49 protein-coding genes and 3 tRNA genes (2 of these 52 cut by a window edge) are annotated in these 57,671 nt (G+C 48.1%); 18 read left to right on the top strand and 34 right to left on the bottom strand.

Annotated elements, in window-relative coordinates; genetic code table 11:
- On the bottom strand, window positions 1-592 hold the 5' portion of the coding sequence (locus OXH00_22440; protein MCY3743784.1) for a hypothetical protein. Its footprint begins 206 nt before the window's first position; the window shows 592 of its 798 coding nt (coding positions 1-592); it begins with the start codon at window positions 590-592; its stop codon lies beyond the left edge, outside the window.
- Between the two features lie 463 nt (window positions 593-1,055).
- Between OXH00_22440 and OXH00_22445 the strand changes: the two genes are divergently transcribed.
- Both OXH00_22445 and OXH00_22450 read left to right on the top strand, forming a co-directional pair.
- On the top strand, window positions 1,056-1,553 hold the full coding sequence (locus OXH00_22445) for a histidine phosphatase family protein (GenBank protein MCY3743785.1): 498 nt from the start codon (window positions 1,056-1,058) through the stop codon (window positions 1,551-1,553).
- Entirely contained in the window at window positions 1,523-2,917 is a 1,395-nt protein-coding gene (locus OXH00_22450) for a hypothetical protein (GenBank protein ID MCY3743786.1), read from the top strand. The genes OXH00_22445 and OXH00_22450 overlap by 31 nt, the downstream gene beginning before the upstream one ends.
- 15 nt (window positions 2,918-2,932) lie before the next feature.
- Here the strand turns inward: OXH00_22450 and OXH00_22455 are convergent, their stop codons facing one another.
- From OXH00_22455 to OXH00_22495, 9 genes are all read right to left on the bottom strand, one after another.
- Window positions 2,933-3,121, bottom strand: coding sequence for a hypothetical protein (locus OXH00_22455; protein MCY3743787.1), 189 nt, complete (start codon window positions 3,119-3,121; stop codon window positions 2,933-2,935).
- A 242-nt stretch (window positions 3,122-3,363) separates the two neighbouring features.
- Window positions 3,364-5,841, bottom strand: a complete 2,478-nt coding sequence (locus OXH00_22460; protein ID MCY3743788.1) for a leucine-rich repeat domain-containing protein — start codon at window positions 5,839-5,841, stop codon at window positions 3,364-3,366.
- Window positions 5,842-5,871: 30 nt separating this feature from the next.
- Window positions 5,872-7,746: an AAA family ATPase gene (locus OXH00_22465; GenBank protein ID MCY3743789.1), complete on the bottom strand. Its 1,875-nt coding sequence runs from the start codon at window positions 7,744-7,746 to the stop codon at window positions 5,872-5,874.
- 1 nt (window position 7,747) lies between these two features.
- Complete coding sequence (locus OXH00_22470; protein MCY3743790.1) at window positions 7,748-7,954, bottom strand: hypothetical protein; 207 nt, start codon at window positions 7,952-7,954, stop codon at window positions 7,748-7,750.
- A 61-nt stretch (window positions 7,955-8,015) separates the two neighbouring features.
- Window positions 8,016-9,215, bottom strand: coding sequence for an aminotransferase class I/II-fold pyridoxal phosphate-dependent enzyme (locus OXH00_22475; GenBank protein ID MCY3743791.1), 1,200 nt, complete (start codon window positions 9,213-9,215; stop codon window positions 8,016-8,018).
- Between the two features lie 32 nt (window positions 9,216-9,247).
- The gene (locus tag OXH00_22480) at window positions 9,248-9,799 is read right to left on the bottom strand and encodes an O-methyltransferase (protein MCY3743792.1); all 552 of its coding nucleotides are present in this window, start codon (window positions 9,797-9,799) and stop codon (window positions 9,248-9,250) included.
- Between the two features lie 66 nt (window positions 9,800-9,865).
- Window positions 9,866-10,648: a LamG domain-containing protein gene (locus OXH00_22485; GenBank protein MCY3743793.1), complete on the bottom strand. Its 783-nt coding sequence runs from the start codon at window positions 10,646-10,648 to the stop codon at window positions 9,866-9,868.
- 251 nt (window positions 10,649-10,899) lie between these two features.
- Entirely contained in the window at window positions 10,900-11,736 is an 837-nt protein-coding gene (locus OXH00_22490) for an SMP-30/gluconolactonase/LRE family protein (GenBank protein ID MCY3743794.1), read from the bottom strand.
- Between the two features lie 17 nt (window positions 11,737-11,753).
- Window positions 11,754-12,926 (bottom strand): FIST C-terminal domain-containing protein, encoded by a 1,173-nt coding sequence (locus tag OXH00_22495; GenBank protein ID MCY3743795.1) that lies wholly within the window; start codon window positions 12,924-12,926, stop codon window positions 11,754-11,756.
- Window positions 12,927-13,127: 201 nt separating this feature from the next.
- Here OXH00_22495 and OXH00_22500 point away from each other — a divergent pair, with 201 nt between their 5' ends.
- From OXH00_22500 to OXH00_22510, 3 genes are all read left to right on the top strand, one after another.
- Window positions 13,128-13,961 (top strand): bifunctional 5,10-methylenetetrahydrofolate dehydrogenase/5,10-methenyltetrahydrofolate cyclohydrolase, encoded by an 834-nt coding sequence (locus OXH00_22500; protein MCY3743796.1) that lies wholly within the window; start codon window positions 13,128-13,130, stop codon window positions 13,959-13,961.
- 3 nt (window positions 13,962-13,964) lie between these two features.
- Complete coding sequence (locus OXH00_22505; GenBank protein MCY3743797.1) at window positions 13,965-14,729, top strand: SDR family NAD(P)-dependent oxidoreductase; 765 nt, start codon at window positions 13,965-13,967, stop codon at window positions 14,727-14,729.
- 336 nt (window positions 14,730-15,065) lie between these two features.
- Window positions 15,066-17,327, top strand: a complete 2,262-nt coding sequence (locus OXH00_22510; GenBank protein MCY3743798.1) for a hypothetical protein — start codon at window positions 15,066-15,068, stop codon at window positions 17,325-17,327.
- A gap of 106 nt (window positions 17,328-17,433) precedes the next feature.
- On the opposite strand, the gene OXH00_22515 is transcribed toward OXH00_22510, so the two are convergent.
- On the bottom strand, window positions 17,434-18,561 hold the full coding sequence (locus tag OXH00_22515) for a Gfo/Idh/MocA family oxidoreductase (GenBank protein MCY3743799.1): 1,128 nt from the start codon (window positions 18,559-18,561) through the stop codon (window positions 17,434-17,436).
- Between the two features lie 253 nt (window positions 18,562-18,814).
- Between OXH00_22515 and OXH00_22520 the strand changes: the two genes are divergently transcribed.
- Window positions 18,815-20,419, top strand: a complete 1,605-nt coding sequence (locus OXH00_22520; GenBank protein MCY3743800.1) for a hypothetical protein — start codon at window positions 18,815-18,817, stop codon at window positions 20,417-20,419.
- Between the two features lie 72 nt (window positions 20,420-20,491).
- On the opposite strand, the gene OXH00_22525 is transcribed toward OXH00_22520, so the two are convergent.
- Window positions 20,492-21,643 (bottom strand): amidohydrolase/deacetylase family metallohydrolase, encoded by a 1,152-nt coding sequence (locus OXH00_22525; protein ID MCY3743801.1) that lies wholly within the window; start codon window positions 21,641-21,643, stop codon window positions 20,492-20,494.
- Window positions 21,644-22,011: 368 nt separating this feature from the next.
- A complete protein-coding gene (locus OXH00_22530) occupies window positions 22,012-23,520 on the bottom strand; it encodes a HEAT repeat domain-containing protein (protein ID MCY3743802.1) in 1,509 nt (502 codons plus the stop codon).
- Window positions 23,521-24,004: 484 nt separating this feature from the next.
- Here OXH00_22530 and OXH00_22535 point away from each other — a divergent pair, with 484 nt between their 5' ends.
- Window positions 24,005-24,142 carry a hypothetical protein gene (locus OXH00_22535; protein ID MCY3743803.1) on the top strand — a complete coding sequence of 46 codons (138 nt, stop codon included), beginning with the start codon at window positions 24,005-24,007 and terminating at the stop codon, window positions 24,140-24,142.
- Between the two features lie 883 nt (window positions 24,143-25,025).
- Window positions 25,026-26,672, top strand: a complete 1,647-nt coding sequence (locus OXH00_22540) for a pyridoxal-dependent decarboxylase (GenBank protein ID MCY3743804.1) — start codon at window positions 25,026-25,028, stop codon at window positions 26,670-26,672.
- A gap of 153 nt (window positions 26,673-26,825) precedes the next feature.
- Here OXH00_22540 and cas2 read toward each other — a convergent pair whose 3' ends face one another.
- Entirely contained in the window at window positions 26,826-27,101 is a 276-nt protein-coding gene (gene cas2, locus OXH00_22545; protein MCY3743805.1) for a CRISPR-associated endonuclease Cas2, read from the bottom strand.
- A 27-nt stretch (window positions 27,102-27,128) separates the two neighbouring features.
- Here cas2 and OXH00_22550 point away from each other — a divergent pair, with 27 nt between their 5' ends.
- A complete protein-coding gene (locus OXH00_22550; protein ID MCY3743806.1) occupies window positions 27,129-27,332 on the top strand; it encodes a hypothetical protein in 204 nt (67 codons plus the stop codon).
- Between the two features lie 10 nt (window positions 27,333-27,342).
- Here OXH00_22550 and cas6 read toward each other — a convergent pair whose 3' ends face one another.
- Entirely contained in the window at window positions 27,343-27,825 is a 483-nt protein-coding gene (gene cas6 / locus OXH00_22555) for a CRISPR system precrRNA processing endoribonuclease RAMP protein Cas6 (GenBank protein MCY3743807.1), read from the bottom strand.
- Window positions 27,826-28,243: 418 nt separating this feature from the next.
- Here cas6 and OXH00_22560 point away from each other — a divergent pair, with 418 nt between their 5' ends.
- Window positions 28,244-29,290: a leucine-rich repeat domain-containing protein gene (locus OXH00_22560; protein MCY3743808.1), complete on the top strand. Its 1,047-nt coding sequence runs from the start codon at window positions 28,244-28,246 to the stop codon at window positions 29,288-29,290.
- A 118-nt stretch (window positions 29,291-29,408) separates the two neighbouring features.
- Window positions 29,409-30,206 carry a phytanoyl-CoA dioxygenase family protein gene (locus tag OXH00_22565; GenBank protein ID MCY3743809.1) on the top strand — a complete coding sequence of 266 codons (798 nt, stop codon included), beginning with the start codon at window positions 29,409-29,411 and terminating at the stop codon, window positions 30,204-30,206.
- Window positions 30,207-30,284: 78 nt separating this feature from the next.
- Here OXH00_22565 and OXH00_22570 read toward each other — a convergent pair whose 3' ends face one another.
- The 15 genes from OXH00_22570 to OXH00_22640 form a co-directional block, all read right to left on the bottom strand.
- Window positions 30,285-30,722, bottom strand: coding sequence for a Rieske (2Fe-2S) protein (locus OXH00_22570; GenBank protein ID MCY3743810.1), 438 nt, complete (start codon window positions 30,720-30,722; stop codon window positions 30,285-30,287).
- Complete coding sequence (locus OXH00_22575; protein MCY3743811.1) at window positions 30,715-30,957, bottom strand: hypothetical protein; 243 nt, start codon at window positions 30,955-30,957, stop codon at window positions 30,715-30,717. The genes OXH00_22570 and OXH00_22575 overlap by 8 nt, the downstream gene beginning before the upstream one ends.
- 135 nt (window positions 30,958-31,092) lie before the next feature.
- On the bottom strand, window positions 31,093-32,169 hold the full coding sequence (locus OXH00_22580) for an amidohydrolase family protein (protein ID MCY3743812.1): 1,077 nt from the start codon (window positions 32,167-32,169) through the stop codon (window positions 31,093-31,095).
- Between the two features lie 204 nt (window positions 32,170-32,373).
- Window positions 32,374-33,447, bottom strand: a complete 1,074-nt coding sequence (locus OXH00_22585; GenBank protein MCY3743813.1) for an amidohydrolase family protein — start codon at window positions 33,445-33,447, stop codon at window positions 32,374-32,376.
- A 26-nt stretch (window positions 33,448-33,473) separates the two neighbouring features.
- A tRNA-Val gene (locus OXH00_22590) sits at window positions 33,474-33,546 on the bottom strand.
- An 11-nt stretch (window positions 33,547-33,557) separates the two neighbouring features.
- Window positions 33,558-33,630 (bottom strand) — tRNA-Ile (locus OXH00_22595).
- Between the two features lie 307 nt (window positions 33,631-33,937).
- Window positions 33,938-35,476: an RNA polymerase sigma factor RpoD gene (rpoD, locus tag OXH00_22600; GenBank protein ID MCY3743814.1), complete on the bottom strand. Its 1,539-nt coding sequence runs from the start codon at window positions 35,474-35,476 to the stop codon at window positions 33,938-33,940.
- An 18-nt stretch (window positions 35,477-35,494) separates the two neighbouring features.
- Window positions 35,495-37,291, bottom strand: coding sequence for a DNA primase (dnaG, locus tag OXH00_22605; protein MCY3743815.1), 1,797 nt, complete (start codon window positions 37,289-37,291; stop codon window positions 35,495-35,497).
- A 78-nt stretch (window positions 37,292-37,369) separates the two neighbouring features.
- Entirely contained in the window at window positions 37,370-39,787 is a 2,418-nt protein-coding gene (locus OXH00_22610) for an endonuclease MutS2 (protein ID MCY3743816.1), read from the bottom strand.
- A gap of 182 nt (window positions 39,788-39,969) precedes the next feature.
- Entirely contained in the window at window positions 39,970-40,998 is a 1,029-nt protein-coding gene (locus tag OXH00_22615) for a hypothetical protein (GenBank protein MCY3743817.1), read from the bottom strand.
- 34 nt (window positions 40,999-41,032) lie between these two features.
- The gene (locus OXH00_22620) at window positions 41,033-42,136 is read right to left on the bottom strand and encodes a tetratricopeptide repeat protein (protein MCY3743818.1); all 1,104 of its coding nucleotides are present in this window, start codon (window positions 42,134-42,136) and stop codon (window positions 41,033-41,035) included.
- A 39-nt stretch (window positions 42,137-42,175) separates the two neighbouring features.
- A tRNA-Gly gene (locus OXH00_22625) sits at window positions 42,176-42,247 on the bottom strand.
- A 167-nt stretch (window positions 42,248-42,414) separates the two neighbouring features.
- Window positions 42,415-42,882 carry a redoxin domain-containing protein gene (locus OXH00_22630; GenBank protein ID MCY3743819.1) on the bottom strand — a complete coding sequence of 156 codons (468 nt, stop codon included), beginning with the start codon at window positions 42,880-42,882 and terminating at the stop codon, window positions 42,415-42,417.
- 203 nt (window positions 42,883-43,085) lie between these two features.
- Window positions 43,086-43,814, bottom strand: coding sequence for a DUF1080 domain-containing protein (locus tag OXH00_22635; GenBank protein ID MCY3743820.1), 729 nt, complete (start codon window positions 43,812-43,814; stop codon window positions 43,086-43,088).
- Between the two features lie 24 nt (window positions 43,815-43,838).
- Window positions 43,839-44,606 carry a hypothetical protein gene (locus OXH00_22640; GenBank protein MCY3743821.1) on the bottom strand — a complete coding sequence of 256 codons (768 nt, stop codon included), beginning with the start codon at window positions 44,604-44,606 and terminating at the stop codon, window positions 43,839-43,841.
- A 380-nt stretch (window positions 44,607-44,986) separates the two neighbouring features.
- On the opposite strand from OXH00_22640, the gene OXH00_22645 reads away from it, so the two are divergent.
- From OXH00_22645 to OXH00_22665, 5 genes are all read left to right on the top strand, one after another.
- Entirely contained in the window at window positions 44,987-47,725 is a 2,739-nt protein-coding gene (locus OXH00_22645; GenBank protein MCY3743822.1) for a hypothetical protein, read from the top strand.
- The gene (locus OXH00_22650) at window positions 47,725-49,050 is read left to right on the top strand and encodes an asparagine synthetase B (GenBank protein ID MCY3743823.1); all 1,326 of its coding nucleotides are present in this window, start codon (window positions 47,725-47,727) and stop codon (window positions 49,048-49,050) included. The genes OXH00_22645 and OXH00_22650 overlap by 1 nt, the downstream gene beginning before the upstream one ends.
- Before the next feature lie 300 nt (window positions 49,051-49,350).
- On the top strand, window positions 49,351-51,462 hold the full coding sequence (gene nadE / locus OXH00_22655) for an NAD(+) synthase (protein MCY3743824.1): 2,112 nt from the start codon (window positions 49,351-49,353) through the stop codon (window positions 51,460-51,462).
- Entirely contained in the window at window positions 51,462-52,991 is a 1,530-nt protein-coding gene (locus OXH00_22660; protein ID MCY3743825.1) for a hypothetical protein, read from the top strand. The genes nadE and OXH00_22660 overlap by 1 nt, the downstream gene beginning before the upstream one ends.
- A 134-nt stretch (window positions 52,992-53,125) precedes the next feature.
- On the top strand, window positions 53,126-53,716 hold the full coding sequence (locus OXH00_22665; GenBank protein MCY3743826.1) for a transglycosylase SLT domain-containing protein: 591 nt from the start codon (window positions 53,126-53,128) through the stop codon (window positions 53,714-53,716).
- On the opposite strand, the gene OXH00_22670 is transcribed toward OXH00_22665, so the two are convergent.
- Window positions 53,689-54,156: an SRPBCC family protein gene (locus tag OXH00_22670; GenBank protein ID MCY3743827.1), complete on the bottom strand. Its 468-nt coding sequence runs from the start codon at window positions 54,154-54,156 to the stop codon at window positions 53,689-53,691. The genes OXH00_22665 and OXH00_22670 overlap by 28 nt on opposite strands.
- 439 nt (window positions 54,157-54,595) lie before the next feature.
- Between OXH00_22670 and OXH00_22675 the strand changes: the two genes are divergently transcribed.
- Complete coding sequence (locus tag OXH00_22675; protein ID MCY3743828.1) at window positions 54,596-54,949, top strand: hypothetical protein; 354 nt, start codon at window positions 54,596-54,598, stop codon at window positions 54,947-54,949.
- 72 nt (window positions 54,950-55,021) lie between these two features.
- Window positions 55,022-55,717 (top strand): hypothetical protein, encoded by a 696-nt coding sequence (locus OXH00_22680; GenBank protein ID MCY3743829.1) that lies wholly within the window; start codon window positions 55,022-55,024, stop codon window positions 55,715-55,717.
- Window positions 55,718-55,985: 268 nt separating this feature from the next.
- On the opposite strand, the gene OXH00_22685 is transcribed toward OXH00_22680, so the two are convergent.
- The 3 genes in view from OXH00_22685 to map are tightly spaced (each overlapping or abutting the next) and all read right to left on the bottom strand, a layout consistent with a single transcriptional unit that may run on beyond the window.
- Window positions 55,986-56,330: a CcmD family protein gene (locus OXH00_22685; protein ID MCY3743830.1), complete on the bottom strand. Its 345-nt coding sequence runs from the start codon at window positions 56,328-56,330 to the stop codon at window positions 55,986-55,988.
- Window positions 56,327-57,007 (bottom strand): cytochrome c biogenesis protein CcsA, encoded by a 681-nt coding sequence (gene ccsA / locus OXH00_22690; protein MCY3743831.1) that lies wholly within the window; start codon window positions 57,005-57,007, stop codon window positions 56,327-56,329. The genes OXH00_22685 and ccsA overlap by 4 nt, the downstream gene beginning before the upstream one ends.
- A protein-coding gene (gene map / locus OXH00_22695) for a type I methionyl aminopeptidase (GenBank protein MCY3743832.1) crosses the window boundary here: on the bottom strand, window positions 56,995-57,671 show its 3' portion. It continues 109 nt past the right edge of the window; only the last 677 of its 786 coding nucleotides appear in the window; its start codon lies beyond the right edge, outside the window; it ends in the stop codon at window positions 56,995-56,997. Before map ends, ccsA begins: the two co-directional genes overlap by 13 nt.

Genomic DNA, 57,671 nt, shown 5'->3' on the forward strand with positions numbered 1-57,671 from the left:
CAAGGTTTTCGTGGTACCCCAAATCTTGCATGAACGTTCCATTGTCAGAGTAGAGGTAAGTAGCGTTGCGTTCAGCATCAAACGCAAAATAGACATCCGTTGCAGCGGTGTCCCAATGCAGACTCCCCTTTTCCGGTCGCGAGAAATCAAAACCACTTCTTTCTGGGAAAATATTATAATCATCAAGCGTGACATTTCGTCCTTCTGGGCGCGGCGTATCCCAAGCGTCCTCGGGGCTGAGTTCACTTTCATTTTCGTGAATGTCATAAGCGGAGACGGCGTAATAGTAGGTTTCCCCGTTTCGGACAGTTCTATCTACATAACGGGTTGTGCTTTCTGATACGTCTGCCAGGCTATCAAAATTGGTGCCGTCTCGCCCGCGCCACACCTCATAGCCTGCTAAGTCATATTCACCGTTAGGGTACCACTCAATGATAACCTGTTCGTCGCCTGTGATAGTCCTGACGCCGCGTGGCACAGCCGGCGGTTCATTATCTCTATCGTCACTGGCATCAATATAACATCCACTGATACCACCAAATATTAGCGCGACTAAGAGCAGCGTGAGAATCTTGTTGATTTTGGATAACATGTTTCTATATCCTCCAGAGTTTATGTTTGAACTCTGTAACGGATATATCCACAAATACGTTGACAGGTTCTCATTAAATATTATCACAAAAGCCTTGAGAATGCAAGACAAAATTTTTTTAGAGGCAGTCAGTGGTCAACCATCAGCAATCAGAATTCGGTTTTCAGAATAATTCTGGCGCACAAACGGACTTATAAGGTTTCCACTGACAAGGGGTTTCGTGAGAATTGAATGGTTCTGGACCGTCCTGCAGGGCTATTTAGTTTCCTTTTTTTAGTCTGATTTTGGACCCCTAGACCCGGTAGGTGCGTGTTTCTAACCGCACCGGATCTTTAAAAGAAGATACGAAATCGGATAATTTCTTAAAACTAAATGATCCTGGACCGTCCTGTGTCCACAATTGACATCTGGGCGCAATTGTGATACGATGTAAAAAACAGATAAAATCGTATAAGGAGCAACAATGAAAACCCTTCTCATCATGCGACACGCAAAATCCAGTTGGAACTACCCTGAACTCTCTGACTATAATCGACCGCTCAATGCACGCGGCAAACGAGATGCACCACGCATGGGGAAATACCTGCGTCAAAAAGGATTGATTCCTGACCGGATTCTCACCTCATCGGCAAAGCGGGCGCGAAAAACAGCCAATAAAGTGGCAAAATCGTGCGGTTACACGCGGAAAGTGAAAAAGTTGGACGCGTTTTATGATACTGTTACCGGGGTCTACTTTGAAACACTACAAGCAGTGTCGGACAAACATCAACGCGTCATGGTAGTCGGACATAACCCAACAATGGAACAACTTGTGAGTCACCTGACTGGAGAAATAAAACGGATGCCGACAGCGGCACTTGCACACATTGAACTTCCTATTCAAAGTTGGGAAACACTTGATCTCTATACAAAAGGAACATTGGTCAACTTATGGACTCCCAAAACACTTTTTTCCGATTGAGTCGGCTATTGATAGCATCAATATTTATCCCACTTTCGAGTGCTTGCGTCCTATTCAGAACGGCATCGGCTGAGATTCCTGTTTCGACTGCTGTAGATGGACAATTCCTCCCGTGGGTTGTAGACGATGGTGACGGTGGGGTCGTGGTTATGTGGGAAGATTACCGAACCGGTAAGGATTGGGATGTTTACGCGCAGCGCGTTGATAGCACAGGAAAAACGCGTTGGGCAGAAAATGGTGTAGCGATATGCAAGGCAGATAGAAATCAACGTCGGTTACGGATGGTTCGACACGATAGACACGCAATTGTTCTATGGAACGACAGACGCGACAGAAGCAATTGGGATATCTATGCCCAAGCCATTAATCTCAATGGCGAGATTCTGTGGCAAACAGATGGGGTTCCTGTCTGTGTAAATACGGCGGATCAATCCACGCAGACAATTATGAGCGATGGCGAAGGTGGTGCTATCTGCGTCTGGGAAGATGAACGTCGGAGCTCTGAATTTCAAGACCTCTATATCCAACGGATCACTGCTGCAGGCGAACCGATGTGGGAACCTGACGGCATCCCTGTTTTTCCGTCGGAATCTCTACAGAGCGATCCTATTCTGGTTGCCGATGACATGGGCGGATTCTATGTCGTTTGGTGGGACGTTATCGGTTATGACACGTGGCATATTATGGCGTATCGGCTGAGTTTAGAGGCGAAGCCGTTATGGGATGCACCGCTTCTCATCTCTCCAACAGACGGCATGCAAGGGGAACCCCGTGTCATCCCCGATGGTGAAGGGGGCATTATCGTCTTATGGCAGGTGTACGAAAATTTTATCAACGATCAACTCTACGCACAGCGAGTTTCTGCTGACCGCAAGAAATTGTGGCAGGAGACAGGTGTTCCTATCTGCACAACCGAAGGTATCCAGAAACACGCCTCAACTATCGGTGATGGTAACGGTGGGTTCATCGTCGTCTGGAGAGATGAGCGCGATATCTATTCTGACCTCTATATGCAACGCGTCCGCGCAGATGGCACACCGGTCTGGGAGCCAGAGGGTATCGCCCTTTGCACTGCGGGTGGACATCAGGACAAGCCGTCTATCGTTAAAACCGAGAACGGACAATTTTTTGTAGCATGGTTGGATTATCGAGAAGACTTCGGCGAGGAGAGCAGCAACGCTATCTACGGACAACTCATTGATTTAGAAGGTAAACTGTTGTGGGATAAAGACGGCGTGGCCATCTCTACAAGCCAAGGGGAACACTATCCTCCGTTTGTCGTATCTGTTGAAAATGGAAAATGGATGGTCGTCTGGAGCAACACGCAGGAAGACAACGGAGACATTTATCTTCAGCAGTTTTAGAGGGTTCGTTTTCCATTATTTCAACCACGCAAAAATAACGGCAGCAATCGCGACGACGATAGCCATCCAAGATTTTATATCCGTCCAGCATTCGCCCCGTCCTTCAAGCTTCCCGCGGCCCCATGCCATGCCTTGCTCAAGCGGTGAGAGTCTATTTTCAATAGACGACATCCGGTCATTAATCTTCGAGAATTGATCTAACAAGAGTTATTCAAACTTTTCTTGATTCATTTTTTCGCGTGTTTTGCTGACCTTGTGGCGTGGTCGTAGAGACCACTCCTGCATGTGCGGGTTCTTGGCATAGAACAAGTTGAAAAGATGCCTACATTGGAATATTGCAGTATCAACAAGAATATTATCGTATTTTTTTTTTGGCTGTGTCAAGCCTTTTCCGTTTTCATTTCCGCACCGGACATCGCTGCCCAAGCACAGCGGAAGTAGAATAATTATTCCTGCAGTTTCAAATCGCCCCACTTCGTCGTCAGCTTACCGGCTGCGGACACGTATCCCCTCATACGAACTGTCGCTAACTGCTCACGAACGCCTGCATGTGAGATGTCCTCTATTTGGTAGTAATAGACGACATTTGGTTTAGCAGTGGTATCCGTCCATGTGTAGGTTTGTCTTTCACTTGTTGTGCCTGCGCCTTGAATTAATTTACGGTTGACAATCTTGAATTCGCCGTTCTTTGTTTCACTGCGCAAAATGTTGAACCCGGCATTGTCTAATTCTGATTCGGTCGTCCATTTGAGAATAACGCCAGCCTCTGTGCGTTCTGCCTGGAAATAGGATAAGGTAACAGGTAATGGCTCATTGATGTTTTTGAGAAATATTTTGACCCTAGGATTTTTTCTTAATAAGGCGAAGAGCGGGTCACGGTTCTTAATCGGGTTTGCCATAAGGTTTAAAAATTCAAGATTTATTAATCCTGTGAGAGGACGGACATCACTAATTCGATTAATCCCGAGTGCTAACATTCGTAATTTCTTCAGTTCTGTGAGTGGACTTATATCACTAATTTGATTCTGCACAAGTCCTAACCAGTGTAAATCTTTCAACCCCGTGAGTGGACTTATATCGCCAATTTGATTTTCCGCAAGTCCTAATAATTGTAATTTCTTCAGTTCTGTGAGTGGACTTATATCACTAATTTGATTTTTTGAGATATCTAACGATTGTAAATGCTCTAGCTCGGCAAGCGGACTTATATCATCAATTTGATTCAGCCTGAGATCTAACGATTGTAGTTGCCTCAGCTCTGCGAGAGGATCTATATCACTAATTTGATTATGTACAATGCCTAACCCTTGTAATTTCTTTAGTTCTGCGAGTGGACGGACATCGCTAAGCCTGTTTTCATGCATATTTAAGGTTTTCAATTGTGTCAAAGCTGCGAGAGGTGTTATATCCGTGACTGGAATTTTATTAACCCTTAGATGTTCAAGATGGCCCAAGCCCGCGAGCGGACTTATATCACTAATTTGAATGTTTGTAAGATCTAAGTATTCCAAATTTGTCAAAGCTGCGAGAGATGTTATGTTCCTGACTGGATTATCCCGAACGACTAATGATATTAACTCGCTCAATACTTCAAGGGGTGTAATGTCCCTGATTAAATTTTCACTAATGTGTAACTCCTCTAATTGTGTCAACTCCGTAACTGACTGGATATGACTGATTTTATTTTCTCTGAGATATAACTGCTTTAATTCTTTCATTGTTGAAAGCGGCGTTATATCGTGGATTTGATTGCGTCCTAATGCTAACCAACGTAGACGTATTGCATGTTCAAGACCTGTAAGGTTTGTTATTTGACGTTCAGGGACACCAAAGTGTGTTAACCTTAGCATATCTATTTGGGTGATGATATCACTGGGAGACAAGCCAAGGGCTTCTCGTACTGCTGATGCTAAATTGGGGTCGGGGAAAAGAATTTCTTCGGGTTGCGGTAACAAATCGGTAATGTTAATAGGAAATGAATGCCCTGTAAAGTTTCCATTCACATCCATAACTCGCAGTGCTACGGTATTACCATCTATCAAGTCGGTAGTTACAAATTTAATAGTAGCCCTTTGACCATCTAACTGCTTACAAGCGATTACACTTGGATAATCACCGAATGGTCTAAACAACTGTGCTTGGTGGAGTCCATCAGGGTCGGTCACCTCGAATTGCAGCCGGATAGCATGCGGTGGTGCTGCAAGGCTTGGTGTAAGCATTTGGACGCTTGTGTTTTCATTGATAGGCTCTTGACTCGGGTTAAAGTAGCGATGAACATCCAGCCATTCGGCAGCACAAAAAGACGTAATCATCCAATCTCTGGCTGGTGCTAGTCTGGTATAAATCCGTTTAGCATAGACGCGGCTATCATGCTGCAATCCAAAGGCATGCCCAAGCTCATGGATAGCGGCGTGGAAGTTGGCGGCAGGAATAAGTACCGTTCCACTACGACTATTTCCGCCCCCGTAACCCAATATCACATTTTCACTATGCTCATTAGTAGTGCCATCAAGGTACTGGTTACTGCTATCTAGTACAAGAAAATAGATATTCTTTGAAATATCAAACTGTTCTACAATTTCGCTCCAGACAATTCCGGATCCAATAGCAGGATTCTGATAATATGCGTCGTCGTATTGTCCGTTAACATGATGTACAAGAGCATTCCCGTTTTCATCTGCCTCAAATTTAAAAGTTTTTCTGTTGAACCCGTGTGCCTCCATCTGGTCAGCGTAAAATTGCTGGGCATCTTTTATCAACACATCCAGTTTTGCGTTTATCTTTGGATCAGGTTGGCGGTCATTCGGGATAAAGTATATGAGCCGTACCACGTATTCGGGCGGTGCGTCTTGGGCAAAACCGTTTGGCAAAAACGCGAGTATGAGAAAAATGAATAGTGTAATCGTGAGATATAGTGTTTTCATTGTTCTTCGTTTTGGATTTTTAATATTCTTTTAAGATTCTCGCCGCATCTCAATCAGATGCGCGCCTTCAAGTCCCAAACGCACATCCTCATCGTAACTCGCTACAACGACTTGGTGTTCTTCGGCAAGTTGACAGATAAAATCTACCATTAACGCCTTTCGTTCACCATCTAAATGAAGGGTAGGATCATCAAATACGAAGAAACCGGGGTTACCCAAAACTTTGGCGAGGGCAACTTTGAAACAGAGGTATAGGAACATCTTCTCGCTACCACTGAGCAACATCAAACTCCGATCTGTACCATCTATATTGAGCGAAGGCAGGAGGTGCTCGCGCTGCAAGTCAACGCGCGTTTGTCCCCCGCTCCCGCGAGAACCAGAAAAGAGTTGCATCTTGTCGAGCCAGTGATGCAGTTCGTCTTCAGCAGGCTTAAGGATTTGCCGTTGGAGTGCCTCAATGGTCTTGTCAATGCCAGTGCAGGCGAGTTCTAAACTCAGGAGGGTCTTTTCAACCTTCGCCGCGTCTCTGTTGACGCGTTGGAGGGCACCGAGTCTATCTAAACGGACGGCTTCCTCCTGTTTGAGCTTGCCGAGTCGTTCACGCTCGTTATCAATTTGGGATTTCAATTGTGATTTGTCAACCGTTGCGAGGGTATCCGAAGGTATCTGTTCACTCTGTTGGACACCCCTCTCATTCAACCGCAATGTCAGCGCGTCAAGTTCAGTCTGAATCTTATCAATGCCCTCCGCGCGTTGTTGAAATTGCGTTGAAAGTGCTTGCAAAGTCTGGAGGCGTTGTTCAAGTTCACGCCGACTCTTTAGATTCTCAGTTTCCGTCTCTAACGATTGTTTGTGTGTTTCCAACTCAGCAGTGCGTTGCGATTTCTCTTCCGCTTTTTCATCAATAATCCGTTGCACGACTTCTCGTTCAACCTGCTGATAACAGGTCGGACAGTGCTGTTCGTCACTCTCAATGAGTGTTCGGAGCGTGTTGCACACGTTTGCCAACGCTGCGATTTCAGATTCAAGGCGACCGGTCTGTTGCATCAACTCATCCCGTTTCGCTTCCAATCCAGCGGCTTCTTGAATCGCAGTTTCGATTGCCGTCATCATCTCTCGGAGATGTGCGATATCGTTAAAACCGCTCAAGGCTTCATCTTGCTGATGTTTGAGGGTCGTCAACTGTTTCTGTAAACGGATCTGATGCTGCACCCACTCCGCGATGAGTGCCGAATCACCGGTCTCGGCACCATAAGCGGTTTCCAAGTCTTTCAACTTTGCTTCAATCTTTGCGATCTCAGCCTCATTCACATTCTGTGCGTTGAATCGTAGGCTATTCTGATGTGCGCGGATTCTGCCCTGCTCACGTTTAGCGATGCGCCGCGTGTCAATGAACCGCTGTCGGACCTCTATTAACCTATCAATACCGAGGAGTGTATGGAGAATATCGCGTCGCGTGGCAGATTGACGTGCAAGAAATTCAAAAATCTCACCCTCCCTGAGGAAGGTCGTGAGCGCGAGTTGCTCGTGCATGATTCCAAATCGCTCCTGCAACATCGCTTCCGTTGGTCTAATACGCTTATCATCGAAAAGTACGTGCCATGCGCCATTCTTTTCAGAACGCAGCAGCGTCCGTCTCCCCGTTGCGCGGTAGAGTTGATAACGTTCACTATTTGCGATGAATTGGAGTCCGGCTGTACCGCTATAGGCTTTAGCGTTCTTTATCGCTGAGGCATCAACGCGCGGCACAATCGGTTTCCCAGTCAGTGTAAAAAAAATAGCATTGACAAGCGTGCTTTTCCCACTGAAATTGGGACCAAAGATGAGGTTGATACCGTCATGAAGATCAAAATCCTGCTCTTGGAAGCAGCCGAAAGTCTTCAGGCGTATCCGCTCGAGCAGCATATTAGTTGCCCCTTTTCTCGTGGATAAGATCATAAAGCATTTGGGCTCTGACCTTTTCGCGTCCGTTTTTTAGCGTGAATTCAAACGCGTTCACAATCGCTTCAAGTTCAGCGGGACCTAAGGTACTATACTTCTCCTCACGCCGAAGGAGGTCCTCAATTTCTTTTCTGTAGATATTCAGTGTTTCATTTTCAAGGGAGATGTCCATATCAATGTCTCTGTAATACTGATCAAAATTGTGAACGGCACGCGGAGCGTGCCTACTACTTTTAAATCTTGGATTTGATCTGCATCAAGCGTTCGGCAGCTTCGGCAAGGATGTCATCTGCCATGCTAAACATAAATCTGAACTTTGTCCTGCCGAGATGTGAACGGCTGTAGAAACTGGAACCGGGGACACCACCGACCCCAATTTCCTTTACTAACCAATGCGCAAAGGTTGTATCATCGGGGAATCCGAAATCGGTAATGTCTGTCATAATATAATATGCCCCCTCCGGTTGATGGCAGAGGAACCCAGCTTCTGTGAGGTCATTCACAAGACGTTTGCGATTCTTATCATATTTCGCTACCAAATCTTCATGGTAACTTGGTGGCAGATTGAGGGCGACGACCCCAGCACGCTGAAGCGGATGCGGCGCGCCGACGGTGAGGAAATCGTGCATTTTGCGGATCGCATCGGTTAAAATCTCCGGTGCGATGACATAGCCCAACCGCCATCCTGTCATAGAATACGCCTTGCTCAAGCCTGATACAGTAATCGTCCGATCCCGCATCTGTGGCAGGGAACCGATGCTGATATGTGGCTTTTCATCGTAGATCATGTGTTCGTAGATTTCATCCGTAATCGCGAGGCAGTCATACGCACAGCAGAGGTCCGCAATCTCTTGCAGTTCGTCAAGCGTAAACACTTTGCCGAGGGGGTTGTTTGGGGTATTTATGACAATCGCTTTTGTGTTAGCAGAGAAAGCATTTTGGAGTTCGGCAGGATCATAAGCAAAGTGGACGGTACCGTCAGGTGCTGATGTCTCTTGCAATGCGACATAGATCGGCTTGGCACCAGAAATGATCGTATCCGGCCCGTAGTTTTCATAAAAGGGTTCAAAGATGATAATCTCGTCGCCAGCGTTGATGATTGCGAGAAGCGAGGAAAGCATGCCTTCAGTTGAACCGCAGGTGACAGTAACGTTTTTATTCGGATCTGTCGGGATGTCGTTAAACGTCGTCATCTTCTGGGCGATTGCTTCTCGAAACGACGGGGCACCCCATGTAATGCTATACTGATTATATCCTTCTTGGATTGCCTCAATTGCAGCGGCTTTGACTTCGGGCGGCGGTTGATACGCTGGCGTGCCTTGGGAGAGGTTAATGGCATTGTAGCGCAGACAAAGCTGCGTCATACCACGGATGACGGATTCACTGAAACGGGTGGATTTGTCTGAGAGTTTAGATTGGAGAGAAATTTTCAAGGTCCTCTTTATGTCAAGGGATAAATAATACGTTAATCTCCGGTTTTATAACTCAAAATGATACCGTCGTCTAACGGAATATCAACAGAATGTAGTGCTGGTGTGTTAAAGACGAATTCGACATAGTCCGGCATTTCGTCGCGCATCGTTATGGTATCATCAGCAACAATTAAACCCCCCGAACGGATGTTCGGCAACACCAATTCCAGATAGCGTCGGTATTCCTCTTTCTCCGCGTCAAGGAACACCAAGTCAAAGGTTGCGTTGCATTTCGGGATTTCGTCAAGTGCGTTTCCGACGCGTATCTCAACGATGCTGTCCAATCCGACTTCCCGAAGGTGCGCTTGTGCCTCAGCTGCCCGCGCCGGATCAAACTCCAGCGTGATGAGCCTACCGCCTGTCTCTTTCAAGGCTGCGGCGAGCCAGATTGCAGAATAACCGTTACTTGTCCCGACTTCAAGAACGTTTTGTGCCTGAATGGATTGGGTAAGAATAGCGAGAAATTGCCCGTTTTCGGGCGCGATATTGGTATACTGTTTCGCGGTTTTTTCGAGCCGTTTTAAAACGGGTTCGTATTGTTCCATAGTGTTTCAGGACTTAACGATAAGGAGAGAGGCGACAAAAATTGCCGCCTCATTTGCGTTATTCAGTTAGCGAAGTTTCTTAATTTTGCCCCAAGACGTGGCGAGTTTGTCCTTCGGATTAACAGCCAAAAACTCGTCAGCCCCCATCTCCATGCTCTGTTCCATTTCATCATCAGAGAGGGCACGGTTCCAGAGACGCACCTCGTCAACTATACCGGGCCAGGCTTCACCAGACCATGTACCGATCTGAATTTGGCTCGTAGCCCCTGCAGGGGCTACAGGATTATTAGAATCCTGCTCGTGCGTTACCTTGCCATCCACGTAAATTTTTACCTTACCTTTGTTGTCCGACGTGTGCGTATAGGAAAGGTAATACCATTTACCGGTATCCAGACCCGTTTTGTTATCGTTAATGTCTAAGAACCCACCACCGGCACCGTTTGTCCAAACCTTGATGCCGTTTGCGGGATTCATCCCGTAGCCGAATCCGATGTGTCTTCCACCGCCACCCATCCGGGTCCCGAAAACAATAGCGTGTGCACTCGGCAGTCGGTTGAGATTAATCCACGAGGCTTGTGTGATTTCATCTTCAATGTGAAAAGCACCGTCGTCTTCAATTGCGACAAAATCGCTGGATGCGCTAAATTCGAGTGCTTTCCCAAATTTGCCATCAACCCATTTTGCGCCGCCGTTGAGCTCACCTTCAAAACCGTTTTCTGAGAAATCTTCGGTTGCTTTACCGTTCCCTTCGTCAAGTGGCATGTACAGGACAAGCCCTTCGAGCAAATCGGCAGCCGCAAAAGTGGTGCATACCGACACAAGGAACAAGATTAGAAATAGTTGTTTCATAAGTTGCCTCCATAGAGATCGTAATTAGTTACGTACAATATTACCACAAATCAGGCGAGTTGTCAAGATTTCGGTATTATAACCCAAGTTGCCACTTTGTAGCATAGGCTGTTAGCCTGTGGCTCTTTGCGCCGAAAATGGTAGGAAACACGCCAAGTTTTCGCAAAAATGACCGCTTTTCACTGAAAAACGGTGTGCGTGCGTCTAAAATCATAAAGGTAGCAAGTTGGGTTATTATAGGAAAAATGTATCTATTGGAACAGCTGCCAACTTCTGCCCGGTAGATCCGCACGAAACACCTCTACATTTCCACGGTCTGCCATCGTGACATAGCAGGTGCGTCCATCTGAACCCCCGAAAGCGATATTCGTGCAGAGCTTCCCTGTTAACGGCACTTCCAGTAAAACTTCGCCCGCGGGTGAAAGTTTTGCGACTGTCCCTTTGCCGTGCCGAGTGATATAGAGATTGCCTTCAATATCGCACCGCATCCCGTCCATATTGAAATCAGGGAACTGAATCAGCAACCGTTTGTTGCTAATTTCTCCTTCTGGTGAGAGATCGTAAGCCCAGACGTTGCGCTGTGCAGATTCATTGACATAGAGCATCTTTTCATCTGGACTCACCTCAATGCCGTTTGTGGTACCCATGTCCGCTTCCAGTAGCGTCACCTTTCCGTCTGTATCCACGCGCCAGATTTGTCCGGTAGATGCCCCCCAATTTGGGTCGCTCGCATAGAGAATATCGTTTGCACCGATAGCGAGATCGTTGGGTTGATTCATTGTCGGTTCGTGTGCGTGGACGCTGATTTCCCGCGTATCCATATCCACTTTGAGGACATTGTGGTTAGTATAATCAGCAATAAACATGAAACCTTCGCTGTTGAAACGGATGCCATTGCCGATACTATCCGTTGGTAGTTCAACGAAAACGCTTTCATTCCCATCAGGTGTTACCTTACCGATGGTGTGCTGTCTCTCGTAGTTGACCGCATATAGGTTGCCTGCTGTGTCACAGGCGGGTCCCTCAATACCGGATGTAAACCCGTTGACAGGTGTAAACTCTTGAGCGATAAAAAGTTCTTCGTTCATCATTTAACTCCTTGAATTTAGTTCACTGTGCAAAGCACGAATACACCGGTATAAGCATGTGCGAAGTTACGTCCGCCGATGGGTGCAAACTCCGAATTCCCAAAGAATCCGATAACGGGTAATCCGGGAAACTTTTCTTGGATAACACTGATGTCGTGATTCGCAGTGCCATAAAGCCCTTTGCCACGTCCCAAGCAGTTAAAGTAGAGTCCAAAGGCAGGAGGCTGCTCTCGGGTTTTCTCAGCCAATTTCGCTACGATTACCTGAATCTCTTCAGCAGCTGCAAGCGGGTTGCGCAGATGGAACTGCACCAACTGCCCTACTTTTACCTCCTCGGATATAGCGATGGCGGCGTGTTGCTCATTAATACCAACCAAATTGCGTATTAGAAAATCACCACGGGTCGGATTTTTGTTCGTATCATCCATTGCAATCCCGACGAAAACCGTGCCGCCTGACCGGCGAATGTCCTCCTGCGTTAGCAGTTGTAATGCCCCTTTAAAGTTTTCCAATGCGGGTTCACCGTCCAACTCAAAGATGACGTGTCCGTCGGCTTTTGTGACCTCACGCGGTTTGCCAACAGGTTGACAGCCTTGCGCGACACCAATCTCCGTGCTAAAATTTCCCGTTAAAAGGAGCCCCGTAACACCGCCTTCCGTTGCTTGTGTACCCTGCCAGTGATACATCTCCGCACCGGCTGCATCTCCTGAAACCGCAGCACCGACAACAGGGAGCGTCGCACCGTCGCCACCGATATGCGCTACGAGTTCCGCCGGATTCACAGCGCGAATATCTGGGAAAATCACCAGCAGCGAACCATCACGCAGCTCTGTTTGAATACTTTCCTGTATCTGTTCACCTACTTCGGATGCTGTGCCTTGGGCAGCAAAAGACACTGCAGAAAGTTGTTCCCCTCGGAGCACCATCACGGCAATAGCCGGGTCTTCTTCAAATTCACCGGCAGAAGTTAAGACGCTCATCCCCGTACACCCGATGAGTTCCTCACAACTGGAGTTGGTGAGAACCGCTTGATATAACTGTTCATATTCCGTTTGATAGTTAATAGTCGCAAATACGATGGCGATGTCGGCTTTAGCGATACCAGCGTTCCCCATTGCCATGCGTGTCGCCCGTTCCGCTGCTTCCGCAGTGGAGAGATCATGTGAATGTCCCACACCTACATGAATCATTTTTTCTCACCCACCTTTTTCTTTAATGATACAACACCTACGATAAAACGTCAACAAATAGCTTTAAATGAAAAAAAGATGCATGAAAATAGGGCATGTGATATACTAAATTATTGAACTTATTTTCGATGGGTTGAACAATTAACGATACACCATCCACTATAGTTCAGAGAAGCCTACGTAATCTGGAGGAAATGGAATTTGTCAACCGAACTTCTTAATGGCAGCCGCCTTGCGCAGCGTGTCCGGAGCCAGATCCGACGAAAACTCAAAAAACTTACATTTACCCCTGGCCTCGCTGTTGTGCAAGTCGGCGATGATCCGGCATCAACACTCTACATCAAACACAAACAACGCGATTGTGAGAAGGTTCATTTTCATTCCGAAGTCCACCGCCTACCAGCAGACATCACCCAAGAAACCCTCATCGAGCATATTGAAACCTTGAATGCACGACCGGATATCCACGGGATGTTAGTGCAAATGCCGCTGCCAGCGCATATAGATAAATCGGCAGTTATTGATACAATCATTCCGCACAAAGATGCAGACGGATTAAATCCGGTCAATTTAGGGAATCTCCTTATTAACCGCGAAGGGGTGACACCGTGTACGCCAACCGGTATCATTCGGCTTATTGAATTGACGGGTGAAAAGATTGAGGGTAAACATGCTGTCTGTATTGGTAGAAGTCCACTTGTCGGCAAACCGGTAGGATTGATGTTGTTAAATCGGAATGCAACGGTTACCTATTGCCACTCCCGAACAACAGATATCAAAGCAGAGGCACAAAAAGCGGACATTCTCGTCGTTGCCATCGGCAGCCCTGGATTCATCACTGCGGATATGGTGAAACCGGGGGCGATCGTCATTGATGTCGGTATTAATCATGTAAACGGACGGGCTATCGGTGACGTTCAATTTGAGGAAGTTAAAGAGGTAGCAGGGTTTATCACACCGGTCCCGGGGGGCGTCGGTCCTATGACGCGTGCGATGTTGTTAGAAAATACGCTGAAATTAGCGATTGGAGGCTAAAATATGGCATTTCCAGGATTTGAGTTGAAGGATAAGGTAATGTTAATCACTGGTTCCGGTAAAGGGATCGGCAGAGGCATAGCACTTGCGGCTGCACAGATGGGCGCGAAAGTCGTTTTGAATAGCCGCACCGCCTCTGATCTTGAGGAAGTCGCAAACGAAATTCGCGACAACGGTGGGGAGGCGGAACCGGTCGTGTTTGATGTTAGTGATCTGACCCAGGTCGCTCAAGGTGCACAAGCAGCGATCGACGTTTGGGGCAGAGTAGATGTGCTCGTTAATAACGCCGGGACTAACCGCCCGAAACCTGCGCTTGAACTAACCGAAGAGGATTGGGATGCCATCTACGATCTCAACCTCAAAGGTTTGTTCTTCTTAACGCAGACGCTTGTGAAACCGATGATAGCACGCGAAAACGGGAAGATTATCAATATATCATCAACGATGGGATTGGTCGGCGGCCCGCTGCGTACTGCCTATTCGGGAAGCAAGGGGGGCGTTGTGTTGTTAACCAAAGGCCTCGCTGTTGAATGGGCACCTCATAATGTCACTGTGAACGCTGTCGCACCAGCATTTACACGAACACCGCTTGCGGATGTTCTTCTGCAACGTAAGGAATTTTATGAAGATGTTGTCCGCCGTATTCCGATGGGACGTGTCGGTGAGGTGGACGAGGTCGTCGGCGCGGTGCTATTTTTAGCATCAGATGCCGCGAACTGGGTGACAGGGCAAACGATCGCAGTTGATGGTGGCTGGGTTGCGTGGTAATTCACGCCATCTGGCTCATTCACATTAATGCGATTCAAGCCTGCACCTAACTGTACAAACAGCGTCGTTAAGGTACGACGCTTGCTTTTAGGGGGATTTACGTGTAGTTCAATTTACCTTCACAGGGAAACCGATGAACGCTGCGCAAATCCTATCTTAAAAACGAATACCATTTCTAATTAAATACCTTTCGCTGTGCATGTAGCATAAACTTGCCTCACAGTGAAAGTTTGTGCCACCGCGGTCCCCTTCAGAAAAGTTGGGTATGCGATATTTCCTTTCAGAAATGGTAAAAGAAACAGATAGAGGAAACTCTATTCAGGAGAGAAATAAAAAATGAAACAATTTTTTGTGCTGGCAGGTATTGCCATAGTGCTTCTCAGTCATTTGGGGTGTTCTTCTGATGAAGAGCAGACACAAGTTGAGAACCCTGCGGTAATCGATGAAGCATCAGCATTTAGTGGCGCGCCGCTCTTAGGCGATATTGTCCTCGAAAATATGTATGAGGACGAAGCGCGACAACTAACGGATAAGACACCCGTTCAAATCGTCACAGTGCTTGAAGGAACAAACAGAATTACGCTTGAGGCACAGTTCCGTGGCGTTCGAGATTTAGGATTCGGGTTCCCACTCTACGAATTTGAATTGACAGATAAACTCGCTGAGTCAATAGGGGGTATTTCACAAGGTATGTCGGGAAGTCCGGTCGGTCCCCCAGGGCGCATTATGGGCGCGCTCGCTTATGGCACCAGTTTTGCCTCTGCACCATATCGGTTCTTGGCGACATCCATTGATGCAATGGAAAACGCAATTAACCACCAAACATTTGGTGAGATATTTGATGCGGAACGTGCTGCTGCTGCACCGGGTGGTATCCAAGCAGCATATACGCCTGTGAAAACGCCTCTCACGATCTCCGGGATACAACCGCACAGACTTGAACAACTTTCATCACATCTGGAAGGCTCTCACTTTGACTTTGTCCAATTGTTTGCCGATATTAATGATGCACCGGCAGCACCGCCAACGGTGACAACAAGACTCGCCGCTGGTGATATGATCGGTGTTGCAGTATCGACAGGTGATGTCGTCAACTCTATCGGTTTCGGTACGGTGACACAGGTTTACGACGACGGTACATTTATAGCGTTCGGCCATCCGATGATTTATGGCGGTCAATCGGCATTACCCGTCTATAGAGCCGTCACCAACGGTATTGTTACCAGCTTGGCGATATCTTTTAAATCTGTATCCGCTTACGGGAATCCAATCGGAACAATTACCAAAGACCTCCTGCCAGGAATCGTGGGTGAACTCGGTACGGTCCCATCAATGATTCCGGTAAAGGTTACTTACCAAGCAGGTAACGGTCCCGTAGTGGAAAAAAATCACAAGGTGGCCTATGGTCAGGAATTGTTCCTACCAATCGTTGCAGCCCTTACGATGGATTCCATCCGTCAGGAAATAAGTTCTTCCACAGTGGACGGGACTGTCACACTCCGTTTCAAAGAGACGGAAACCGTTTACACAGAATCGTTTCGGAGTGCCTCTCCGGCTGCGTTTATTGATGTGCTGCTAAACGTTGATCGGATTATCCACGCTTTCTCAGATACGCTCTCGAACAGCGCGGGGGAAGCTACGTTGACAGATGTGTCAATTTCTATCCATGACAAACCCCAAATTATGTTAGCGGAGCTGCATGAAGTTATCGTTCCTGAAGAGGGAATCACCCCTGGCGAAGATCTCACGGTTTCGGTCGTGCTACTTCCACACTGGAGTGCTGCAGGGAACGAACGGACAATCCAGCGAGAGGTCACGCTTGAGGTACCGGAGGATTTCCCTGCTGGTCCTGCGCTTCTTAGCGTTGCTTCTGAGAACCCGTTCGGTCCTCCCAATCCGTTCTTTGGACCCGATTTCTTTTTCTTTGGACCAGAGGAAGAACCTAAACCACTACCTGAGAATCTGGACGAACTCATCAAAAAGATGGAAGAAGAGCAGATTGACCCAAGCTTAATCACAATAACGCTTGAGTCGTTGGGACCGCCGCCAGGCGCGTTACCACCAGATCTTTTACCACCAGATCTTTTACCACCAGATCTTTTACCACCAGAAGGTCTACCGTTACCTGAAGATGGTGAAATGCCTGAAGACGATGAAGCACCTGAAGATGGTGAAATGCCTGAAGACGGTGAAGCACCTGAAGATGGTGAGATGCCTGAAGACGATGAAGCACCTGAAGACGGTGAGATGCCTGAAGATGGTGAAGCACCTGAAGACGGTGAGATGCCTGAAGATGGTGAGATGCCTGAAGATGGTGAAATGCCACCAGAGTTAATACTGCCTGAAGGTTTTCCACCATTAGGTGGATTACCATTCCCACCGGATTTCGGACCTGCACCGACTGTCGAAATCACAATTAATATCGACGGGTTTATTGTGATTGGTCTCAAAGATGCCTTCGTCACAATAGGAAGTGAAGAAATGGTAGATGGCATGCTTCCTGGAGAAATCGTTGATGGTATGCTACCAGAAGAAATTGGGGACCCCGTGGAACCGGTAGAACCTGCGGAGCCTGCGGAACCAGCGGAAGAGGAATAATTCCGAAGCCAACCGTAAGGACAGATCCCTGTGTCTGGCTCAATTCAATTGTCTGGGCAGGTTTTATGCTTGCCCAGACTTTTCACTTTCGCACTGTTACCTGTTTTTACCCATTTTCACATACAACCGACTCCCGTTGCACGTAACACCGCACTATATTAATAATCAAAGCGATATCATCCCGTGCAGATGCCAGTGAAGTATAGCACGTTTCACCTTCTGTTATGCATGCGTGGAAATGGCGCAATTCCCGAACAAAAGCACTTTCCCATTCAATAGCGGGGGTTTTGCTATAGGTCGTGCCATCGGTGTCTATTCCGTGTATCGTTACCTCTGACAGGATACCTCTCGAAAAGCCGGTAGGATATGAAACGATAACCCGTTTGTTATCGCCGTATATCTCCAAGGTCTCTTTAAAGTCCCACAGATCTGGTAAGTCTACCCATGTCGCGACACAGCGGGCACCGTTCGGATAGGCAAACACAATGCTCACCCCACGTCCATCAGACCAAACTTCCGCACTAATGACTTCGCTCGGTGAACCGAGCATAACCCGTAAACTGTAGATGTCGTGGATCATGCTGCCAGCAAGCAGGTAGAACACCCGTGCTGCCTTGTTTTCGACATCGCTTTCAAGTCCGGCTTGTGATAACACGTTCCCAATGGCTTCTGCTTGTGCTTTTTCACGCGCTGCGCCTGCTGGCTTAAATGCATCCGGTGACACATCGTTGAACCGTTCGACATCAAACTGGCTCAGGTGTAAACTGTTATTCGGATGGAGATGGTTAATTTGGACGAAGCGATAACTCTCCATCGTATCAACTTCGCGCTTAGCGAACTGGAAAGCCGGGTCATGCACCTTCATATAACCGGCTTGCGCGACCGTACCGGCTCTCTGTTGTGCATTTAGCATGGCATCCATCTCTTGCAATGAAAAGCAGACCGGTTTCTCAATAAAGACATGCTTCCCGGCTTCAAACGCGGCAAGGGCAACTTCCGTCTTAGGGTCACCGTGGCAGAGTAGAACGGCATCTACATCTGTTGCCAACAATTCGTTGTAATCTGTTACGAATTGCGGGACATGGAAACGCTTTGCCACTGCTTGTGCAGCACCGTGAGAAAGATCACAGACAATTGGCACCTCAAATTCGCGATGGAGCGCGGTAAGATTGGGGAGATGATGGACCTGCGCGATCGCGCCACACCCGATAACACCTATCCGTATACGACTCATAAATTCTAACCTCCGGTAGATAACGCTTTCTTATGCGTTTATCGTATCACGTACACGAAATAGATGCAATTCTTAGTTTTCAGTTTTCAGTTATCGGTTGTCAGTAACCGTCGCGATCGGGAGATCGTGCGTACAGGAAGAACGGAAGGATGGAAGGTGGGTGTAGAGGTTTGTGTCATGGAAAATTTGACAACAAACGCGAAATCCTACATAATAGAATAACAAAATCATCGGTAAGATGGAGGCTATAGATATGGACATGGCAATTATCCCGTGGGAAATGGTACTTCTGTGTGGTCTGTCTCTTTGTGTCGGATGGGGAATACGCGGAAACTTCGGACATGAATATGGTGCAGCACTTGCGGGAGCACTCGCTGCAATGGCAATCGTCTTGCTCTCAGGAAGAGAGGATTGGTGGCGACATGTCCACTACTTCGCGCTGTTCGGTGCAATCGGCTGGTCATTCGGCGGGAGCATGTCCTATATGATGGTTGTCGGGTACAGCCATTCGTCACACGCGTTGACTGTGTTTTACGGGTTTGCGAATCTCTTCGTTATCGGTTTTTTGTGGGCAGCTTTGGGTGGCGCGGGAACTGCGCTGCCTGCGTTTCTGACGCATACTCAGCTGTCTTTGTTGTTTACACCAATCGCTGCTGTGTTCATCGGTTGGTCGCTCCAAGCGGTAATTATCGATCGTGTTCTCGCACCAAAACGGATGCAACGGCACGAAAGTGCTCTCTACTGGTACGATACCGATTGGGTGGCAGCACTGGTCGCGATCCTCGCTGCACTCATCGTCGCGCTGTTCCGTGGGGGTTTGGATATGGGCACGAACCTCGTCCTATATCTGGGCATCAGTTGGTTCGGCGGGTTTTTGTTGCTCGTAAACGTTTGTCGCCTCCGTATGACACCGCCGCGTGGGGACAACTGGGCAGGTTGTGTCGGTATGGTTATCGGGATATTGGGGTACTGTTCGCGTTATGAACTCAGCGGTGTCGCTTTTGTTACGCTGATGACAGGTTTTGGCGGTGGTATTGCATTCTCATTTGGACAATTGCTGAAACTCATTTGCATCCGGACAGGACTCCAAACGAATTGGCATAGTGTCATGGAGCAGACGCAAGGCTTTTTATTCGGACTTGGGATTGCAATACCGTTCGGCCTCCTTCTCAATCGGGCACCACTTTTAGAAACCGCCTCGAATCTCCCACAGTGGACAGAAATATTAGCTGTGTTCTGCGTGCTGATTTTACTGACCTATGTCAATTATCGGAAGGCAGCAGGAACGTGGGTGGATTTGGTTGAGGGTTTACCCGAACGATTTTTCGGGCTGCCTGTTGTCGGGTGGTTCCGACACTCAAGAGGATGGATCGGATGGTTTGAACTTTTCTATATAGGCCTCGGTATCGCCTGTGTCGGACTTCTGTCAGTGCATTTCCGCGAGCCTCTCGCTTTCATTCCGACGAGTTGGTTAGGAAAAGGACAGCTGCTCTATTTTGTATTTATATGGTGGGTGGTTATTTTCAACTTTGAACGCGCTTTGGTCGGTTTCAGTCCGCACCGTCTGGTGACAGAAGGTGTGATTACGCTCAATGCGATTATCTGCACTGTGCTGATGGCATTGGGGCCACTATCTGTGCCGGAACAGACAGGGAGTCTCTTTTCCTTCACTGACTGGGTTTGGCAGACATTGATCTGGGGTATTGTCGCACTGGTTGGAACGACAGTCATTTTCTGGGGTATTAAGCATGTGCTCTACGGAAAAGAACACGCGCCCGGCGCGTCACTTCACATCCGTTTCGGACAGGATTCCAATGCCCCGAAGGCGAAACCGAAGGCGGGAGAACAACATCCGTAATGAGAGCCATCAGCAGTCAGCGATCAGAGGGCGAGGTGTTTTTGCAGACTGTAATTCTTCGTATGTGAAACTTTAGTCGTGTATGTGCCGTTGGCGATACACTTGTCCACCTTTAACAACGACAACCGGTTCCAATTTCTGCCTGCCTATTTTGGTTTCACCGCGCGCGTCCACCAACTGGAATTCACCTTCACGAAGTTCAAAGATTACCGCATCACCCCACGCATCAACAGCCAATGTCCCGACCTCTCCCGGCATCAATATAGTTTCGGCAGGGATACGCGTCACCTTGGCAAGTGCATCGTCGAGCGACATACCGAGATACAGGAATTTGTTAACGACATTCACGAGATCATAGACGGGACCGTTGACGTTATAGACATGCAGATCAGAGGAGATTGTCGTCGGTTCAACGCCTTGCGCCATCGCTTTCTGAACGACATCCCAACTAAAAGAACCCGCGCCGTGTCCGACATCAAAGATAACACCACGTTCAATCGCTGCGTGGACAGAGTCCCGAATCCTACCGTTTTCATCTAAAATACCGCACGGCATATCGTGGAAGCAGTGTGTCAGAATATCACGTTCACCCATGAGTGCCAATATATCGTCAATAGACTCGCACCAAGCATCTTGCGGATGAACCATGATAGGCAGCCCCGCAGCATCGGCGGCTTCACGTGCCCTCTGCAACGGCAACATCTGTGCCCTCGCACCGACAATGCTCTCACGCGTCAAGCGAACCTTGACTCCCAAAATGATGTCGCGATGTTGTTCTATCATTCGGCACGCCTTACCAACATCTGCATAATCGGGGTTTTCTAACTCCCCAATTTCCTCTGTGAGCATACCTTGCGATGAAATGTTCAATTGCGCGAGGATACGCGTGTCGCTGACATCAATGACATATTTACGGAACCCGGGAAACGTGTCAGCACCTGCTGAACCTGCATCCACAACCGTCGTCGCGCCGCGTGCTAAGCATGTCGGATCGGGTTCAATCCCGAAGTGGCTTACACCGTAGAAGACATGTACATGTAAGTCGATAAGACCGGGTGTGACGAAGCATCCTGATGCGTCAAGTACTTCCCTCGCTTCGGATGTCGGAATCTCATCACTCACAACCGAGACGCGTCCGTTCGCGAATGCCACATCTTTGCGTGCATGGATGCCCTGCGCGGGATCGACGACAGTACCATTTTTTATGATCAGTTCATAGTTCATGGGGAGTCCTCAGATAGACAATAGGCGCGCTTGCATGAAGATTAAAAGATTAATTCGGTAATTTCTTGGCAAAGTCCGGTGCGGTTGGGAAACCGCACCATAAGTGTCAATTTTAGAAAAAAGTTATGCCGTGAAGACCCCGGACCGGTAGATGCGGTTTGCAACCGCATCGGATACGACGCGAAAACCTTCAGACCCAGCGTTTACTAAACAGGGTTTCGACTAAACAAGAAAACGAAGACCCGGTTCGGATAACTCCGGTTCGGTTGCAAACCGAACCTACCGGGCCTGGGGAAAGGTGCTAAATTGACACCTATGGTGCGGTTGGGAAACCGCACCTACCGGACCTGGGGATTACTTAAACTTTGTTAATGTGTGCTTTGGCGATTTGTGACCGGACACCATCGTGCCATCAGTAGATAATCAAACAGTGCTGATTCCGCTTCGGGGGTGTCAATGCGCTTCAGGGCGTGGATCGTGTTGTCGCGAACATAGCGATCTTCGTCCCAAAGGGCTTTCGCAAGTACCGGCACTGCGTCGTTTGCGGCGGGTCCAATCTGTGCCAATGCCAATGCTGCTTCAAAGCGTGCTTGTTTGTCGTCATCATCCGCAACCATATCGGTTAGGTGCGGTACTGCAGGCGCGGCGGTTGCCCCGAGACTTCCAAAAGCTTCAGCGAGATAACGGCGGACTTCAGCGCATTCGTCTTTCGTGCGTTCCATCAACGCTGGAATAGCGGCTTCAGCCGAATCACCTATCTGTGCCAACGCATAGGCGGCTTCAATGCGAACGACATCCGCTGTGTGCTGTAATGCTTCACTCAAGGCGGGGACCGCAGGGGCACCGACTGCAGCGAGCGCGTAAGCTGCCATCCGTCGCGTGGGCCCGTTCTCATCACCTAACACCTCAATCAGTTGCGGAACAGACGGTTCGCCGATCGCGCCGAGTGCATAAGCGGCGTTCAAACGGACAGGTTCATAATCATCACGTAACGCTTGGATGAGATGCGGGACCCCCTCCGCAGCGGATTCACCTAACGCACCGAGTTCATCAGCGGCGCGGGAACGGACAAACGGATCGTCACCGCCTAACGCTGTGATAGAGTCTGTGAGGTTGCCATGGGTTGGTTGTGTTGCATCTCCGTTGGACTCGCCTGCCATCCAGTTCCAGATATGTCGCCACGTGCCTTGATGCGCTGGGGTCGCTGGGTTGATGTCTTCGGATGTCCACTGTGGATCCGTCACGTTCCACTCCGGTGCTTGGGGTGCGTCCATCCGGATGAATTGGAACTTCATCATATAGCGCGTTTTGTCTGTCTGGTTCGCCATGGCACGATGCCAGAGGTCAAAGTGGATAATCGTTAGGGTACCAGCCTCGCCACTGAGTGCTAATTCACCATCGTTGGCTTCGGTGATTCGGGTGCTGTAATACTGCGTTCCCGGTAGGACTGCTGAGGGTCCAATTTCGAGCGGTGAATCCTGCGGGTAGTAGAACGCCATCGCCCAACGCGGGCAGTGGTGACGCACCTTCTGATACCCCCAGTAACTATCTTTATGGAACCCCTGTCCATCACTGTGTGGACGGTTTTGATGCGGATGCCGATGGGAATGCATGACATAATTCTCGCCGAGAATACTTGTAAATGCGCCACGGACAGCGGGATCCTCAAAAACCGCTTGCAGTTCAGGGACACGCGGCAAGATGTTGTTCCCTAAATTCCCCTCTTTTTCGGTGTATTCCTGCGTTTTACGATAAATAGTCTCATGAAAACTGCGTGGCAGATCGGTTTTTATGGTGAGATGTCCATTCACAATAAAATCGCGCATCTGCGCATCGGTCAGTTTGTTGCTGTCGCTTAACTGTGGGTTCGCTTGCATGATCAAATCTCCCTTTTAGGGGTTGTCAGTTATCAGTTTTCAGTCATCAGAGGAACGGCTTTCGATTTCCATCGGTTTCCGTCAGCAATCAGGACATTTACATCAGGATCCGGAGAACCTTCCTACAGGAAAACTAAATCGTGTTCCTCTATTTTACCTGACACGAATTTATTTGTCATCTGTTTTATTATAGTTATCAGTTTTCAGTATTCCATGAAACAGAAATGTGATTCATCAAAGTACCTCTTAACCGAGTACTGAGTACTGAAAACTGCGTACTATTTGGTCTAAACTGTGAATTATGTGATCCAAGGATTGGGGATAGCGGGTGACAATTAGGACGGGAAGGATGAAATAAGGTATTGTCTGAATCGCGGATTATCGCGGATGACACGGATTTCGCGAATTTTAAGACATCTTTCTATCCAATGATCGTTTCTCTATCGCGGTTGAAACCCTTCTTACAAAAACATAAGAGCCGCCAATGTCAAAACTTTACACACCTTTGACTGATAGCCGACTGCTGATTGTTGACCGCCCTTTCCCAATTCCCTTCAAACGAGAAAGCACAGAGGCATTCAGTTTTCCATTCTTTGCTCTAATTTTCACCGAGACCCAGTAGGTACAGTTTTGCGGTGTACCATAGGTGTCTATTTAGGAAAAAACCACATCGTCCCGTAGGTGTTTTTGCTTGGGGTGTTTTTGATAGGGTATTTCTGCGTATTGCTTGGGGTCTTTGATAGGGGTATTTGATAGGGTGTTTCTGCGGATTTCTGCGGATTTCCCCAAGGTTGAACGGGGTTAAGAAAGCAGATGTTGGTCTGCCAATACCCTCGAATCCAACCTGTCGTCCTATACAGCCAAAAACGCAGTGAAACCCAACTTCAGACCCACAGGTGCCCATAAACCGCAAAGGTGTTGGGTTTCTCTCGGTTTTCTGTTTGGCGTGCCATCTCTGGAGAAGGCTTAGGCTTGGGTTAGTTTCCAGCATTTTAGAAATATCCGTTCAACCCAACCTACAGGAGAATACTAACGCTTTACACTTTTGACTTCTGAGCTGCGATTTCCCTGATTGCCATGATTCCCATGATAAGACAACCCATCACAAGAAAATGAATACTGAAAACCCAGGCATGACGACTCAGCAGTTCCGCAGGAACCTCCTCTCTGTAGAAACTTCAACACCACAATCAGCATCTTATTTTTCCTCAGATACCTTATTACAAAAATCACAAAAATCACAGAAATCACAGTTCAGACTTAATAAGACGGGAATGGCACGAAAAATCCCTAAATTGACACTTATGGTGCGGTTTCCTAACCGTACCGGTTTACAATGTCTCATTAACCCTAATATCCACTATAAGTAGAGTATTGGGGTTGGAAACCCTCCTACAAAAACCGGGAGTCGTTTCGGATTATAACTTGATTTATGAGCGGAAGTAACGTATAATTCAATCGTGCCAATGCAACCCCTAAATGCTAATAATGGAGACCGAAAAAACGTGAACTACCGCGATATTCTACAAAACATTAGACTTGCCTTCCCGCAACCGACGTCTGACCCGATACATGATTCCTATTTCGTACATTCCATCATGCGTGCACTGGACCAGGTGGACGCGCTCAAAACACATCTGCCGATGCTCGGGAGTATCGTCTCTGGTGACTTTAAAAAAGCGCGACAGACAGCGTTACCGGATGCCATGTCCTCGGTTGAAGATGTCACGGCTGAACTCATCGGTTATCTCCGAGGGATGACGATTTTCGGGCATCCTCGGACACAGCAGAACGTTATCCCGCCGACAACAATACCAAGCGTGATTGGTGTGCTTATTGCTTCGCTATACAACCCCAATATCACCTGGGATGAATACAGTCAACTGGTGGCGTTGGCTGAAGTTGAAGTCGTCGGGATGACCGCGAACATGATTGGATATGACGCCGAACAGGCAAGTGGTGTGTTTACCTTTGGCGGTACCGGAACGACACTCTACGGGGTGAAACTCGGTTTAGAAAAGGCGTGCCCGGGAACGATGCAAAACGGGACACCCGAAGAGGCGGTTGTGTTCGTATCAGACGCAGGCCACTATTGTGCAACGAACATTGTCGGTTGGCTCGGCATCGGAACGAACAATCTGGTTACAATCCCAACGACGCATGACAACGAAATTGACCTCGCCCAATTGGAACAAGCGGTTCGAGAAGCACTCACAAACGGGAAAAAGATTGCTGCCATCATCGCGACATTGGGCACTACGGATGCCTTCGGATTAGACGATTTAGAGAGCATTGTGGCGTTACGAGACAACCTCGTCGATGAATTCCAACTCGACTACCGACCGCACGTTCACGCCGACGCAGTTATCGGATGGGCATGGTCGGTATTTAACGACTACGATCTTGAGGGAAATCCCTTAGAATTCCGACCGCGCACCGTTCGGGCTTTGGCGGGCACGTGCAGACGCATACGGCACCTCTCCCTCGCGGATTCTATCGGGATCGACTTTCATAAGACGGGCTTTACCCCTTATATCTCCAGTCTCGTCCTCGTCAAAAATCGAGAGGACTTCAATTTGGTGAAGCGTCATCCGGAACAGATGCCGTATCTCTATCACTTCGGGGAACACCGCCCCGGCATGTATACGCTTGAAACCTCCAGAGCCGGGACGGGGCCTCTTGCAGCCCTTGCGAATCTCCGGTTGTTCGGGGAACAAGGCTTGCAAGCCATCATCGGACACATCGTTGAAATGACACAACTCCTGCGGGAACACCTCGAAGGGCATGCGGGTACCACCGTGCTGAACCGAGAGAACTTTGGAACCGTCACCCTCTTCCGCGCCTATCCTGAGACGGTGGATACCTTCTCAATCAAGCAACAGGAATTTGAGGATGCTGCCTATCATGAGAGTTTGATCACCCATAACGCCTATAATCGAGAAATTTTCCAATACGTGCATTCGGAGGCGATGGAGGGCAGGGGCGTGGTCATTTCCACAACCGACTGTTACCGACACACCGCTTATGGCGAACCGATTGTCGCGTTGAAATCGTACATCCTATCGCCGTTTGTCGATGAAGCCGATGTCAAAACTGTTGTTGATAAGGTTTTGGAGGCACGGGAGAAGGTCGGGTGTAGCGCGGACTCTTAGTTTGTATTCATTAGGATTTATACACGACCGAAATATTCTTGATGGAAAAAATGGAAGGATGGAAGAATGGAAGGACTTCCCGCACACTTCTAATCTTCTTGTTTTCCAATCCTGCAAGCAAACGAACGCATTTTACGTCCGTTCTGTTGCATTTCAAACGACGATTGTCTGGGGATCCGACGTTACCTCACCGACAGCAGGGACTTCAATGCGTCTGGTGCAGGCACCACAGAGCGCGTAGTAACGAACTGAATCCTCAGAAAGATCAATAACACCTGCGACGGCGCGCTGGAGTGCCTCGTACTGTGTCCGGGTCAGGTGCGCTTCAAACACACTGTATTGGACGCGGGTGCCGAACCCTTTGAGGACTTTGGCGAGTTGACCGCGTCGCCGGTCATCCGGAATATCATAAGAAATAACATAGAACATTGAAAATTGCCTTTTATGGAATCCATTATGCCTGAATTTATCAGTTCCCCAATATTTTTGATAATTGCAGTGATACTCGCCGTTTTTCTCGTGATTGCTATTGTGAAGGGCGCGATTCGTCTCTTTATCTGGATCGCTATTATTGCCGTGATTCTCCTCGGGGTCGGTATTCTGACACAAGAGGAGATGCGCAATTGGTTTGAGAATCTCCTCAAGACAGTAACGGGATAGACGTTGCGACTCAGTTTATCGGCGGCGGGTTGTCTCCCAATCCACAGATGCGGTACTGTCCAAACCCAAACGCCGTATGATGCCCGATGTGCAGATACTCACCAAGATAGATAAACGGTAGAAACGGCTCTAATTCCCCTGAAAAATGGATTTTCCCAATAAACCCACCCATCGGCACGAATTTCTCCGCTCGGTCAGAGTACCGATCCTTCCTAAGCCAATTCAAGCGAGAATCATGACTGACAGCAGTGGAAGCCGCAATTAAGCCGTGAGCATCCACATCCAAATCCTCGCCACAATGGAAATAACTCAGGAACCGGATCCGCCGCAGCAAATTGCGGATGAGGTGTTCAAACGTTAGTTTGCCTGTCCACTTGCCATCGACTTTGATACTGGTAGGTGTGATAAATTCCAGTTCAATCGTATCGGTGGCATGCGGCGCAGCGGGCATCACATCTGCCAACCCAAGCATCAGTCCATCATCCGTCAGCATCCCAGTTTCTGCTGTGTAAATCGTCTGAGATTGATGGCTGTCATGGGCGGGTAAACTCTCGACTTTATCGAGTTGACACTGCTCGCGTTTGTTTTGGAGTCCGATTTAAAAATAATTAATCCTATATCTAATTTTACACCATACAACATTTTAAAATTAAAAGAAAATTATATCCATAAAACCGCTAATTTCGCTTGAAAATACCTTTGCAGGATCTCAGGGTGTGATACAGACGCTGATTTGTTAGCGGTTTGGCACGAGACTTGGTAAAATTTGATTTTTAGGTTGGCAATTTGGGTTGAATCTGTTATCATTTCTGTAGTATGCGTAGCATGCGCTGTTTCGAGAACATAGAACTGGACCGCTAAGAACCGATAATGCCATGATTAGAACAGTCGTGAAATAAAAAGGAACACCAATGAGAAATTGTGAAACACGCTTGCTTGTGATTTTATTGTGCTGTGTGTGTATCTGCGGTTGTGAAAGGGGGCAGCACGTCGTTAAACCCCCCATAGCAGTTGACTTAATACCCGATCCCAATTTAGCGGCTGCTGTGCGTGAGGCACTCGGTTTGACAACAGATGCCCCACTGACGGCAGAGGTGTTGCAGAACCTGGGAACACTTAGGGCTCATAACCTCCAGATTGTAGATCTCACGGGTTTAGAATACGCAGTGAATCTGACAAAACTGCACCTGACCGAGAACCAGATATCTGATGTTTCACCACTGGAAAATCTCAAAAACCTGACAGAACTGTACCTCGCTGGGAACCAGTTATCCGATATTTCACCACTATTCGATATTTCACCGCTGGAAAACCTCACAAACTTGACAGAACTGGGCCTCGGCGGGAACCAGTTATCCGATATTTCACTACTGGAAAATCTCACAAACTTGACAGAACTGGGCCTCGCTGGGAACCAGTTATCCGATATTTCACCATTGGAAAATCTCACAAATCTAAGAGGACTGCACCTCGGTGGGAACCAGTTATCCGATATTTCACCGCTGGAAAATCTCACAAATCTAAGACAACTGGGCCTCGGCGGGAACCAGTTATCCGATATTTCACCACTGGAAAATCTCACAAATCTAAGACAACTGCTCCTGAACGAGAACCAGTTATCCGATATTTCACCACTGGAGAATCTCACAAATCTAAGAGGACTGCACCTCGGCGGGAACCAGTTATCCGATATTTCACTACTGGAAAATCTCACAAACTTGACAGAACTGGGCCTCGGTGGGAACCAGTTATCCGATATTTCACCGCTGGAAAATCTCACAAATCTGATAAATCTGTGGCTGTCCTATAACCAGATATCGGACATCGTCCCCCTCGCGGCGAATAGAGGCTTGGGCGACAGGGACACCCTCTGGTTGAAAGGCAACCCTTTGGACGAGGCTGCCATTCGTACACATATTCCTACACTCCAAGAGAGAGGTGTTAGGGTAGACCTGTAAAAAAAATATAGAAGGTGAATATTTAGGGTTGGAAGTAAAGGGAGAGAATGATGGTATCAGGGGTACAGACCCCTCTACAAAAGCGTCGAAATAGTTACATTTATAGAGGTTATATAAGATGGGAATTTTAACGACGGATCAACGTAAGCAGTGGAAAACGGAGGGTTACATCGTTCTGAAAGCGGTTCTCTCTCCTGACGAGGTACAGGCATTGACAGCAACGGTCAATGATATGGATGCTGAGTTTCGGAAAGGTGAGAACGTCACTGCCGATTCGGTATTTGATAAGCGGAATGTAATGGAAGATAATGACATTTTCGTTGATCTGATGGACCATCCGGTGACGTTTCCGATTGTGCGCGAGTTGATAGGGGATTTTATCCAGTTGAGTATGTCGGAGGTGATTGTTCGTCCGCCGAATCCAAAAGATCAAGGTTATTTGCATACGGACGGTGGACAGGCGATGCGAACGATTCGGGTCAGCAGATCGAGTTCGCCGCTGCAAGTCAAAATCCACTATTTTTTGACGGATCTTGAGGATCCGGACAGTGGAAACTTCACGGTTGTGCCGGGGAGCCACAATCGTACTTTTCCAGAAACAGGGGTCAAGGACGGTCCCTATATCCCTGAAGCGGTGCAGTTGTGTGTGAAAGCGGGAGATGCTGCGGTTTTTCCGCATGCTTTGTGGCACGGCGTTGTTGCAAACCGATCGGAACAGCCTCGCAAGACTTTAATTTATTGCTACAGCCACCAGTGTTTTCGACCCTTTGATTACGAAAAGGCATCGCCTGAACTTATGGAGCGATGTACACCGCGTCAGCAGAGATTGATTGGGGACATCGGGGATTGGAAACCGGGCTCGTATTTCTATTCACCGGGGGATCAGGAGAAAGTAATTAGTGGGGAAGAGGCGTAATTAGCCGTCAGCGGTCAGCAAGATTGCGAGCGCGGGAAGACACCCCAGCAAAAACACTGGCGCCTACGGGAAGAAAATCTAATCAATTTCGATGACGACGTATTTTTGTTCGACGGAAACTGGGAATGTGTCGGCGACGTAGGGACCTTTTTCGCGTTCGGCATTGGATGCGTCAATATCCTCACCGCTTTCGATCTGGACTTCGTATTTCCTGACACGGCGTTGGGCAGGACTCCACCAAGATTGCCCGGTTTTGATGTCGAATTCCCAACTATGCCACGGGCATCGGAGGATCTCACCTTTGCGGGTGTAGTTATAAGTGCCTGGGGTTGGTGATTCTAAAAATCCGGTGACGATGCCTTTACACAGCGGTCCACCTTGGTGCGGACAACTGTTACGGATCGCGAAGAATTCGCCATCAATATTAAAGATACCGATGGAACGTCCGCCGATTTCGACGATTTTGCGTTCACCCGGAGGTATTTCGTCTGAGGTTGCTACGACGTATTTAGGCATTGGTTGTCAAAAAGCGTTTGAATGCTTCAAGGCTCGGTACTTGCATCGCTGCGCGCCGCAAATCTTTGAGACGTTGCAGGTCTTGAATAGATTCCAACATCGGCTTTAACGTTTGCACATCACTCTCGTGAAATTGAATCTCCAAGGACTCAAGAATGCCTTCAATGGTACTTTCTCGAGCACCCTGCTCAATACCTTGCTGTAGGATATATTGATACGTTGCTGATTCTAACATAGGGCCCTCCAACAGATGGCGAATTTCGGCAGGATCCACAATCAGACCGCTCAAAATCCATTGCCATATTAGTAAGTTATTCTGCAGATCCGACGCAAGCGGAAGGGCAAACGTCAATATTTTTTCACATCTGAATCACAGCTTATCAAACGCGTAAAGGTTGCGGGCGTTTTCTGATAGAATTTTCTGGCGTAACTCCGGTTTCAGGAAACTGGGCAGCGCACGGTCAGGAGAATCGAAATCCCAATGTGGGTAATCCGTTGCGAACATGAGTTTGTCGTTCATGCCCATCTGTTCAAGCATCTGCTCGAAATACTCGCGTTTCGGTGGCTCTTCCATCGGCTGTGTGCTGAGCCAGAAATGGTCGCGGATGTATTCCGAAGGCTTGCGTTTGAGGTCCGGGATCTCAACGCGGAGTTTCTCCCATGTTGCGTCAAGTCGCCAGATGAGTGGTGGTAGCCAGGCAAATCCGCCCTCAATTAGCACAACTTTGAGCGTCGGGAAATGGTCAAACACACCTTCACAGACATAACTGATAACTTGCGTGTGGAAGGCTTGCGGCATACCCCCGTGGTCCTCTATGTAATAGGAGGGCCACCCGGCACCTGTAATGGGGCCCTGATTGCCGCCGAAGTGGATACCGATAGGAAGATCGTATTCAACGGCTGCCTCGTAGATTTTCCAATATTTTCGGTTGCCAAGCGGCTCCCTTGTCCGCGCGAGAAGCAGGATCTGAACAAACGCTGGGTTTGGACCGCACCGGTGGATTTCGGCAGCCGCAAGGTCCCCGTTCTCATAAGGAACGACGACAGAGGCGCGTAAACGGGGCTCAGGTTCAACCCAATCGGCAACCTGCCAATCGTTAACCGCGCTTGCGAGCGCATCACCATACGCAAGATTCAGCTGCTCACCGACAGGGATTAACGGATTCAACACACCGTATTCAATATCCCATGCATCCAACAGTTGCTCCTGCATAAACCCTAAATCTGCACCGGGTGAGAGCCCTGATGGCGGCCAGGCATCGTGCCGTGCAGCGTTGAGCAGTGCGCGCGGATAGTATCCGCCGATTTGACCGCGGAGACCGAAGGTTTTGTGGTGATCCTGCCACCGCTGAGACAGGTAGGGAGACAATCCGCCCGGCGGCACAGAGTTGTGGATATCGCAATCAATAACTGGGTATTTCAAACGTTTCGTTGTTGTATTTTCCATCGCGTTTATCTCCATGGGTTAATAGTTATCAGTCTTTATAGTTATCAGTTAAAAGAGGGTTGGGACAATTCAAGAGGTCTCTTTACTGAAAACTGAAAGATTTTTCATGCCTCGCAGTGAGAGAAAATCGCTCTGATAACTGAAAACCACTGACCACTGAAAGATTTTTTTCGGAGAAAAAATCGTACTGACAACTGACAACTATTAAAACAGTTGATAGAAATTATTTGCGTTCTCGTGCAAAATCTTACGTGTGAGTGAACCCGGCAATTCGGAGGGCAGTGCCTCGTTGGGTGTGTTGAACTGCCAATGTGGGTAATCCGTTGAAAACATTAGCATTTCATCGGATTCCAATTGACCGATGATCTGAAGTAGCTGCTCCGGTGTCGGCGGTGCATCGACAGGTTGTAGCGTAAACCGAATATGCTTTCGCATGTATTCCGACGGCGGATGTTTGACCCACGGTGTATTGTTTCGGAGGCCGCGCCACTCTTTATCAATCCGCCACATCATTGCCGGTAGCCATGTAAAACCGCTCTCAATGAGGACAACACGTAGTTCTGGGAACTGGTCGAAAATCCCTTCCGCAACGAGACTAATTACCTGTGCTTGGAAGACCTGCGTCATTCCAGCATATTCCTCTAAAAATGTTGATGGCCAGCCTGTCGGTGAAGGTTGGGTACCGGGTGCCCCGCCGTACTGAATACCGATAGCGAGATTATGCCGGACTGCCGCTTCATAAATCGGATGGTAGAGTCGGTTCCCGTAGGGTGTCCGAGAACGGACAGGTAGTATCACCTGAACAAACCCTGGATGCTCACCGACGCGTTCGATTTCCTTTGCGGCGAGTTCTGGAATCTGGCTTGGGATCACAAGCGAAGCGCGGAGTCGAGGCTCTGGATCGAGCCAATGTTCTATCTGCCAATCATTTACTGCGTGTGCAATCGCCGCGGCGAGGTCGGGGTTATGAATGCTTTGCACCCGGTAGGCACAATTAAGAATACCGTATTCAAGATTCCAGCCATCAAGTAATTGCGCTCGGATATGCGAAAGATCAATGTCCCATGGGGAAACAGCATCCGGATGCGTCGTTAGCGGGGCACCGCGTGGATAATCGCTCGCATCGGGACCCCTAAAGCCAGAGTTCTGACAATAATCGCACCAGAAATCAGACATGTAAGGATAGAGCGTCTGCAAAGACGGGACTTCGTTATGAATGTCGCAGTCAATTGCTTTCACCCCTGCCTCTACGAAATGTGGAGTCTCCCAACTTTCCATCTCCGTCTCCTCGGTTCGGCAAACGATGGGGCGTACTGGATTTGAACCAGTGACTTCTACCGTGTGAAGGTAGCGCTCGTACCCCTGAGCTAACGCCCCACGTAAGAGTATGGGCCCACTAGGACTCGAACCTAGGACCAACCGGTTATGAGCCGGTGGCTCTGACCACTGAGCTATGGGCCCTTCATTTTTTCAATATAAGAATTATACTATATTCTGAATTTAAAATCAAATTTTTAATTGGCTATCAGTTGCAGAAGGATGGTTGTCAGTTGAAGGGAACACCCAAGCAAATAAACCCTACCGAGGGGTGGCAACTTAGTGCTTTGTCACCTCTAAACTGATAGATGGTTCGTAGTGGCACAATTCTGCGGCGTACTCGCCCAAATGCGAAGTGCATTATTGCGCCTTGGATTGCCGTGCGATGAATCGCACGACTACGAACCGGATTTATCTCTCATTTCAAGGGTGACAGACTATTAGGTTTTCGTTAGTGGACGAAATCGCGTAGTTTTCGACTTCGCCTTGGGTGTCGCAATTTACGGAGTGCTTTCGCCTCAATTTGCCGGATACGTTCACGGGTTACATCAAAGATATTACCGACCTCTTCGAGCGTTCTCGGATAGCCGTCATCAATCCCGAAACGGAGAGAGATGACCTTCCTTTCACGCTCATTCAATTCGGAGAGGACATCTTGTATCTGCTCTTTGAGGATATTCAATTCTGCCTCTTGGACAGGGGACGGAGAATCGATATCCATAATAAAAGCACCGAGAGGATTATCGTCTTCCTCACCGATTGGGGTATCCAAAGAGGCGGTTTCTGGCGCGACTGCAAGTGCTTCATTGACTTTGCTGGTTGAAATCTTGAGGTCCTCAGCAATCTGTTCAGCTGTCGGTTCACTTCCCAATTCCTGCAAGAGTGAGCGTTGAACCCGCCGAATTTTGTTAATCCGCTCGTGCATGTGTACAGGGATACGGATGGTTCGTCCTTGATCAGCGATCGCGCGTGTGATACCTTGCCGAATCCACCATGTGGCGTAGGTGCTAAACTTATAACCACGCTGATAATCGAACTTGTCAACGGCTCGCATTAATCCGATATTGCCTTCCTGAATCAAGTCAAGGAATTCGAGACCCGATGCGCGGTGTTTGTGCTTCTTCGCGATACTCACAACGAGTCGGAGATTGGCTTCTACGATTGCCATCTTTGCATCCTGTGCTTCGGACTCACCTTTGTCGATTTGCTGCGTCAGAGATCTGAGTTGCTCGCGAGAAATGCCGATTTCGTTCATATGCTGCCGGATATTGCGCTGTAAACGGACAATGGTCACATAGGCAGCTTTCATCGAATCGGTTTCAAACTTCGGTGCAGCGCCGTTACTTCCGTTGAGCCATTCATCAGGAATATCAGACTTCTGTTGGATCTGCTGGATTTCGCTTTCCCACCTGCTAACCTGATACTCTGCCTGTTTAACGAGGTCGGAGATCTTACTAATCTCTTCACGATCAATCTTCAGTTGCTCAAGGGTCTTAATGAGGTGCGAGCGGTTCTTCGATTTCTTGGTAGGCCGCTTACCGTTTGTAGAGGACGCAGTAGGCTTAGCCGTGAGGCGTTCCATCTCAAGGCTTTCGAGTACACCCAATGCCTTCTTGACCTGCTCACGCAGTTTCTTTTCCTTATTCTGCGTTGAAGTACTGGAAACGTGCATATCAATAATATCGGAAGCTCGTTTCTTAGCGGTAACGATTTTATACAGCAGCTTCCGAATCTCGGTAATTGCGAGTGCTGTGCTGAAGGTCGCTTCATGGGCGGTTCGATGGCCGGCTTCAATCCGTTTAGCGAGTTCGACCTCTTGCGTTTTATCAAGCAGCTGGAATTTCCCCATCTCGCGCATATACACCTTCACTGAGTCATCGGTATAGCCGCTGCTGGCCGCGGCTATTTCAGCCAATTCATCGTCATACCCGAGTTCATCAGTTCCGTCAACATCAAGATAATCAAGCGTAGGATGGTCTTTAAAATCCATTATCAACTCCTTCTTCATTTAATTTTCATCGTGAGTGTCCCGCACGCCACGACCGCGTAGGGCACGTCTCTCATTTGAAAGTTTTACCAACTGCTCAAGTGTTTCCATCTCATCTGCGCCTTCGGCGAGTGCGTGTGATCGGACGCGCTGCTCAAGATCCTGTAAGTGGAAATTGCGCAATTTCTTGAGGCATCCCTCCACTCTTGCTTGTAGGTTCGGCGCGGGGGCTTTCCGTAAAAGCGCACTTGAAATGAAGGCACTCAGATTTTCATCAGGGCACTCACTGATCAGTGCCTGGATATCTATCCCCTTACTATCATCATTTCCACTGGCTTCCCAAAGCAATTGTGCGACTTTGGCGAAGCGCGGTTCCGTGAAATGTTGATAGTCAAATTGGGATTTGACATACGGAATTAACGTTGGATTTTGGATTAACGCTTCAATAAGTTGATGTTCGATCTGGGCGCGTGCCGATAACTTCTGCTGTACAGCCTTCTTTTGCGGCATCGGACGAGAATCGGTGCTACCTTTGAGACCAGCGTCTCGTAATTCATCCCAAAGTACACGTTCATCAACATGAAGTTCCCGCGCGGCGTATTTGATGTATTCGCTGCGTTCAACGCGGTTCTTGAGATTCAAGAGCGTTTCGGTAACTTCTTTCACGATTTGCGTTTTTACATCTATCCGGTGAATGTCCTGACTCTGAATAGCGGACTGAATCTGAAATTCGATGAGATTTATCGACTTGTCTATAAGTTCCGTGAAAGCATCGACACCGTGCTGCCGTGTAAATGAGTCTGGATCTTCTCCCGTCGGAAGCAGAGCAACACGCACGCGTAAATCTTCAGTGAGCAGTCGGAGTAACCCACGCTGTGCCGCTTGGAAACCGGAGGCATCTCCATCATAAACAATGACGACTTCCGGGGCAAACCGCTTTAGCAAACGTGCATGGTCTTCGCTCAAAGAAGTACCAGAGGAAGCAACAACGTTCTCAACACCAGACTGATAAAGCATTAAAACATCCATGTAACCTTCAACAAGGAGCACACGCTGTTGCTTGTAGATAGTTTGACGCGCTTTGTCAAGATTGTAGAGAATTTTACTTTTATCATATAGAACCGTTGCGGGAGAATTTAAGTATTTGGGTTGATGCTCTTCAGAGAGTGCGCGTCCACCGAAACCAACAGGGGCACCACGTTCATTCTGGATGGGAAAAAGGATTCTGTTCCAAAACCGGTCCTGAGGTCCCCGGTCTTCGTCTTTAATTAGCCCGACGTCAATGAGCTGCTGGATTGTAAAACCTTTGTCTGTCGCAACTTTCACGAGCTCCCGCCGTCCAGATCTGGCGTATCCGAGCTGGAACGATCGAAGTGTCTTGGGTTGAACCCCACGGCGCTTAAGATACTGCCTTGCAGGCGCGCTGGCACCCTCAGTGAGGAGTTGGCGGTGATAGTACTCGACTGCGAAACGATTGAGATCCTCTAAGTTCGTGACCCGTTTGCGATCCGCGCTCTCGCGGGCATCCTGATTCGGGAGCGCGATATTCAACCGTCCGGCTAACCACTCCATTGTCTCAATGAAGGATTTGCCCTCATGCTTTTGCACGAAGGAGATGACATTCCCACCGGTTTGACACCCGAAACAGTAAAATATCTGTTTTTGCACTGAGACCGTAAAGGAAGGGGTTTTCTCCGTGTGGAACGGACACAGTGCTTTGAAATCTCGACCGGCAGGACGCAGCGCGATCCCGCATTCGGAAATAACCTCAACGATGTCGCTTCGGTTCCGAATTTCGTCGATTGTTTCACGTGGCACGTAGTTTCTTGTAGAAGGACGGTTCACGATGAATCTGCCTCTTCGTGTCAAAGTTTCCTACAGAACATTGAGTCATGTTCACCCTTTGAATGTAACGACGGTTACGCCTTCACCGCCTTGATCAAAGGATGCAAACTGATATTTGGATACAAGTGGATTTTCACGCAACTCCTCATGAACCGCATTACGCAAGGCGCCGGTCCCTTTTCCGTGGAGGATACGTACCGATGGTAACCCCGCGAGGACTGCGTCATCAAGGTATTTGACGGTGACATCCAACGCCTCTTTTACGAACATCCCATGAAGGTTGATTTCATCGGCAATTGCGTTGGCTTTGCTATACTGAATATCGAGGACGGAAGCTGAGAGGTTCGCACTTTTCTGTTTAGGATGGACCGAGTCAATGTCGTGGTAGTCGGCTTGCATTCGCATATTCCCTACAAGCACCTGGAGCGGTGTTTTCCCGTTGGATTTAATAGCGATAACCTCACCGAATCGGTTCAGTTTCTTGACTCGGACCTTATCGCCAACGTTGACTTCCACCTTCGGTGGGTCAGCCTGTTTTTTGGGTGGCTCCTGTCGGAGTGATTTTTTCGCAGTTTCTATCTTTGAGAAAGCGTTTTGAATACTATCTTTAGAGGCTTGTTTTTTCCGTATGTCAGCGACAAGGTTTTCCACGGTACGCCGTGCCCCGGCAACGATTTCGCGTGCCTCATTTTCAGCCTGCTGTTTTAGCGTCTGTCGCTCGGCTTCCAAGGTTTCAGCGAGTTTCGTATGTTTCTGGTATGCAGCATCAGTCTCTCGAATTTTATTTTCTAAACGGTTTTGATCCGTATCTAATTTATCCTGTTTCTCTTGCAGCTCCACGAGTAGGTCTTCAACAGCGACGGCACTATTGCCTATATGGGTTTGTGCTTCATCAAGAATTTCGAGCGGAATCCCTAATTGGGAGGCAATCTTTATGGCGTTGCTACTGCCCGGTATACCTACCTGCAGTCGGTAAGTGGGGCGTAGTGTTGTCCAGTCAAACTCCATTGATGCATTTTCCATAGTTTGCTGTGTATGTGCATACGCCTTAAGTGCCCCGTAGTGCGTTGTAACGATTGTATTGACCCGCCTCTCACCGAGCCAATCAAGGAGTGCCATACCGAGAGCCGTCCCTTCGCTGGGGTCTGTCCCTGCACCAATTTCATCTAAGAGTACAAGTGATTGGTGAGAAACCTCGACTGTTGTAAGCATCTCGGCAATCTTAGTGATATGAGAAGAGAAGGTACTCAGACTCTGTTCGATCCCTTGATCGTCGCCGATGTCGGCAAACACATGGTCAAAGATAGCGATTTTACTTCCGTGTTCCGCTGGAATATGTAAACCGGACTGCGCCATCAGCACCAACAGCCCGACTGTTTTAAGGACAACCGTTTTGCCACCAGTATTCGGACCGGTGATGATTAGCGTTTTGAACGTTTTGCCGATATGAACATTTGTCGGTACGACCTGTTTCGGTAACTTCACGTCCGCTTCAGCATCAGGATCAGTTGACTGTTCATTCTCAAGATGGAATTCCAACAACGGATGCCGCGCTTCAATGAGCTTGACGTTACCGCGGGTATTCAGCTTAGGTTCAACGGCGTTGAGTGCTAAACTAAAGCGTGCTTTTGCGTTCAAAAAATCAAACTCTGCTAATAACTCAAGGGCGGATTCCAATTCGGGTAGGTGATCTCGGACGTGATCCGTCAGCGTAAGGAGAATGCGTTGTATTTCACGGTGTTCATCTTCAGCAGCTTCGTGTAATTCATTGTTCATCTGCACAATGCCCAAAGGTTCGACAAAAAAAGTCGCACCGCTTGTGGATTGCGCTTGGACTACACCTTGGAAAGATGCGCGCGCCTCTTGTTTGATTGGGATGACATACCGATTGTTCCGAGAGGTAATGACCGGTTCTTGAATCGCATTTTGGCATTCTGGAGAGCGAAGCGTCGCTTCAAGCTTTTGATGTATATTTTCACGGAGACGCAATAATTTTCGGCGGATTGATCGTAATTTCGGACTTGCGCGGTCGAGTAGGATACCCTCTGGATTAATGCAATAGTTGATCGCCTCAACTAACTCAGGAAACGCTGGCAGGGCGTCCACAATAGTAAAGAGGTTAGGAAACTCCTCGCGCTCGCGCTTTTCAAATACACGATGGATGTCGCTTGGAATCTTCGCAACTTTTCGGACATCAAGGAGTTCTTCAGCGTTTAAGATTGAACCGACTTTGGCAGCATGGTCCAATAATTCTCGGATGTCTCTTAAACCTGCTAACGGAATCCCACCGTAGAGTTGATGAAAGAATTTGGCTTCACTACATAACGTCTGCAGGTAACGGACTTTATCAATGTCATAAGACGGCGTAAGGGTATCGACCCGCGCAGTCCCAAGTTGAGAAGCGGTATACTTTTTCAAAAGCATTTTGATCTTATCGTATTCTAACGCTTTTTCAACACTGGCTAACACAGGTTCGTCCTCTTTCAGATACGCTTGGAATTCAAGCAGCTACGGCAAACTATAGAATGGCAAATGCTAGTAGTCTGTCAACCTTCAAATGATGGTTTGTAGTAGTGGGATTCATCGCACGTCTCAAGGTGCCGTGAATCGCACCACTACGAACTAGCTATCAGTTTAGATGTGACAAACTACTAGTGCTGAGCGGTACCCTGTTTAATACTGCCCCAAGTTGTGACTAATTTTTTCTGCGGTTCAACAGGTAGTATCCGAATGTCCCGCAACCACGATAGGACAAATACGCTGCCATCAATTTCGACGAGCTCCTCGGTCTCTCCACTTGCAAAATCGTATAGGTAGACGGTCCCCCATCGAGAATAAATCATATAATCTCCTTCAGGCGACCAGTCAGCCCAATATCCGGTTGCTTTGTCAACGTCAAACAAAGGTTCAATAACCTTAGACTCAACGTCAATAAGGCAGAAGGTATCAAATTCTCTATTCCATCGAAAAAAGAGGATGCGTTGCCCATCGGGTGCCCAGACGGGATAGAAATCTTTGTTCAGCTCAGTTAATATCTCTATTTCCTTTGTTTCAATGTCTAAAATGTAGAGGTGTTCCAACCACCCAGGCCTGGAGAGCGAAAAGACGAGCCGCTTTCCATTCGGTGCCCAAGAAATACCCCAGAATGAGTAGGGCCACCCGAAATGTGGAACTTGCGTCACGGCTTCCATTTCCCCGCTCTCGAGGTCAAACAGCCAAATCTGATTGTCTTGTGGAAGTTGTTCCATTGTCCAACCGTTGAAAGCGAGATACTTACCATTCGGAGAAGCCGCAAGGAACCGATATGTCCCCGAAATCTGTGTAATCCGCTTCTTATTTTTGGGGTTGTCAGGGTTAATAGAATAGACATCGGATTGCCCGCCATGCCACTGAATAAAATAAAGTAAATCTCCGTTGGGTCCCCATGCTGGATACATACCTTTGTGATTTAAAGAGATAGCACTCAAATTGTTAGTGTCTTTAATTGCGGTCGCATAGAGATTCCAATCGAAACGCCCCAAATTCTCGTCAAATCCGTTGACGGCGTAAGCGAGTTGACCAGTAGGCGCAGCTTCGCTCATCTGTGTAAATGAAAAGGAGATTAAGATAAGCATACAGAAAAGCACTATCCTACCGACTTTAGCGGTATAAAGAGCTATCGTACTATTATTATATATCATCGAGGCTCCTTAAAAAAATAAAAAATATAGATAATTATTGAGCAGATCCAAGCCTTTTATACTGGAAAAGAGCGTTCTCATAGAGACGACGACTTAATCCCAATGTTTCAAGTTCAACAACCGTATCGTAACTGTACAGTGCGGAACTTTCGCGTCCCTCACTTTCAGCACGTCGAGCATTTTGAATGCTATTTATGACTGTCGTTGCTCCTTTTTCAAAGCCACTGATCTGTTTTCGGAGTTCCAAGGAGAGTCCACCTTGAATGTCTTTGTCCACTTTATAGGTGCGAATCGCATCGGCATAAGCGACATAAGCCTCAAGGTACTGTTTTTCGTCTTCAAGTTTCTTTGCATTTGAAACATCAATGGGTTCGTCAATAGACGCGATAACCATCTTTGCGTCTTCGAGTAGTTCACGACTTTTTTCTCCCAGTCCAGCATCAAGGGTACCTCGGAATTCATCTACGATCTCTTTATAGGTGTTACGCGCTGTCTCTAAATCCCCTAATTTTTCATAAGCAAGTGCTTGGTTAAATTTGGCTTCCAGCAGCACAAACTTGCGAATCTCTGGCGAGAGTTGCGGTGTAGGTGGAAAAGCCTTCGCTTGATAGGCAGCGACCGCTTTTTCATAGTCACCTTCCTGTTCATAGGTGTAGCCGATCGCCTTCTGTGCGTACAAACTATCCATCTGATTTTCGGGTTGATGTCCTTCAATGAGCTGCTGGAATTGTGTGCGAGCTTCCGGATAGTTGCCTTGATAATAGAGGGTATTTGCGTACTGATAACGCGCTCTATCCGCAAAAGTGGTATTTGCGTATTTCTCAAAGACCGCCTTAAGCTCGGTCTGCGCTGTCTGAAGCAGCGCCTCACTTTCAGCCAATTTTTCAGCATCCAAAAGGCTCTCTTCTGCTTTCTGGTATGCCTCGGTGGCTTGTCGGAGTGCAAGGGTGGCTTCAGCGCGACGGCTCTCTTGATTCTGATAATACGCTGCATACCCCGCAACAGCGACAAGGATGACGACTGCTGCGACGATAATCGTTTGAAGGTTTGCCTTCAAAAACGCGTAGACTTTCAGGAGCCCTTCAATAAATTTATCTTCTTGAATCTCTTCTTTCGTTAGCCGTTTGTTTCGTGCCATGTTTTTCCTCAGTTTCACACAATTATAAGTCCGGATATAAGCGGGTGACGGGAATTGAACCCGTGACCCTCAGCTTGGGAAGCTGACGCTCTACCGCTGAGCTACACCCGCATTAATTCTATTATATCATACACTTCTGGGATTGTCAAGGAAAGTTAAAACAAGAAGCAGGCATCGGCAGGATAAACAATTATGGGTCGCAAGTTTCGCCTGATGCCCGCTTTTTCGTTGCGCTAAGACATGCGGACTTCGCCTACAATATGGGTCATCCGGAATATCTACTGCAATTTATCTAATTCACCCAAGACCTGCGCTGCACTTAGCGTATTATCCGGCGGTGCATCTTCGACGTGCTTGAAGGCGATGTTCCCTGCCTTATCAACAATGAATACGCCGCGCGTGGTAATACCGACCGCTTCGAGTGCCATGCCGAACTGCTTGGATACCTCAAGATTCATATCCGCAAGCAATGGGAAATCGACACCGCCGAGTTCCTGGCTCCATGCCTTGTGTGCGAAGGTCGAATCGCGGTTGATAGCGATAACATCAGCACCTTTCGCTCGAATCGCATCAAGATTTTCGTTGAAATCTGGCACTTGCTCAGCACAGACGGGTGAGAAAGCGAGCGGGTAAAAGAGCACTACTAAATTTTTGCCTGAATAGTCGCTCAGTGAAACTTCGGTATCTTCTTGATTGACTGCCCCGTTCAAGGTGAAATCCGGTGCAGCACTGCCTACATCTGCCATTAAAATCCTCCTATATGCACTTGGATAGGACTTACGCATGCTGCTCTTTTGTAGCATAGGAGACTGTTGGTCTCCTGTGCCAAGAGACCGTCTGCGTTTTTTCCAAGCACCCTACTTAACAGTGTGTGCTAAAATCAAAATTGCGTAAGTCCTATTGGAAAGCGCGCTTAGCGCCGTTTATATCGTTTCGGTTTATGGAAAAATTATTTCCTTTTCAAGGCTGCCCACGATGTCGCAAGTTTGCCTCGCGGTTCAATTGCTGTGAGCGTAGCCGCTGTATTGCCGTTAACACTGACATCGTCGAAACTCGCTTGGGTATCCCACGTCCAGACACCAACTCTTCCGAAGGGATACGCCTCATCAATAAAGACCCCTTGCTTTATGCCGTTAATAGCGACAGTGATCTGGCTGCCTTTAACTTCGACCTGGAGTGTGAACCATTCCTGACGGGCAAGCGTTAGTCCGATAGGCTCAATGTCGTGTTCAATCTCATCTCGTCCTTCAAACCCATCTTTAAAAGCAGTACTCCGGCGATGACGCCATAATTCGGACTTGTTCTCCTTCGGACAAATGAGATACACATAATACTCAAATTCACTTTGTGCTCGGAAAACGATGCCAGCCCAATGTCCTGCTTCGATGCGGACCTTAGCCGCTAAAGTGTGATCTGCCCAGTCGGCGCCATCAGCCAACGTATGCTGTGCTTTACCCCAGCGCATTGTCTGCTTATAGACCCCTTCTTCCACTTCCCAACTTCCGTTCGCGGGGGTCCAATCGGCGGCATCGTTGTCAAACGTCCATATCTGCTCTTCAGCAGTGGCAACAGAGACGAGACAGATACTGATGCACACCATAAATAATGCAAATCCGCTTTTCATAATGCCCATCATGTTGACGAGTTCGGTTAAACGGACAGTAGGGCGAGGCACCATCACCTCACCCTACCCTTAAAACATTTATTTTGCCTTAAGTCTACCCCACTGTGTAGCGAGTTTACCTTGGGGTTCAACAGAAAGCGTTCCGATTTCCATCTCTTTAACTTCGGCCTCGGTCAATGCGACGGAGTAAATACGGGACTCCTCGATGTGCGCGTTGAGCTCGCCGGGGCCACCAAGTCCGTTTGTATGCCGTTTGCCCCAAATGGCTTCAGCATCACCCGTTGGCCAGGTTTTAATGTCGCCCTTTTCATAACTACCAAGATTCACACCGTTACGGTAGCCAGTTATTTTGTAAGTTCCACCCTTATCTTCGTAAGTGAAGGCTAAGTAAACCAGTTCGCCTTCTTTCTTTTCATTGTGGGCTTTGGGAAAATCCTCAGTACGGTGGAACCAACTGCTTCCAGACATCCACTGACTCGGTTGGCGTTCGGCGTAGACAATTGCATTGAACTGGTCTTCGCTCACTTTGTCCAATGTGAGTGCTGAGCCTGCTGTTGCCGCGAGACTATCCAAAGCAACCCATGTCATCAATGTCTTTTCTTCGATATCGGGACCCGTATACTCAAGTGCGTGTGCCCATTTTCCGGTCGCAACAACAAGTTGACCATCTTTGAGTTCGGCACCGTGGAGGTCTATATCATCCCAGTTTCCAATTTCGTCTTTTTCACTATCAAATAGCCACCATCCAAGCAGTTTGTCTGCTTGGGCGCCTTGGGCAAATACTGCTGGTGTCGAGAGACTTAACACCAACAAAACAGCAAAAATATAATAGACTTTCATTCTCATTGCGAATTGCTCCTGTTTGGTTCAGGTTAGATTCAGCGCGGGCAGTTTATCTTGCGGACAGAAAACAGATTGTGCGGCTACCCGCATTAGGTAAGTCAAGAATATTATACCATATATTTTATGTGAAAGTCAAATGATTTTAGAGGTCTTTAAATTTTCAGTTTTCAGTTGCCAGCCATCAGCAATCAACGTCCAATGAGCGTCACTATCGGGAGGTCACTCCAACAACCAAAAGACATCAAGCGGAGAATAGAAATTAAGGGCGTTGAATGACGCTCCTCGAAAGTAACGCGTCACTTGCAAATTATCCTTGTATGTGTTACTATTAATAGCACGTAACTTAAAACCAAATAGCAAGAACACGGTTAAAGGAATAAAATATGAAACGGTTGACGCTGCTGCTATCACTCGTCATCAGTATTGGAATATTCTGCCAACACCTTTCCGCCCAAGAAAATGCGGACACGAGACGGATGACAGCCACGATAACAGGACGGATTATTTGGGATGGCCACGATCTGTCGCATGCGAATGTGTCCGTCTATCGGGATGAAAAACTACGGGAGTTGTACATCAGTGGGATTCCAAAACTCGGTGATGGGCAGTTTGAACTTAGCGTCGAACCCGGTCAATATTATCTCGCGGCTTATGTAGATGTTGACAAGTCAGGCAATTTCGATGCCGGGGACGGCTTCGGTATCTTCGGGATAACTCAGTGGGATGACGAGAAACAGAAGTATCAGATAATCAAAGTAAATCACAGAGAAACCATTCGGAGCATAGAGATCCCGATAATCGCGCGAGCAACACGGACTGATGGAAAATTTAACCTCGTTCCAGCATCCCGATATCGACCGACCGAACTCCAACAGTTCCAAGCCGATTTACGTGCAGCAACCTCTGGTTGTAGCGGGACCCTTAGCCTCGCACTTGACGAGGAAAACCCAACGCCTTTCGCGCTTGAAGGGCGTAAAGCCTTAATTCTCGCTTATACAGATTTATCTTGGAAATATCGTGCAGGGATTACCACTGTGTCGGATTCAGGGGCATGGATACTCAATTTGCCGCCGGGCAAATACTATCTAATGGCGATTGTCGATAACAATAAGACGAATAAACTCGATGCCGGAGATGACTTCGGGTTTTATGGTGTCGCAAACATGCGCAAACGCGGGGAATTCCCTGAACCCGTATTGATTTCACCCAACAAACTCATCACAGATATTGGCATAACAATTAGTGCTACTTATCAACAACAGAAAAAGACATCCCAGGAAAATTCAAGTATACTCACAGGTAAAGTATCGCTCCCTGAAGGGACATCTGCGCGCATAGAGGTGTACGCTGAATCTACTTTAGTCACCCCTATCGCGAGCGGCGAAACCGCTATCGACGGCACATTTCATATAGCCCTGCCACCTGGTGAATATTATGTTATCGTTAACTTAGATGCCAATAAAGATGGCAGATATAGTGAAGGCGACGGTTTGGGCGGCTATGGAACCGTGGATATCACAACGCAGCCCCCGGTACCGATCACACTCAGTGCGGGTGAAAATCGGAAGATTGATCTCCTTATAAGCGCGCACTACGATGCAAACGGACACCTCCACGCGACACCGCCCGGCATTGAAACGCATATTGAACAGGGCATTATCGCAGGGCGCATTACATGGGATGGCTATCCGATTCAACAAGGTATTTTAACGCTTTCGTATGCCCCTGACTTCCGAGCACCCATCGCGATGCCGATTACAGTTGCTGGAGATGGTAACTATCAAGTTAATGCCCTACCGGGCACCTATTATGTCATGGCAGTAATGGATGCAAACAACGATGGCAAAACAGGCATCACTGATGGTGTTGGGATATATGGCACGCGCCACCCGGTGCGCGGTGAGCCTGCCCCCGTCAATGTCTTTCCTGGGCAGATAACATCTCATATCAACATTGAAATCCTCGCAAGTTACATTGATAAAGATGGGAATATGGCAGAGATTGAGGATGGCGGACGCTGGGAAATCAAAAGACGCTTCGGTGAACCCGAAGATGTCTTTAGCATTACCCGCAACGGACGTGTAAATGAGGAGTGGAAATATTGGACAAAAGGCATCGGTTTCCTCTGGGAAGCAAACGGTGTCGGTTGGGAACTTGGAGACATAGAAGAATTCACGCCTAAGGCAGGCGTTGCCGCAAAGATAGAGGAAAATAGGAGAGCAGCACCTGAACCCAGAGACCTCACCACTACGGAACAGCAGGACCCGCCACAAACTGAACAATTTCCCGGCGTTATCTACTTGACTTATGACAATATCATCTGGGGGATTTCGCCCGATGGTATGAGTGTCCCATTCGACACTGGACACAGCCCGACAGTCGCAAACGACGGGACACTTACCTACCAAGACCCAGACGGGAACGTTATCATCCGAAGCCCCGATATACCCGATGGGAGTTTGCTGCTTGATAGACGCGAGATGGCAAAGGATGTGGCAATCTCGCCGGACGCACAATATGTCGCTTATACACGCCCGGATGTTGGCAATCGGAGTCGGGTTGTTATGCGGCACATTCCGAGTGGATCCGAATATGTTGTTCCATCAACTGCGTTGAAAAGTTTCACACCTGCTTGGAATAGCGATGGTAGCATGCTCGCGTATGTCACAGCGGGAACAATCGAAAATCCGGATGACATCGCTTCAAACGCTGAGAAACGGAGACGAAATATCTACGCATTTGATCAAGTGAAAACGAGTGTAGAACCGATTGTAGTGTCCCCAGCAGATGATACGCAACCGGCTTGGTCGCCTGCCGATCCAAATCGGTTGGCATTCACACGCACGGACGGCAATCATCAGCAAATTTGGCTCATCACCTACGCAGGCGACGGCGTGCCGACAGAACGACAGTTAACCCAGAAAGGCGGCTCTCATCCGGTCTGGATTCCGCCTGAAGGACATTGGATTTTATATGAAAACAACGGTCAACTCTGGAGAATTAACACGGAAAGCCCAATAACCACCGAAGCACCGCTGATGCACAACGGTCAGATCATTTTTGGACATGAACCTGCCATTTTAGGGGGCGATGTCCAAACTAATACTAAACGTGAGGAATGATGAAAAAATCTTACACCCAATTAACTCACATTGTCCGATTTTCTATACTGATAATATCCCTTATTGCGGTCAACGCTGCCACTGCACAGTGGCTCTTGATACCGATGGAACAGGGGAAGCAGACCAACCACCTGAAAGCCTACGGCTTGACGTACTGGGCACTGCAAGTGCCACGTGAGTACCGATGCTACTGGTGGTTGAACTACCGCGGTGGTGCGTTCGTTCTCCCAGATTCACAAGATGTGCGCGTCCGTGCTGTCCTAATGGGTGTCCGTTTTGAACCGATGAGCGATGCCGACTATACCAGCATTAAGCAATCTGTTCTTGAAGGCAGCAATATGGACGAGATTCTCTTAGAAAAAGCACCGAAAATCGCCGTATATGCGCCATCAGAGGCATCTCCGTATCGAGATCCGTGGGACGATGCCGTCAAAATTGCGCTGGATTATGCTCAGATCCCCTATGACGAAATCTGGGATAAAGAGGTACAAAGCGGCGTTCTACAGGCAAAAGGCTACGACTGGCTCCACTTACACCACGAGGATTTCACCGGTCAGCACGGTAAGTTTCACGCCTCGTTTTCGACGCAAGTCTGGTATCAGCAACGGACACTGATGTTTGAGCAGGCGGCAGCGGAAGCCGGATTTCAAAGGGTCGCCCAACATAAGGGACAAACCGCCCAAATGATAGCAGACTATATCGCTAACGGTGGATTTATCTTCGCCATGTGCTCTGCACCCGAAACACTCGACATTGCGCTGGCGACACGTGGCGGATCAATTGACATCGTAGCACCTGAACTCGATGGAACACCGATTGCCGGGGATGCTGAAGCGCGACTCGACTTTCAGCGTACCTTGGCATTTGAGAATTTCAGCCTCCATACGAATCCGTATCGATACGAATTTTCGGACATAGACAATCCGAACCCTGATAGAGACGCACAGAGTGGCGTTGAAGATTTCAAACTTTTTGAATTCGCGGCAAAGCACGATCCAATCCCAACAATGCTCACGCAAAACCATGTTAGCGTTGTGCCGGGCTATCTCGGTCAGACGACCTCGTTTAATATGGACAAGATTCGGGGGTCTATCACGATTCTCGGACAGGTAGAAGGCACGAACTATGCGAAATATATCCACGGTAAATTAGGGAAAGGCACCTTTACATTTCTCGGTGGACACGACCCAGAGGATTATCGCCACCTTGTCGGCGAAGGGGCAATCCCGACGAACCTCGATTTGCATAAACATTCACCCGGATATAGGCTCATCTTGAATAACATCCTATTTCCAGCCGCTCGTAAGAAACCGCAGAAAACGTGAATACTTATAAACATATCGCCCTTACAGGGCTAAAGAGGGTTGGTGGCACGCGTATCTTTTGAAAGGTTTTTCATAGCGGAGGTCAGGTGAATAATGGAAGAATCACGCATAGAAAAAAATGATGCAACGGCGAAGGCAGAATCGCCTGAAGTAGAGGAAAAAAAAAGAAAGCGTCAACAGCAGAAGGATGTATGGGATACGGGTGCATATTAGAACTGCTACTATATCTATTAGTAGGACTTTTCAGCTGCTGAAGCTTAACAACTTTTAACGACAAAGTTGACAGGTTTACAAACGCTTATGAAAATTACACTCGCAACGTGCAACCTGAATCAATGGAGCCTCGATTTTGAGGGCAATACGGCGCGTATTATTGAATCTATTGAGATCGCAAAAGCGAGTGGTGCGCGGTATCGGTTGGGACCGGAACTGGAAATCACAGGCTACTCTTGTGAAGATCATTTTCTGGAACTTGACACGCTGCGGCATAGCTGGGAATCGCTTGCGGGTATCCTCAAAGGTGGGCATACTGACGGCATCCTGTGCGATATTGGGATGCCTGTCATGTACAAAAATGTCCGTTATAACTGCCGGGTCTTCGTGTTAGATGGCAAGTTGTTGTTAATCCGTCCAAAGATGGTCCTGGCGAGCGATGGCAATTACCGGGAGCACCGCTGGTTTGTGGCATGGGAGCGGGGTTGGACAACCGAGCCGTACACACTGCCACGCGAGATTACCGAACTGACTGGGCAACGGCAGGTACCCATCGGTATCGCAGCGATAGCGACTGCGGATACGCTTTTGGCAGCTGAAACCTGCGAAGAACTCTTTGTGCCGATGAGTCCACATATCCATTTCGGTAACGCTGGTGTCGAGATTATCGCAAACGGTTCCGGTTCTCACCATGAGTTACGAAAACTCGATACACGTATCGCGCTGATTCGGAACGCGAGTGCCAAAAACGGGGGTATCTATCTCTACGCGAACCAACAAGGATGTGACGGGGGTAGACTCTATTTCGATGGCTGCGCACTGATTGCCCAAAACGGTGAGATTTTGGCGCAAGGCTCCCAATTCTCACTCAAGGATGTAGAGGTCGTCACGGCCACGGTAAATCTTCACGATGTTCGCACCTATCGAGGGGCGAAGGCGAGTCGTGCTGTGCAAGCGAGTAAAACCGAGCAACTTCCACAGATAGACATTGATTTTGATATGGAAATAGAAGGCGGGAAGGGTGCTCAATCTTCCAATATTCTCTTCCAATCTTCTCTTCCAATCGAGCCACATACGCACGAACCGGAAGAAGAGATCGCTTTGGGGCCCGCCTGCTGGCTCTGGGATTACCTACGCAGATCTGGTGCAGAGGGTTATTTTATCCCACTCTCTGGCGGCGCAGACAGCGGTGCCGTTGCGACACTCGTCGGTTCAATGTGCCAGTTGGTAGCAAAAGCGATACGTGAAAAAGATAGAGCCGTCATCAACGACATCAACCGTTGGCTTGCCGACGGTGAAACACCCGATGTTTTCGCAGACCCGGGTGCCCTCGCCAATCGTCTGTTGTATACATGCTATATTGGTACAGAGAATAGTTCGCGCGAGACCCGGAAACGCGCAAAACAACTCGCGGCGCAGATTGGCGCACATCATCTCGACATCAATATGGATGGACTTGTGAACGCGCTGCAATCACTCTTTACGCGTATTACCCAGAAAAAACCGAGATTCAAGGTTGAAGGGGGTACCCATCAGGAAAATCAGGCACTACAGAACATACAAGCAAGGCTACGGATGGTGCTGAGTTACCTATTCGCGCAGATGATGCCGTGGGTCAGGAACCGTGAAGGCACACTTCTCGTTTTAGGCACCGGTAACGTTGACGAAGCCCTGCGCGGTTACCTCACAAAATACGATTGCAGCAGCGGGGACATCAATCCGATCGGTGGGATAAGCAAACACGATCTGCGGCGTTTCCTAAAATGGGCGGAACATCATCTCGGTTATACCGCGCTCGCTGAGATTGTAGAGGCACCGCCAACAGCAGAACTCGAACCAATCACCGAAACTTATACGCAAACCGATGAAGACGACATGGGAATGACTTATGCCGAATTGAGTCGATTTGGGCAGCTTCGGAAAATGGAGCAGTGTGGCCCCGTGAGTATGTTTGAAAAATTAGTTCAGGAGTGGGATCATCTACCGCCGCGCGAGGTCGCCGAAAAGGTAAAACGCTTCTTTAAATATTACGCCATCAATCGCCATAAAATGACGACGCTAACCCCCGCCTACCACGCTGAATCTTATTCGCCGGACGACAACCGATTTGACCTACGGCAGTTCCTCTATAACACGCGCTGGACGTGGCAATTCCGGCATATTGATACCTGCGTCAGAAAATTGGAGGCGCAGGCGTGATGCACCCAATTTTAAAAAACACAATCTTTATCTTCACCGCCATGTTCACTTTCAACACCGCGTCCGGCGCGCCCAATGTACCCGTAAACTTTGACGGATGGGTTACCGATGCACTTGCGAAGTTGGAAACCGACGGTATCACAGGCGGATTCCATCGGCAGACCGCACCACTCTCGAGAGCAGAGGTCGCACAAATTATACGACAGGCCGAATCGCGAATACGCGCAAGGCGCGTCATTCCATCAGAGATAGATCGGAAACTCCTTGAAAAGTTGAAACGAGCGTTTCATAGAGAACTCACAGATAGCGATGGAAGGCGAATAGACTTTCTTCCGCAACTCCGTGCGACAGAAAAAAAAATAGCACCAGCACTTGCGGCAGCTTTTCACTGGACAACAGGGACGTTTAAACCACGGTCAGCACCGCGCTTAGCACTTTATTCTCAATTTGAAGCGCATAACTTTGAGAGTCCCCCGCTTGACGGAAAGACAGCAGGACAACGGCTTGAACGGTGGCGTGGCGAGTACACTATGGACTTCAAAAGGAGTTATTTACAGGTAAATGGTGAACATCTTAACCTGCTTGTCGGCAGGGATTGGACTTTCTGGGGGGCGAGTCGGTATAAAACGGTAGGGATCTCGGATAACTCACCTCCGTTTGACCAAGTTCGACTGACGGGTACACTTGGAAAACGACTCAAAGCGACAGCTTTCACGACACAACTGGATTCAACATGGTATGACGATGGCACAAAACGCTATCTGGCGAAACGCTATCTGAGTGGACACCGACTCGACTATCAATACAACGATCGCGTCGAAATCGGTGTCGCCGAGTGGGTGCTTTACGGCGGCGATGCGCAAACGCTCGAGTGGAAGTATGCGAACCCTTTCACCTTCTACTACGCGCTACAATATAACGCAAAAGCCGATGATAATGTTATGTTTGCCTTCGATGCGGCGATCCGTCCTATTGACGGCGTGCGCCTCTATGCGGAATGGGTTATCGACGATATCCAATATGAATCTGATTCCAACGATCCACACGCAGTCGCATGGATTTTGGGCTTGACGTGGTATCCACAACATCTCGATCGCCAACTCGGAATCCATAGCGAATACGCCCGGGTCAATCGATGGGCGTACACACATCTCGATCCTGATAACCAGTTCACACACTTCGGCTATGCAATTGGACATCCCATCAGTAACGATTCAGATACATTGCGACTTTCGGCATCCTATCAATTGACTGTCTCCGCGGCGGCGGAGGTTCGCGCAGGGCTAACCCGTCAAGGTGAAGGCAGCATCGCCGACCGGTTTTATGGTGAAGATTACGATTCACTTCCGTTTCCTACGGGTATCGTCGCACGAACAACGGAGATCGGCGGGCGGTTTTCCTATCGTCCATTAGATACGTGGAATCTATTTCTCTCCTACGCATGGCACCACACGCGAAATAGTGAACACCGTAAAGGGAAAATAAGTCAAAGACACAAACTCATGTTCCAGTTGGGTTATTACCTATAGTTATCGGTTATGTATCATTGCTCCTATATCCGCACCTCCTACGGAACTAATCAATGATTCGGAAACGCACACTCATCTTTGTTACCGCAGCAATCGCTTTGTTCCTTGTGTTCAGTGGTATCATTAACCCTCACATGGATCTGCGACTGCTCGCGCTGACACCGAAGATTCTTAAATACAAGCCACTGATCCAGAAATATGCCGTTAAAGAGAATTTGGACCCGCGGCTCATCTGTGCACTGATTGTCCAAGAATCCGGGTTCAACGAAAAAGCGCAAAGTGCTGTGGGCGCACAAGGTTTGACACAACTGATGCCTAAAACAGCAAAAGAACTCGGCGTTGAAGACCCATTAGATGCGGAGCAGAGCATCGCTGGTGCAGCACGGCACCTACATACACTCTATCATGCGTTTATAGAAAGTCAACAGGATCATCAACACCGACTGGTATTAGCAAGTTATAACGCCGGTCTCGGCCGCGTTCGCGACGCACAAGCCCTTGCCCGGCATCAACAAAAGGCGAATCCGTTGTTATGGAAACCCGTGCGTAAAGCACTCGGTCAACTAACTGAGCAACATGCATCTATACATAAACAGGTGTGGGGAAGCGAAGCACCTCCCCACGGGTATTTTGAAGGATTTAATGAGACATCAAACTACGTAAAACGCGTGATGCATTATTATGGTAGGCTCTGTTTTTACGGAGAAGTGTTATTTTTCTTATGACGGAAGATTTCATCTAACTGTTCTGAGCGGTAGGCGAAAATCTTCTCTATATCCGGACGCACGAACAATTTATTAATAAGCCCATCTCCCCAAACCGCATATTCAACCGAATCGCCAACAACGACCCCGTTTTCTGTCTCATCAAAGGTATGTGTATGCCGCCAGAGTCGGTAAGGACCGCGGCGTTGTTCGTCAACAAACCCATAAGGTGGATTCCATTCCGTAATCTCGCTCTGCCAACGGAGTGGAATCCCGCGGAGTTTCAACCGATAATCAATACGCGTTCCGACGAACATATCAATCGGTGCTGGGGTTAGAATTTCCAAGTGCATCGACGACGGCGTGATCTCAGCGAGGTTATGCGCATTAGAAAAGAATTCAAAAACTTCTGTAATCGGTCGTTCAAGCGTCCGTTGTGATTCAAAAAGAAATGTTTTCATTTTTTTCCTCCTGGCTTTGTGTATTATAGTAAAGTCCGCAAATAATTTAACACGCCACGATAGTATTACCCGCTCGTAGGGGCTGGGTCACCCAGTCCCTACGGTCCGCGTGTTCAAATAATTATGGGCTTCACTATAAAGTGCTGGATATTCGGATTTAGCCATATTTTCAATTGAACGATAAACAAAAGAATGTTTATTACATGCAATCCACAATTCGGAAACGGATCCAATCTTCGCTCCCTCTGTTATTGAAAGTCGGCTCATGTGCATTACCTCTCAAATGACTGTTATTTGATAATCATAACGCTCGTTTCTACTGTGGGATTCATTTTCAGTGCTCGTGGTAGTACCGTCAAAAAGCAGTATCATGTGGGTTGGCACGAAACTTGCTTTTTTTTATAGACACAACAATAATTTTACAAGGGAGACCCCTCACATGAAAAGCAAAAGTTTGGTTTTCGGCTTCTCGTTTGTGCTTTTGGGTGCTATGATTTTGTCTATGGTGTATGTTCAAGGTGCTATTTCGCATTGGGACGTTAAAAAGACAACGATTGTTACAGAAACGTGTTGGCTTATCGGCTATCCCTCTCGCACAAAATGCAACGTGGCACAGTTTAAAGAAGTTGTGTTTGAGGAGACAAACGCGTACCACATAGCACTTTTAGGTCCAAACAACCAGATTGTCATAGACCACAAGCCCGGCCATGCGGGTCACGCGCAAGTGTCGGAGCGGACAAAGCACAAGCAGCGCTCAAAACTTGTCTACGATAATTGTGGTGAGTGTAATTAACTAAACAGGGTAGGGGCTGGTGTCCTGCACCAGTCTCTTACCTGTCCCTTATGACGTGATAGGAGGGTGACAGTGAAAGCGAAAATTTTGATATGCGTATTTTTTGCGTTGCTGGTGGGGTTCTGCGTGTATATTGAAGTAAATACGCGGAAGTTTGTTGACAGCCTGCCCGTAGCTCCTACAAGTAAAGATAAACCGCAATCAGTACAACCGCGCCAAGGTGCGTCAGAAATTCCTAAGTCTGTGTTAGTGTCGGAGTCGGTATCTAAAAAAAACGAACAGGACACGCCGGCGGATAGCGAAGATATATCAGTGTTACCTGCTTGGTGGGACGACGAGGAATCAGATTTGCGCAAGAAAAGTAGCGATCCGTTCTCTGATTTTATCGCAGAACAAGGCGCAAAGGAACGTGGCACTTTGATTGTTGAGGGTATGGCGGGGGAGGAATTGTGGAATGCAGAATTGAACCAAATGATAGAACAGTTTGGTGATATACCAGAAGTTCACACGATTATGAAGTATACCCGAATGTTCGCTCACGATTTACCTTTCCCTCTTGAAAATCAGATTGAATTCCAAGAGGCACTTAATACGATATATCCCTCTGCGAGAAACAGACGGACGTTAGATTTCCTAAAATGGCAATACTCTCGCGGTAACATAGGCGAGATTACGGACGGGGATATTGCGGAGTTGCGTGCTATGGGTATCAGCGTAAAACAAGAATTGACAGAAACAGGATTCCGCACGACTATATCAACAGAGTAAATTTTAACAGATTTTAGCACTGGGAGTTAAGTTTTTTCTATTTTCGACATAGATCCGCTGACAATTGGGGGAATTTGCGGAATGGGTGATTCGGTGTTAGGTAGCAATTTTAGAAAAAACGCATCATAGCATCGTAGGTGTTTTGCTTTGGTGTTTCCCTTAGGTAGAGCAGAGTTGAGAAAAGCAATACGGATAACCCAAGCACATTTCAGCACCCTAAACCGTAATATCAGTCAAGAAAATAGCGAAACCCAACGGAGACCTACTATCAGTTATCCTCACCTTCAGAGGTATGTTCAAGCTGCGCGAGTCGTTTGTCTAAAGCCTGTTGCTGCTGTCCCAAACGCAAGACATACAGCATGAAGACCAACCATATCACAATATAGGCAGCGGCGAGATATTTGAGGCGGGTCCTCTGCCCTTTTTCGAGTATCTCAATAGAACTTATCACCGCCTGCTCCACGACCTCTTCATCCACTGGAACCTCGGACTGTGAGATTGCTTCTGAAACAGCCGCTGAAACCTTGTCAGATGTTATATCAACTGGCACTTGGGTCGCAAAGATGAATAACACCAAAACCACCACAAAACTTGCTAAAATCAATATTTTCATCCAGATGTCTCCTCAAGGTATTTCTGTTGTAATCTCTCATAGCGGGCTTCTGTCTTTTTCATTCGGTACCGGATGATTAGCAAGAATGTAAAGAGCATAATCAGTGCAAGCAGTGCTACCATCCATGTATACCGCATTGTCGCCTCAAGACTCCATTTTGTCCCACGGTCCGGATGTAATCCGCCTTGCCAGATATCTACGGCGTAATAGACAATCGGGACATCCAGATAAGCGATAATTCCGAGTACTGCGGAATAGACACCGCGCTTGTCGCCTTCTAAAGCGGAGCGGAGAATAAAATAACCGATGTACATAAGCCAGAGCACAAGCGTGCTCGTGAGGCGAGCCTCCCAATTCCACCATGTGTTCCATGCATACCGCGCCCAGATGGGTCCTGACAGCAACGCGACCGTGCAAAAGATAACACCGAGTTCCGCCGCCGCAACAGCCAGCAGATCGTCGTTCGGTCTCCGTTGGATAAGGTACTTGATACTAAAAACACAGTTGACACCAAATGCCACAAAAACGGTGAGTGCCGCTGAGACATGGTAATAGAAGATCTTTTGGACCTCAAGCATTGTGCCTTCAGTGCGCGCGTAACCGAAGATAAGATAGAGCGAGATGAAGATGAGGATGGCAGTGATAGCGGCTATTATTTTTGTACTTAGATTTCCCACAATGCGCTCCCTGTTAGAATTTCGGGACCATCGGAAAGGACCGCTACCGTGTGTTCAAAGAGAGCGGATAAGGAACCGTCTACAGTTGTAATCGTCCATCCGTCTGGCGACATCTGTACATCAGGTAACCCAATATTCACCATAGTTTCAATAGCGAGTACCATTCCGGGTCTGAGGCGCAACCCGCGTCCGGCAACACCCACACACGGAACCTCCGGTGCTTCGTGTAGGTTTCGTCCGATCCCGTGCCCAGCAAAACTCTGGAGTACAGAGAACCCATGCGATTCCGCCCCATTCTGTAATTTGAAAGAGATATCCCCAATCCGGTTCCCCGGTTTCGCTTCAGCGATCGCATCGTAGAGCGAACTTCGCGTCGCGTCAAGCAACCGTTCAGCTGAGACTGAGATGTCTCCAACAGGGAAAGTGTACGCGTTATCGCCGTGATAGCCGTCAATGCTGACAGCGGTATCAATCCCGATAATGTCACCTTCTTTCAACACTTGGCTTTCGGCTGGAATCCCGTGGATGACAACATCGTTAATCGAGGTACATATCGTGGCAGGATAGGGGTTGTGTTCCGGTAACTGATAGCCTAAGAAGGAAGATGTAGCATTGACTTCGGCAATTGTATCACGTGAAATGCGTTCCAAGTCGGCGGTGGATA

The sequence above is a fragment of the Candidatus Poribacteria bacterium genome, from assembly GCA_026706025.1.
GTDB lineage: Bacteria > Poribacteria > WGA-4E > WGA-4E > WGA-3G > WGA-3G.

Coding starts and splice junctions, on each gene's coding strand:
- OXH00_22445 (MCY3743785.1), top strand. CDS start 1,056: ATGAAAACCCTTCTCATCATGCGACACGCAAAATCCAGTTGGAACTAC.
- OXH00_22450 (MCY3743786.1), top strand. CDS start 1,523: ATGGACTCCCAAAACACTTTTTTCCGATTGAGTCGGCTATTGATAGCA.
- OXH00_22460 (MCY3743788.1), bottom strand. CDS start 5,841: ATGAAAACACTATATCTCACGATTACACTATTCATTTTTCTCATACTC.
- OXH00_22465 (MCY3743789.1), bottom strand. CDS start 7,746: ATGCTGCTCGAGCGGATACGCCTGAAGACTTTCGGCTGCTTCCAAGAG.
- OXH00_22470 (MCY3743790.1), bottom strand. CDS start 7,954: ATGGACATCTCCCTTGAAAATGAAACACTGAATATCTACAGAAAAGAA.
- OXH00_22480 (MCY3743792.1), bottom strand. CDS start 9,799: ATGGAACAATACGAACCCGTTTTAAAACGGCTCGAAAAAACCGCGAAA.
- OXH00_22485 (MCY3743793.1), bottom strand. CDS start 10,648: ATGAAACAACTATTTCTAATCTTGTTCCTTGTGTCGGTATGCACCACT.
- OXH00_22490 (MCY3743794.1), bottom strand. CDS start 11,736: ATGAACGAAGAACTTTTTATCGCTCAAGAGTTTACACCTGTCAACGGG.
- OXH00_22495 (MCY3743795.1), bottom strand. CDS start 12,926: ATGATTCATGTAGGTGTGGGACATTCACATGATCTCTCCACTGCGGAA.
- OXH00_22505 (MCY3743797.1), top strand. CDS start 13,965: ATGGCATTTCCAGGATTTGAGTTGAAGGATAAGGTAATGTTAATCACT.
- OXH00_22510 (MCY3743798.1), top strand. CDS start 15,066: ATGAAACAATTTTTTGTGCTGGCAGGTATTGCCATAGTGCTTCTCAGT.
- OXH00_22515 (MCY3743799.1), bottom strand. CDS start 18,561: ATGAGTCGTATACGGATAGGTGTTATCGGGTGTGGCGCGATCGCGCAG.
- OXH00_22520 (MCY3743800.1), top strand. CDS start 18,815: ATGGACATGGCAATTATCCCGTGGGAAATGGTACTTCTGTGTGGTCTG.
- OXH00_22525 (MCY3743801.1), bottom strand. CDS start 21,643: ATGAACTATGAACTGATCATAAAAAATGGTACTGTCGTCGATCCCGCG.
- OXH00_22530 (MCY3743802.1), bottom strand. CDS start 23,520: ATGCAAGCGAACCCACAGTTAAGCGACAGCAACAAACTGACCGATGCG.
- OXH00_22535 (MCY3743803.1), top strand. CDS start 24,005: ATGTCAAAACTTTACACACCTTTGACTGATAGCCGACTGCTGATTGTT.
- cas2 (MCY3743805.1), bottom strand. CDS start 27,101: ATGTTCTATGTTATTTCTTATGATATTCCGGATGACCGGCGACGCGGT.
- OXH00_22550 (MCY3743806.1), top strand. CDS start 27,129: ATGCCTGAATTTATCAGTTCCCCAATATTTTTGATAATTGCAGTGATA.
- cas6 (MCY3743807.1), bottom strand. CDS start 27,825: ATGCTGACGGATGATGGACTGATGCTTGGGTTGGCAGATGTGATGCCC.
- OXH00_22560 (MCY3743808.1), top strand. CDS start 28,244: ATGAGAAATTGTGAAACACGCTTGCTTGTGATTTTATTGTGCTGTGTG.
- OXH00_22565 (MCY3743809.1), top strand. CDS start 29,409: ATGGGAATTTTAACGACGGATCAACGTAAGCAGTGGAAAACGGAGGGT.
- OXH00_22570 (MCY3743810.1), bottom strand. CDS start 30,722: ATGCCTAAATACGTCGTAGCAACCTCAGACGAAATACCTCCGGGTGAA.
- OXH00_22575 (MCY3743811.1), bottom strand. CDS start 30,957: ATGTTAGAATCAGCAACGTATCAATATATCCTACAGCAAGGTATTGAG.
- OXH00_22580 (MCY3743812.1), bottom strand. CDS start 32,169: ATGGAAAATACAACAACGAAACGTTTGAAATACCCAGTTATTGATTGC.
- OXH00_22585 (MCY3743813.1), bottom strand. CDS start 33,447: ATGGAAAGTTGGGAGACTCCACATTTCGTAGAGGCAGGGGTGAAAGCA.
- rpoD (MCY3743814.1), bottom strand. CDS start 35,476: ATGGATTTTAAAGACCATCCTACGCTTGATTATCTTGATGTTGACGGA.
- OXH00_22615 (MCY3743817.1), bottom strand. CDS start 40,998: ATGATATATAATAATAGTACGATAGCTCTTTATACCGCTAAAGTCGGT.
- OXH00_22620 (MCY3743818.1), bottom strand. CDS start 42,136: ATGGCACGAAACAAACGGCTAACGAAAGAAGAGATTCAAGAAGATAAA.
- OXH00_22630 (MCY3743819.1), bottom strand. CDS start 42,882: ATGGCAGATGTAGGCAGTGCTGCACCGGATTTCACCTTGAACGGGGCA.
- OXH00_22635 (MCY3743820.1), bottom strand. CDS start 43,814: ATGGTGCCTCGCCCTACTGTCCGTTTAACCGAACTCGTCAACATGATG.
- OXH00_22640 (MCY3743821.1), bottom strand. CDS start 44,606: ATGAGAATGAAAGTCTATTATATTTTTGCTGTTTTGTTGGTGTTAAGT.
- OXH00_22645 (MCY3743822.1), top strand. CDS start 44,987: ATGAAACGGTTGACGCTGCTGCTATCACTCGTCATCAGTATTGGAATA.
- OXH00_22650 (MCY3743823.1), top strand. CDS start 47,725: ATGAAAAAATCTTACACCCAATTAACTCACATTGTCCGATTTTCTATA.
- nadE (MCY3743824.1), top strand. CDS start 49,351: ATGAAAATTACACTCGCAACGTGCAACCTGAATCAATGGAGCCTCGAT.
- OXH00_22660 (MCY3743825.1), top strand. CDS start 51,462: ATGCACCCAATTTTAAAAAACACAATCTTTATCTTCACCGCCATGTTC.
- OXH00_22665 (MCY3743826.1), top strand. CDS start 53,126: ATGGATCTGCGACTGCTCGCGCTGACACCGAAGATTCTTAAATACAAG.
- OXH00_22670 (MCY3743827.1), bottom strand. CDS start 54,156: ATGAAAACATTTCTTTTTGAATCACAACGGACGCTTGAACGACCGATT.
- OXH00_22675 (MCY3743828.1), top strand. CDS start 54,596: ATGAAAAGCAAAAGTTTGGTTTTCGGCTTCTCGTTTGTGCTTTTGGGT.
- OXH00_22685 (MCY3743830.1), bottom strand. CDS start 56,330: ATGAAAATATTGATTTTAGCAAGTTTTGTGGTGGTTTTGGTGTTATTC.